The 44,726-nt window shown below is 67.4% G+C and carries 31 protein-coding genes; 26 read left to right on the top strand and 5 right to left on the bottom strand.

Features of this window, described 5'->3' with window-relative positions; genetic code table 11:
• From ACL03I_RS36305 to ACL03I_RS36245, 13 genes are all read left to right on the top strand, one after another.
• The coding region (locus tag ACL03I_RS36305; protein ID WP_412808262.1) for a hypothetical protein at window positions 1-703 on the top strand (703 nt) is incomplete at its 5' end.
• Entirely contained in the window at window positions 703-1,527 is an 825-nt protein-coding gene (locus ACL03I_RS36300) for an ESX secretion-associated protein EspG (RefSeq protein ID WP_412808261.1), read from the top strand. The genes ACL03I_RS36305 and ACL03I_RS36300, both read left to right, overlap by 1 nt.
• A gap of 41 nt (window positions 1,528-1,568) precedes the next feature.
• On the top strand, window positions 1,569-3,170 hold the full coding sequence (locus ACL03I_RS36295) for a hypothetical protein (RefSeq protein ID WP_412808260.1): 1,602 nt from the start codon (window positions 1,569-1,571) through the stop codon (window positions 3,168-3,170).
• Window positions 3,167-3,949, top strand: a complete 783-nt coding sequence (locus ACL03I_RS36290) for an ESX secretion-associated protein EspG (protein ID WP_364433966.1) — start codon at window positions 3,167-3,169, stop codon at window positions 3,947-3,949. The genes ACL03I_RS36295 and ACL03I_RS36290 overlap by 4 nt, the downstream gene beginning before the upstream one ends.
• On the top strand, window positions 3,942-4,439 hold the full coding sequence (locus ACL03I_RS36285; RefSeq protein ID WP_364433963.1) for a hypothetical protein: 498 nt from the start codon (window positions 3,942-3,944) through the stop codon (window positions 4,437-4,439). The genes ACL03I_RS36290 and ACL03I_RS36285 overlap by 8 nt, the downstream gene beginning before the upstream one ends.
• Before the next feature lie 47 nt (window positions 4,440-4,486).
• Entirely contained in the window at window positions 4,487-4,732 is a 246-nt protein-coding gene (locus ACL03I_RS36280) for a YbaB/EbfC family nucleoid-associated protein (protein ID WP_412808259.1), read from the top strand.
• A 152-nt stretch (window positions 4,733-4,884) separates the two neighbouring features.
• Window positions 4,885-5,205 carry a type VII secretion target gene (locus ACL03I_RS36275; protein WP_356967663.1) on the top strand — a complete coding sequence of 107 codons (321 nt, stop codon included), beginning with the start codon at window positions 4,885-4,887 and terminating at the stop codon, window positions 5,203-5,205.
• Window positions 5,202-6,542 carry a hypothetical protein gene (locus ACL03I_RS36270; RefSeq protein WP_412808258.1) on the top strand — a complete coding sequence of 447 codons (1,341 nt, stop codon included), beginning with the start codon at window positions 5,202-5,204 and terminating at the stop codon, window positions 6,540-6,542. Before ACL03I_RS36275 ends, ACL03I_RS36270 begins: the two co-directional genes overlap by 4 nt.
• A 13-nt stretch (window positions 6,543-6,555) precedes the next feature.
• Window positions 6,556-6,828, top strand: coding sequence for a hypothetical protein (locus tag ACL03I_RS36265; protein WP_412808257.1), 273 nt, complete (start codon window positions 6,556-6,558; stop codon window positions 6,826-6,828).
• A 70-nt stretch (window positions 6,829-6,898) separates the two neighbouring features.
• Entirely contained in the window at window positions 6,899-7,903 is a 1,005-nt protein-coding gene (locus ACL03I_RS36260; protein ID WP_412808256.1) for a PPE domain-containing protein, read from the top strand.
• Window positions 7,900-8,682: an ESX secretion-associated protein EspG gene (locus tag ACL03I_RS36255; RefSeq protein WP_412808255.1), complete on the top strand. Its 783-nt coding sequence runs from the start codon at window positions 7,900-7,902 to the stop codon at window positions 8,680-8,682. Before ACL03I_RS36260 ends, ACL03I_RS36255 begins: the two co-directional genes overlap by 4 nt.
• A gap of 78 nt (window positions 8,683-8,760) precedes the next feature.
• The gene (locus tag ACL03I_RS36250) at window positions 8,761-9,078 is read left to right on the top strand and encodes a WXG100 family type VII secretion target (RefSeq protein ID WP_356967654.1); all 318 of its coding nucleotides are present in this window, start codon (window positions 8,761-8,763) and stop codon (window positions 9,076-9,078) included.
• A 42-nt stretch (window positions 9,079-9,120) separates the two neighbouring features.
• Window positions 9,121-9,414: a hypothetical protein gene (locus ACL03I_RS36245; protein WP_356967652.1), complete on the top strand. Its 294-nt coding sequence runs from the start codon at window positions 9,121-9,123 to the stop codon at window positions 9,412-9,414.
• Between the two features lie 57 nt (window positions 9,415-9,471).
• Here ACL03I_RS36245 and eccE read toward each other — a convergent pair whose 3' ends face one another.
• Window positions 9,472-11,220, bottom strand: coding sequence for a type VII secretion protein EccE (gene eccE, locus ACL03I_RS36240; RefSeq protein ID WP_412808264.1), 1,749 nt, complete (start codon window positions 11,218-11,220; stop codon window positions 9,472-9,474).
• A 137-nt stretch (window positions 11,221-11,357) separates the two neighbouring features.
• Here eccE and eccB point away from each other — a divergent pair, with 137 nt between their 5' ends.
• The 11 genes from eccB (at window position 11,358) to ACL03I_RS36185 (ending at window position 34,149) form a co-directional block, all read left to right on the top strand.
• Window positions 11,358-12,764 carry a type VII secretion protein EccB gene (gene eccB / locus ACL03I_RS36235; protein ID WP_412808254.1) on the top strand — a complete coding sequence of 469 codons (1,407 nt, stop codon included), beginning with the start codon at window positions 11,358-11,360 and terminating at the stop codon, window positions 12,762-12,764.
• A gap of 152 nt (window positions 12,765-12,916) precedes the next feature.
• Window positions 12,917-13,957, top strand: coding sequence for a hypothetical protein (locus ACL03I_RS36230; protein ID WP_412808253.1), 1,041 nt, complete (start codon window positions 12,917-12,919; stop codon window positions 13,955-13,957).
• Between the two features lie 53 nt (window positions 13,958-14,010).
• Window positions 14,011-14,418 carry a YbaB/EbfC family DNA-binding protein gene (locus ACL03I_RS36225; protein ID WP_412808252.1) on the top strand — a complete coding sequence of 136 codons (408 nt, stop codon included), beginning with the start codon at window positions 14,011-14,013 and terminating at the stop codon, window positions 14,416-14,418.
• Window positions 14,378-14,818: a YbaB/EbfC family nucleoid-associated protein gene (locus ACL03I_RS36220; protein ID WP_412808251.1), complete on the top strand. Its 441-nt coding sequence runs from the start codon at window positions 14,378-14,380 to the stop codon at window positions 14,816-14,818. The genes ACL03I_RS36225 and ACL03I_RS36220 overlap by 41 nt, the downstream gene beginning before the upstream one ends.
• A 102-nt stretch (window positions 14,819-14,920) precedes the next feature.
• Entirely contained in the window at window positions 14,921-16,537 is a 1,617-nt protein-coding gene (locus ACL03I_RS36215; RefSeq protein WP_412808250.1) for an MFS transporter, read from the top strand.
• Between the two features lie 185 nt (window positions 16,538-16,722).
• Window positions 16,723-17,013, top strand: coding sequence for a DUF2721 domain-containing protein (locus ACL03I_RS36210; protein ID WP_379253410.1), 291 nt, complete (start codon window positions 16,723-16,725; stop codon window positions 17,011-17,013).
• Window positions 17,014-17,160: 147 nt separating this feature from the next.
• Window positions 17,161-17,820, top strand: coding sequence for a response regulator transcription factor (locus tag ACL03I_RS36205; RefSeq protein WP_356967639.1), 660 nt, complete (start codon window positions 17,161-17,163; stop codon window positions 17,818-17,820).
• A gap of 9 nt (window positions 17,821-17,829) precedes the next feature.
• Window positions 17,830-19,230, top strand: coding sequence for a sensor histidine kinase (locus tag ACL03I_RS36200; protein ID WP_379253411.1), 1,401 nt, complete (start codon window positions 17,830-17,832; stop codon window positions 19,228-19,230).
• Window positions 19,231-19,301: 71 nt separating this feature from the next.
• Window positions 19,302-20,858 (top strand): hypothetical protein, encoded by a 1,557-nt coding sequence (locus ACL03I_RS36195; protein WP_412808249.1) that lies wholly within the window; start codon window positions 19,302-19,304, stop codon window positions 20,856-20,858.
• A complete protein-coding gene (locus tag ACL03I_RS36190; RefSeq protein ID WP_412808248.1) occupies window positions 20,858-33,601 on the top strand; it encodes a WXG100-like domain-containing protein in 12,744 nt (4,247 codons plus the stop codon). The genes ACL03I_RS36195 and ACL03I_RS36190 overlap by 1 nt, the downstream gene beginning before the upstream one ends.
• Before the next feature lie 17 nt (window positions 33,602-33,618).
• Window positions 33,619-34,149, top strand: coding sequence for a type VII secretion system-associated protein (locus ACL03I_RS36185; RefSeq protein ID WP_412808247.1), 531 nt, complete (start codon window positions 33,619-33,621; stop codon window positions 34,147-34,149).
• 45 nt (window positions 34,150-34,194) lie between these two features.
• Here the strand turns inward: ACL03I_RS36185 and ACL03I_RS36180 are convergent, their stop codons facing one another.
• Genes ACL03I_RS36180 through eccD form a run of 4 tightly spaced genes read right to left on the bottom strand, consistent with a single transcriptional unit; the run spans window position 34,195 to window position 41,407 of the window.
• Window positions 34,195-34,488 carry a hypothetical protein gene (locus tag ACL03I_RS36180; RefSeq protein ID WP_412808246.1) on the bottom strand — a complete coding sequence of 98 codons (294 nt, stop codon included), beginning with the start codon at window positions 34,486-34,488 and terminating at the stop codon, window positions 34,195-34,197.
• A 25-nt stretch (window positions 34,489-34,513) separates the two neighbouring features.
• Entirely contained in the window at window positions 34,514-38,548 is a 4,035-nt protein-coding gene (gene eccCa, locus ACL03I_RS36175; protein ID WP_412808245.1) for a type VII secretion protein EccCa, read from the bottom strand.
• An 11-nt stretch (window positions 38,549-38,559) separates the two neighbouring features.
• On the bottom strand, window positions 38,560-39,957 hold the full coding sequence (gene mycP, locus ACL03I_RS36170) for a type VII secretion-associated serine protease mycosin (RefSeq protein WP_412808263.1): 1,398 nt from the start codon (window positions 39,955-39,957) through the stop codon (window positions 38,560-38,562).
• On the bottom strand, window positions 39,950-41,407 hold the full coding sequence (gene eccD / locus ACL03I_RS36165) for a type VII secretion integral membrane protein EccD (protein ID WP_412808244.1): 1,458 nt from the start codon (window positions 41,405-41,407) through the stop codon (window positions 39,950-39,952). Before eccD ends, mycP begins: the two co-directional genes overlap by 8 nt.
• Window positions 41,408-41,633: 226 nt before the next feature.
• On the opposite strand from eccD, the gene eccA reads away from it, so the two are divergent.
• Window positions 41,634-43,454: a type VII secretion AAA-ATPase EccA gene (eccA, locus tag ACL03I_RS36160; protein ID WP_412808243.1), complete on the top strand. Its 1,821-nt coding sequence runs from the start codon at window positions 41,634-41,636 to the stop codon at window positions 43,452-43,454.
• Window positions 43,455-43,943: 489 nt separating this feature from the next.
• Window positions 43,944-44,726, top strand: a 783-nt coding sequence (locus tag ACL03I_RS36155) for an SDR family oxidoreductase (protein WP_412808242.1), incomplete at its 3' end; no start/stop codon positions are given.

The raw sequence follows: 44,726 nt of genomic DNA, 5'->3' as shown, positions 1-44,726 counted from the left end.
CGGAACCGGAAACAACAACGGCGGCAACGGCAACAACAGCGGCGGAGGCAACAACAACGGCAAATCCAACGCAAACGGAAGCGGTGGCACCGGCGGCGGATCCGGAAGCGGACCCGGCGGCAGCGGCAACGGATCGGGCGCGGGTTCGGGCAGTGGAAACGGCGGGTCCAGTGGAAACGGCGGCCCGAGCGGCGCACCCTCGGGCGATCCCGGCCAAGGTACCGGTCCGAGCGGTGCCCCTGGGACCGGCTCCAGCGGCGCTCTCTCCGCCTCCGAGATGCTCAGTATGTTCTCGGAGGTGTTGCAGCTCATCACTTCCGGCATCACGACTCTCGCACAGCTCGGCAATCAACTTGCCGCCCAACTCGGCCCGGGATTGCAAGCGCTGACCAAAGCTGTCGAGGACGGCACCCTGACGGTGAAGCAGGCATTGGCCGAGGCTGCTGAGCGGATCGGCGAGGATATAGCTGAGGTCGAGGAGCTACTCCTCCCACCGGGTGCGACCGGGCCGGTCGACTCCCGGGCGCTGTTGCCCAGCCCGAACGAGGCGCTCGAACTACTTCAGCTGGGGGTACCAGGACGTGCGGCGGGCAATCAGCCCGCGGTCTTCCAGGATTTCACGACGGCGAGGTCGATCGATGACGTCGTCGGCGAGCCCGGATCGGCGGGCGTCCCGGGTAACGCGGCGGAGGGTGGCAACTGATGGCACGGACCTGGCGGCTCACCGGCCTCGAATACCTGGTGCTGCGTGAGCGATTGGTAGGACGCCGCACGAGCTGGCCGTTCGCCTACGTCGCCGACGTGAAGGGACATTTCGACTTCCAATTCGTCAAGGCTCGGGTCTGGGGTGAGCTGCAGGCCGCGTGGGACCCGGCGCTGGCCGAGGCGATGGTGAAGTCGATGCAGGCCGATGTGCGGATCGCGGTGCTCGCCAATGATGACAGCGCGCCCCATGATCTGGCCCGGCAGTGGACGATGGCGGGCAAGCTGTTCGGCGACCGAGCGATCCTGGTCGAGGGATTCCGCGTGCGGTCGCCCTATAGTCACGACGAACTGGTGATCACCGAGTGCGATGCGGTGGAACTCGCACGAGTGATCGTGGACAAGCTTCCCCCGATGGCGGCGGGCGGCCAGTCGCAGGTCGAATTGCTGAGCTCGACGGCCGAGCCCGTGTTCGATCACTGGCACGGTCGCAGTTCGCTGTACGACGAAGGCGACCGCGATGTCGACACTCGGAGCCGAGGGTGGCAGGCCGCGCCGAAATCCACGGTCGGCCGGATCGAGATCACGCACGGTCACTCGAATTTCGGCCCGCGCGGGCAGGTGACCAAGTGGATCTTCTGGGAAGACCATCCCGGCGATGGCCGCTACATCGTCGATGCCGGGCCGCCGGTGGCCGCGGTCGCGACCGATGCCGAGCGGCTGGTGCGGCTCATCGAACGGGAATGCGGTGAACTGCAGCGCGTCCGGGGGGACGAGTCGCGCGGTGGAATCTCGCGGCTCAGCGTCTACGACGACGGCCGTTGAGATGACCGATCCGAACTGATTGCGCTGATAGGAGTTGCGACATGGCACTTGATTCCGATGTCTCGGACAACACCAAATGGGCGAGCTTGGGCGGCGCGGAGCTTCTGCTCGAGGCGGGGACGGCGCAGAAGTGCGCACAGCACGTCGAGGACATGCTGAATGTCGTTGTCGGCGTGCACAGCTGGGTGCAGGGCAACTATGAACGCGCGAGTCCGGTGTTCGCCGCGTGCGCCTCGGGGGTGCAGATGTGGGCCCTGTTCAACTCCAAGATCGCCACCGAGTTGCTGGAACGCATGGATCGGCATCGCAACATCCTCACCAATATGGGCAACACGTTTCTCGCCGCGGGCAAGAAATACTCCCTTACCGAGCACAACTCGGCCGTGAGCTTCGAGGGGATCTCCTTCGACAGCCCGCCGGGCACGCCACCCAGCGGAGCGCCCAAATCGGTGCAGATTCCCCGGCATTCGAACAAGCCGGATACCACGACGCTCTACGACCCGGCCTTGTTCTGGCCCGAGGCGGGCTCGCAACTGGATTGGTCGATTTTGTACAACGTCGGCCAGTCGATCAATGCGCAGGCGGTCGCCGACGCGGGTGGTGTGTGGTACTGGCTGTCCAAGGGGTTGGACCGTGGTTTCGACACCCTGCGGACCGCCATCGCCGGTGCGTCGGATCAATGGACCGGCGCGGGTGCGGACGCGGCGATTCTGGCGACCACGCAGTACGTATTCGCCTCCGAGCAGCTCACGACGGATATGAATCTGTTGGGTGACTCGCTGGTGTTCAGCTCGGGCTGGCTGCAGCGGACGAAGAACGGCATGCCGCAGACCCCCGAACCACCGCCCTCGACGACCAGGACGCAGAACGACGCGGACCTGCTCCGGTTCCAAGAGCATTTCCAGACGCATTACACCGAGAACTACACGCATTTGACGACCCATATCGTGGCGCTACCCCAGCCGAACGAGGTGGTGACGCCGAGCCTGAACGTCGGCGGAACCGCGCCGATCGAGGCGCTCGACACGCCCGGTGCAGACGGGTCCGGCGGTGATCCCGGCGACGAGCCGCCGACCGGCCCTGACGACAACGGCGGTGACGTGACGCGCGTCGGCGACAATCCGACGGGCGGTGGCAACGCGCCCGTCGACGGCGACGATCCCTCCTCCGGGCTCCCGAATCCCCGAACCGAAACGGGACCGAACACCTCGAACCTGCCGGAAGGGCTGAAGGACAAACCATTCGAGACGCTGAGCAACCTGCCCGACGACCTGACCTCGGAAGAATCGGGCAGCACCCCGTGGCTGATGAATTCCGCCCTCCTGCCGCCAGGAAACGTCCCGTTCGTCGGCAAGGGCGGCGGCGTCGGAGGTGGGACCGGTCGCGTATTCGCCCTGGATCAGCTGAAAAACCAGGAGACCAAGCTGTTTCCCCGCCTCACCGCCGTTCCGGACGAGAAGTTGACCGGACGGGCCGGACCCGCTGGTGGGCGCGAACCGGGTGTCCCGTTCGGCGGTCACCCCGGCCGCCCGAATGGCGAGGAGAAGGAGAAGAAGCGGTCCGAGCTGCTGGATTCGACCGAGCATCTCGACGAGGCGCTCGCGCAGCCGGAGCTCGCGATCAGACCGGTGCTCGATCGGTGAGCCGCACCTGGCAGCTCACTGATACGGAACTGATCGCCTTGTGGGACAGGCTGTTTCAGGACCGGCTACCGTTGCCGCTGTTCGCGCTGAATCGTGGCGACAACACGCGGGGCTGGGCGCGACTGGCGGCGGCGGCGCTGGCCGGGCTGGACGAGACGGCTGACGGCGCCCTGCACGACGCCCTCACCCGGGTCGCCCACGCCGATATTCGGGTCACAGCGGTGGCGTTCGACCCGCGCGATTGCGGCGACCCCGCAGGCCGGCTTCGCCTGGTCGGAGCCCGGCAGGGCGACGTGGCGGTCCTGATTCGCCAGCTACCCGGCGAAACGCGTTGGCACAGTGGCGGTTATGTGATCACCAGTGGCGATGCCGATCGGCTCGCCGGTGCGGTGGTCGGCGCGCTCCCCGCTCGGGCGGCCGGGCGGGGGCCGGATACTCCGTTGATCACCAGCCCGGCGAGCGCGGAGGCCGACCACCACTACGGCCGGTCTCCGGTCTACGACAACTATGCGGCCGATCGCGCCAGCGCGGCGTGGCTGCGACGGCCCGCGGAGCGGCTCGGAGTGATCGAAACCCGTATGGGTAGTTCGATCTTCGGGCCGCGCGGCATCACGCCCTACCGCATCGAATGGCGAGATCTGGTCGATGACGGCCGCTACGCCGTCGCCGAGACGGCAGGACCGGTCGCGACAGCGGTCGATCGGACGGCGCTGGCGTCCATGATCGCCGCCGATATCGCGACCGTGTCACAGACCATGGAGGACGAGCGACGTGTCTGAACAACCCCCGAGAATCGACGCCGAGTGGTCCGCGGACTCGATGTTCGGCGCGACGATCCATGAGAGCCCGGTTTTCGACGGGGCCGAGGCCGACCCGGAGACGACGCTCGATCGGGACGCGCCGGAACTGGAAGCACCGAAATCTGATTTCACGCCCTATTCGACCGGCGAGGCCGCACTGCGCGGTGGCGACATCGTGGTGAGCGCGACCGATTCGGCTGTGCCGCTGGCGGTTCGGCTGACCGCCGACCAACTCCGGCGCGACCCGGACGATCTCGGTGACGACATTCTGCGGCTGTGCAAGCTCGCGGCCAACCGGGCCGGCTTGCTCCGGCGTGCGTACCTGGCCGAGATCGGTGTCCCGGAATCGGCGCTGGACCTGCTCGAACTGCCGTCCCAGGACGCGGTCGAACACTACGAGCTCGCAGCGGAATCGGAGCACGGGTACGAGCCGCACAGCTGGCTCGACCGGGATGGAGATTCGTGGTGACAGATTTCGCTGCCCTCGAGGCGGGTGCTCGCGCACGACTGGATCGGATGCGACGGCTCGCCGCGGATCTCGCCGCGATCCGGGTCGACCACACCGATGCCGACGGGGCCGTCACCGTCTCGGTCGACGGGGTGGGCCGACTGCTCGATGTCCGTCTGACACAGGCGATTGCGATGCTGTCGCCGTCCGAGTTCGAACGGGTGCTCGTTGCCACCGCCGCTGCGGCGGTGCGGCGGGCTTTGGGAACGCGCGGACAACTGATCGATGAATTCAACGGTCAAGTGAACAGCTAGCGCTGCCCTGCCCGCAGGGACGAGTCAACGGGCAGGTGAACAGCCGGGGTCGCCGCTCGCGCACCGCTTGCGGACACCGCGGCCCGAATTAGATTTCTGACGCGAGCCGTCTAGGTATCGAGATCACAGAACCAGCCCAGGAGGGTACCGCGATGAACGTCCTCAATGTGCAGCCGCAGACATTCCGCCGATACGGCGAGATTTCGGACGGGATGGCGGCGACGGTCGCCGTCGCGGGGGCCGTCGACCAGGCCGCTGTCATAGCGGCCATCGCTCCGACCTTCGGGTTGATCGGTCACGAATTCCTGACGAGTTTCGCCTACGCTCAGGCCAACCACTTCGCCGCACTGACCAAGCTCGTCGAAATCCTCACCACTACCGCCGATACCGCGCGGGTGGCCGCGGCGTCCTATGAACTGACCGAGCAGCACAGCGTCGCTTCGTTCGGTACGCTGACGGGCGCCGAACAGTGACTCCCGCGCAACCCTCTGCGGCGCCGCTACATCCGACCGTTCTCGACGCGCTCCGAAATACGCCGGCTGCTCCGTTTCTCGATCCGCCGACCCAGCAGTTGCTGGCCGGCATCGGCTTGCCGCAGTTTCCCGCTCTCCCGCCGCTGCCGGGTCTGCCGGTCCTCCCGCCGCTCGACCCGGCGGCACTGTTCAAACCGGTAACCGACCTGATCAGCGGCTACGGTAACGGCAACCTGGGCGCGGGGGAGTTCGATCCGCAAACGTTGATGCGGAATGTTACCGACGCGGTGCGCACCGCGATGCAGCTGGCCTCCACGGGCATTCAGCTGCTGCAGTCGATGGAGAGCTCAGGGGCAACGGCGGCGACCGCGGCGGCGGTCGACACCGTGGCGACGTCCGCATCGATCTCCGAGCAGGCCGCGCGGATCAACCTGACCACCGGTGGCGCCGCGGGCACCGTCGCTGCCGGATACGCGCAAATGGCGGCGGTAGCGACGCGTTTCGCGCTCACCACCGCAGCGCTCGGGCCCACTCTGGTGACGCCGCCCGGCCAGGCGGCGCTGCTGGCCACGGCCATCGAGGCGGGCACCGAGGCGACGGCGATCACCGCCCAGACCAAGGCGCAGTTGCTGGCGCAGTCGGCGGAGATGACCGAGGCGGGCAAGCCGGTGCCGACTCGCAGCCCGAAACATGCGGACCTCGGCAAGGTCCAGCGTTCGCTCACCCAGACGGTTTCGGCGGCCGGTCCCTCGGCGCCGGATGTGTCGGCGGTCGGTTCGCGGTCCTCCCCGGGATCGGCGTTCGCTACCGCCGGGGTCGCGCCCTCCTCGCCGAACCAGCCCACCGTGACGCAGTTGCTGTCGCGATTGCAGCAGGTGGTGACGCCGTTGATCTCGGTCGCGCAGACCGTCGGGAAAGAGGTCCCCGCGCAGTTCCCGGCCAAGCCTGGCGCCGACCCCGCGGCGCCGGCTCCGACGCGCTCCGCTGCGGCAGCCGTGCCGGTCGGGTCGACGAGTGGGGGAGCGGCGGTCGCCCCGGCGGCGGCTCCGCTGGGCGTGTGGCAAACCGAAGGCGTCATCGCGGCGACCGCGAGCCCGATCGGCACGCCGCTGATTTCGACGTCGGCCTCCACGTACTCGCATGAAGTACTACCGCCTTTCGCTCCCGGTGCCAGCTCGATCGGCGACGACCGGGCCCGGCCGGCGGGCGGCCGCCAGGAGTCGCCTGTCGATGCCCGCCATGGCGACGAACTGGTCGGAGGCCGCCTGCCCGAGACCGCAGCACCCATCATCGGCGTGGAAACGACCGCCGACCCGGATACGCCATTCAGCCTTTAAGAGGAGAACGTTGATGAGCAGCATCGCGATAGATCACCAACTCGCCAGGATGGCGGCCGGTCGGCTGGACATGCTGGCCGATGACCTGGAGGGCGGACTACTTCAGCGCAGTGACGCGCTGCGTCCGGTGCCGGCCGCCGCCGACCCGGTGTCGCGGCACACCGCGCAGGTGCTGCGACAAGTCAGCGCTTCGTTCGAGCAGTCCTGCCTGGGGGGGCGTCGGCGAACTGCGCAAGATCGCCGCGAACCTGCGTTCCCACGCCGACCTCGTCGGGGATTCCGATGACGACGCCGTGCAGTCGTTCGAGCGCCTGGCGTAGCACCGCGCGCCGAACACCGAGACGAGGAGTGACGCGATGGTCGAACTTCCGCACGCCGGTTTCACCGGCACGATGTGGGACGCCGTACCGGCCGAGCAGCTGGCACGCGAGCTGACGACCGGTCCCGGCGTCGTGCCGATGGCCGAGGCGGGGCTTGCCTACGCAGCGCTCGCACTGCACCTGGGTGAGGCCGGTGCCGAGTATCGCGCCATTCTCGCCATTGTCGGGAACGCGTGGGGATCGGATTCCAGCGCGGAGGGCATTGCCCGGTTGGCGCAGCTGGCCGACTGGTTCGACGACCTCACCACCGCCGCCGAGCACAATGCTGCCACGGCCGCCGAGCAGGCCGCGGCCTACGAGATCGCTCAGCTCACGATGCCGCACGTGGACGAGGTGGCGGCGGCGGTGCGGATGGCCGAGGAGACGGTCAGCGGCACGCTGCTCGGCGCACCGCTTGCCGGACTGTTCGACACTGCCGAGCATCAGATCGACGCCTTGCGCGACCACGCCGCCCAGGTGATGCGCACCTACGAGGCGGGCAGTGCGAAGCTGTCCGCAGCGTGGGAGCAGGAGACGGCCCCCGTCGTCTCCGCGGGAGCCGCCCTACTCGCTGAGCAGGCGCCGAAGCCGGTCGGCGACGGGTCATCGGGGCCGCCGCCCGACGCGCAGGCCGTTTCTTCTCCCGCACTGCGGGGTTCGCCGGTCGTCGACCTGTCGGCATCGACTGTCGCTCCGGCTCCGACCCTGACAGTCGGCGGTGAGTCGCTGGTGATCACGCCGATGCCGCAACCCGTCTCGCCGATCGCGGCGGCAACGGCCGGCGCTCCCGTCGTGGCAACGGCCTCGCAGGTACCGCCACCGTCGATGCTCGCGCCGCCCACGACTTCGCCGGTTCCGGTGTCGCCGCAAGCCGGTCAGCGGGCGGTGGCAGCCGAGGCCGGAGCTCTCGGCGAGCAGATCGTCGTCCAGGCCGGGCTCGCCACCGCACCACCGGTTCTGGGCGGCGTTGCGCAGTCTCGTACCGCCGGGGCATCGCAATGATGACCCTGACCGTCGATGCCGCCCTCGTCGCCGCCGAAACGCTCGGCGCGCAAACCCTTCCGGTGGTTCTCGCCCTGCGCCCACAACACAGTGAGCACGCCGACTTCCTTGCCGCCCGCGTCGCCGCTGTCGCGGAGCTTTATGCGCGCGGCGTGCTCGACGAGGACGGGAACGTCCTCGACGACGAGCTGACCAAGGCGATATTCGCCCTGGCCCGCCCGGAAAGGCAACTGGCCCTGCGGATCCGGCGCGCCGACGTGCATCGAGTCTGCCTGGCCCGGCGCGGCCTTGACCACGCGGTGGCGGTGCGAGTGGGCGACGAAATCCAGATCGGCACCGTGTGGGGTGACGAGGATCCGGTCGCACTGGCCCGGCCGCTGCTGGCCGCGCTCGGCGCCCGTCCACCCGCGGACATCCCGGTGCTCACCGCCCCCACCGCCGAACTGCGTCGACGGCTCGACGACGCGGGAACCACCGAGGCCAGCGCCGCCTACCAGCTCGGCATGTCCGAATCGGACGCGCTGGCCCTTGGGCTGGCACTGCGCCAGTGTATTTCGGTCGCCGAGTTGGTGTGCTACTCCCACCGTGACGGCAGCGCGGAGCGATCGCCCGCCGCCGTCGCCGTGTACGACACCGCGGCCGGCCGGATCATCGGCGGCGGCAGTATGGCCCCTGACGGGCAACCGTGGACGACCTTGGCCCCCGGCAGTGATCGCCGGTTGGCCCATGTCGTCGGTGCGCAGATCGAAGCGCTGCCCGAGGGCCGCTGGATGCCGTAATCGGTACGCGCATCCACCCATCGTCCGGAGTCACTTCTCCGGAATTCTCAACACATCATCATCCGAAAGGAAATGTCAATGGCCGGCGCAGATGCTCTCCACCTTGATTTCGCCATATTTCAGAAGTACGCGAACGCGTACGCCGACGTGATTCCGCCCATCGACAAGAGCGTCGACAACCTCGAGGCCACAGTGATCGCCGCGAAGAAGGATTGGGAAGGTGAAGCCAACGTCGCGTTCACCAAATTCGCCGACGAACTGCAGGCGAGGATCCGCAAAGTGAATGTCGATCTGGGCCAGGTCTCGGAGGCGTTGCGTACCGGTGAAACGAAGGTCGCGGCAACCGAAAACGAGAGCATGGGCGGGTTCACCACGCTGAACACGAATTACCTCTGACCGGAACCGACCGAAACCACTTCTGAGAACGGAACCAGCACAATGTTGTACAACCCGGCGGGCGTCATCCAGCTGATCACCGATATGGACAACTACCACGCGGCCATTACCACGGAGCGGGAAAACGCGCAGAACGCGGCGACCTCGCTGGTGCGGGAGGGCTGGCATAGCGGCGAAGGCGGCGCCGCCGGCTCGTTCCTGGCCAAGCACAAGACCCTGATCGCCGACCTGGACGAGCTGCTCGTACTGCTGAAGAAGGGACGTGACAACGTGCAGGCCGCGCTGGACAAGGCCCGGGCGACCGATCAGCACGTCGCGGACGACTTCGTCTGGTAGATCCGGCACCGAGGAGTCCCCGGGGGCCCGCCGCCAACTGGCCGCGGGCCCCCGTTCTCATGCGGATCGCAGTGCCGGCTCTGGTTGCGGCCCGACCTCGGTTTCGGCGTCGGTTCCAGCGCCCTCGAGATACTCGACTTCCTCCCGGATCGAGACCACCTGGACGGTCAGTTCCCGGCCCGCGCTGCGAATGTGCACCCGCCCGGGCACGTCCGCCGATTCGATCAGCGCGACATCGGCGCCGAGCAGAACCGCCGCTGACTCCCGCGGCGAACGGACATGGACGGCCGTCGCTTCCGACACCTGTCCGGCCGAGGCGATACCGTCGAAAACGATCATCGTCGCCGCGGCCGTGTATCGCGCGCTACCGGACGCGGGCAACGACAGCGCGGCAGGCGCGCCGACCGCCGCGACCAGGCATTCCCATTCACGGGGGCGAACGCTGTGCACGATCACCTGCGCACCCACCGCGATCGCGCGCAGCACCATCAGTTGGGTCAGCCGCAGCGACCCGACGATCTCCACCCGCCGGACCGCGGGCCCGAACAGCGGCACCGCGACACCGAGCCCGTCATCGGTAGCGCCGATCACCTGACCGCACCCTGCGGCCTGCACCGTGAATCGCGACATCGCCGCTGGTACCCCGCGTAGCGCGGCGGATGGCTGGAGGTTCCCGCCGTCGAGCAGGACCTGGCGCTGCAGTCCGCGCAACGGACGCAACCCGAGTTCGGCGGGCGGTTCCTCGGCGTCGTGATGACCGACGCCGGCAAGGTCGCGCCGCACGACCGCGCTCAGCGCGACCATGGTGCCACGCCGGCCCGGCGAGTCCGAATCGACGGCCGGTGTCATGCGCAAGCGGGTCAGCACCGACTTGCCGGGCAATGTCCACACCGCCGCCAGCACCCCCGGTTCGAGCAGGTGCGGCCGGACCGCGTAACCGGCCAGTTCGATGCCGCCGCTGCGCAAGACGCGCCAATCCTCAGCCCACTGCTGTGGGTCGTTGTCGTGCAGGACCGCGGCCTCCGCGGCCGCCAGTTCGTCGGCGGTGAGGATCGATACCCCGACGCCGCTGGCGGCGATGCGACCCGCGACCCGGCGCGTCGCGACCAGGGCGGTGCGGATCATGCCTTCCTGTGCGTTGCCCCGGTTGTCGATCGCGCCGACGTTGTCGAGCGGGTCGAAACGCAGGACCAGCCAGACGGTCTGGGTAGCGGCGGCAGGCAGTGGCCCGAGCAGTTTTTCGTAGACCCGGACGACGTTGTGCGGGCCCTGGGTGCGGACACCGAGCGTGACGACGTCGACGGCGGCCAGCCGAATATCGAACTGGGACAGGCACCGCGCCACATCGGCGAGTGAGATGGCCGCGCCCGCCTCGATCCGAGCCGATCCGAGCAGGGTCGGCCGCACCACGGTGTCGCCGAGCCCGACCATGGTGATCAGGTGGCTGCCGTCCCAGCGCATGCCACAGCGGGCGCCACCGGAGTCCGGGATATCGACATCGAACGACTCGGGGCGTGGTTCATTACCACTACCGCGCCGATTGCGCCACCAGAGCGAGCCGCGCATTCCCAGAATTCGCCAAACATTGGTTTTCCAAACTCGGACGCCACCGAGTAACGCAATTGTGATCCCGATGCCGAGAGCCACTCGAATATCTGCGCAGAGGGCGATGGCTGTGGTGGCGGCCGTTGTTCCCGCGGCCGCCGATGGCAGCACGATGGACAATGGAATCCGCGTGAACAGTTCGCTCGGACCCGAAGTCGGCAATGGCACAACAGGTGATTCCCGGGTATCTTCCGGCGGCATTATCTCGCTATTCATTCAGAACATCTCCATTCGGCGCTCGCCTGTGTGGTGCGGTAGCCTCTCATATGTCGTACGAGTGTGCACATTCAGGCACACGGTGTTCATGCGCACGTGTTCGTGCGCACGGAGGAGTTGAAATGCCGGCACAGTTGACGACCCGGGCGCAGGTCAATGGATACAGATTTCTGTTGCAGCGTTTCGAGCACGCGCTGGTTCGCCGCGATGTGCGAATGCTGCACGATCCCATGCGCATCCAATTCCGTTCGTTGCTGACGGGTTTGGTGCTGGCAGTGCTGGTGACGGCAGGCTGCGGCGTCCTGGCGTTCCTGCGGCCGCAGGGGCAACTCGGCGATGCCAAGATCATCATGGCCGGCGACAGCGGTGCCCTCTACGTCATGGTGGACAAGACCATGCACCCGGTGCTGAATCTGGCTTCGGCCAGGCTGATCACCGGCACCAGTGAATCACCGACGTCGGTGCCGGATTCGAAGCTGGCCTCGGTACCGCGCGGACCGATGCTCGGCATCCCCGGCGCACCCGCGTCGCTACCGGGGGCGGTCGATCGCGATCGCTCCGAGTGGACGCTGTGCGAAGACGCGACCGACGGTCTGCGCAGTACGGTTCTCGACGGCGTGCCACAGCTCGGCCCGCAGATCCGGCCCGCCTCACCGGATGAGGCGGTGCTCGCGACCTATGACGGCGCCACCTATCTGATCTACGACGGCAAGCACGCACGCATCGATATGAGCAGTGATGCGGTCGTGGCTACCTTGCAGATTCGCGACATGCGGCCGCGGCCGATCGGTGCCGGACTGCTCAACGCGACCGTCGCCGCCCCCGAACTCCTCGCTCCGGCGATACCCGACGCGGGTGCGCCCAGCGCCGTGCGCGTCGCCAATGTCGTTGTGGGGTCGGTGATCCGGGTCCAAGGCGTCAACGGCGCGCAGCCGTATGTGGTGCTCGCCGACGGGGTGCAGAAGATTTCGGAGTTCACCGCGCAGGTACTGCGCACGTCGAACTCGATGGGGCATACCGTCATTCCGCTGCTGTCCCCGGACGCGATCGGCGGTCTGCCGGTGCTGAACACCCTGCCGATCGGGCAGTTCCCGGTCGGCGTCCCGTCCATCGTCGCCATGGATACCGATCCGGTGGCCTGCGCGAGCTGGGCGCGTAGCGCGAGCGATCAAGCCGCCACCCTGCGCTTGCTCGTCGGCCGGCAACTGCCGCTGGCGTCCGGCCGGACACCGGTGCGTCTCGTCGGGGGCGAGGCTGCCCACACGGCCTATATACCCGCTGCCAGCGGCGAATTCGTGCAGGCCACCGGTATCGAGCTGGACAGCACCCGGCGCGATGGCCTGTTCTATGTCACCGACACCGGCGTTCGATTCGGTATTCCGGACGCCGCGACGGCAGTCGTGCTCGGACAGACCGCCGAGCCGAAGCTGGTGCCGTGGCAGATCATCAGCCAACTGCCCGCCGGGCCGATGCTGGATCGCCGATCCGCCCTCATCGCCAGGGATGTCGTCCGCACCGGCGGGGCGTAGCCGGTGTCCGCGGGTGACGAGAAGGTGAACGGCTGTGGCGACCAGATCATGCCCGGTCGCCGCCCGTGCGTGGGCTGGGTACTTTCCTGGCAGTCGAGCGCGAAGGGAACTTGCTGATGCCGCGGATTGTGGGCAGGCGAAGCGATGGCGGCGTGGTTGTCGCTGCCGGCGGGGTGTGTGTCATCGTCGGATCCGACGACCTCGACGCCGCCGGGCACTGTGCGACACCGCCGGAACAACTGCGGGTGATGTTGGTCAGCGCCACGGCCGACGACGGCGATTGCACCGTTACCGACGAGCCGATGCCCGCCGGTCTGCTGTCGGCGGCGCAGCTCGCGACGATCCTGGCCTGGGAGGTCGGGTTCGTCGAGGGCGAACCAGGCGACAGTGAGCGGCCCGGACTGAGCAGTGCCGAAACCGAACTCTACCTACGCTATCGACCTGATACCGGGGACGACTATCCGAACAGGCCGGCCGTGGCGGAGGTCGACCGCCCGTTCTTCTCGCTCGAACCCGTCATCGTGCCCGCACCGCTCGGGCCGACCGATGCGCCCGAGTTCGCCGACTATGAGTCCGCGGCGCTGGTTCAGCTCTGCGCATCGATGGCCCATGTCGACGATCTGTCCGCTGCCGAGGTCGTCGGCGCGGCAGCCGAAGACCTGATCGACCGCGTCAGCTATGCCCAGACGGTCGAGGAGTTCTATCCGGCCCTGGCGCAGGCCGTTTCGACGCAGACGGTGCCCGATCCCGCCGTCGAGGCGGCCGACGGCGTCGACCGCGACGAGATCCTGGGCTTCTTCGCCCGCCTGCTGGCGGAGCTGGATCGGCGGCGGCCCTGGCCCGACCCGGTCACGGTCGCGGTCGACCCGCGCACCTGGCCGACGCCGGGGTCGAGCAGGCTCATCGGCTGGCTGGATATCGGCATCTCCGCCCTGGAGTGGGCGGTGAAGGCGGGCTTTGCGGAGGTTCCCGACGACGATCAGGCGGTGCTGGTCTTGCGTTTACGGAGCGGCCAGCTGATCGCGCTGGTGGGGGAGCAGGACCCGGACCCGGCGAGGTTCATGGTGCTGCTGCCCGATCTCGACGGCCAGCAAGACCCCGTGGCGGTGATCGCGTATCTATCGCGATACGCCGGACTACGGGTCGAATTCGATGAACGGGCGGCAGCGATGGCAGAGGTGGCGGCACAGTGATACGACCGGAGAACGCGAGCACGGCGGCCGATGCCGCTGAACTGATCGATGCGGTGAGCCGGGCCCTGAGCCAGATGCGCAGTCTGCGCGGTGCGCGCGACGCGCTGACCGCGTCCGCCACCGTGGAACACGGCCGAATCACCGTCGTGGTCAATGCTTCCGGCTCGATCATCGAGACGTACTACGCCGACGACATCAACACGCTCAGCTATGGCCAAATCGCCCGCGCGACAGTGCAGGCGGCGCAGGCGGCGGCCGCGAAGGTGGCCGCCGAGCAGGAAACGCTCCTGGCTCCGGCAGCCGAGTTGCGGTCGCGAATGCCGAAGCCAGAGGATCTGTTCGAAGGCCTGGCAGCGCTGCGGGCGCAACTGCCGAAGCACACCCCCGCACCGCTTACTTCGCAGTCGCAAAACCCGCTGAATGACTGTCGAAACGATAATCATCGAATTCTCGACCGATGACGCCGACCGCCGAATTGTGAGCGCGACAGAAGGACCCGACACGATGGATGATGATTTCAACGCTGCCGTCGAGGAATTTCAGGCCAGGATGGCCGAAATCGCCGATCTGCAAGCCGAACGTGCGCTACTTGTCGGCGTCGCCACCACTGCGCGACGGCGGGTGCGCGTCACCGTGAATGCCGACGGGATCGCCACCGACATCAAGTTTTCCGGCGCGATCGGCGAATTGACCCCGGCGGAGCTCGCGGACGCGGTCACCGCGGCGTCGCGGGCGGCGGTGCTCGAGGTCGCGCGCAAAGCCAAGGAACTGATGGCACCGCTCGACATCGATCAGGCCGAGGCGCCCGAACCGGACGATCTGTTCGCCACAATCAACTCACTGCGCGATCACCTGGGCTGACGCCGACCGCAGTGGACCGGCACCGCGCCGATTGGCGAGATCGCCACCGATAGTCGAGACTTCCGATCGGGGGTGGCCGAGCTATCGAGTCGAGGGCGCACCATGGCAGTCGAGATCAGCCGTCCAGGCCGAGTGACCCGGACGCAACCGGCGCTGCCGTCGAGCCGCGGGCGGCGCGCACTCGTCCTGTCGCTCGTCGGCGGCACCGGATTCCTGATCAGCCAGGACGTTTCGTTGCACAGCATCGCCGTGTCGACGTTGCTGCAGCAGCTGGGTGACCGGGACGTGCTCGAGTTCTCGCTGTGGATCCCGAAGTCTTATGTGTTGTCGCTCATCGTGTTTCTGCTCGTCGGTGGTGTGCTCACCGACCGATGCGGCGCCAAGCGAGTGCTGATTGCCGGGTATGTCACCTTTCTCGCTGGTCTGCTGGCCCACATGCTGCTGGCCGCGACCTCGATTCCCTTGCTGGTGGCCAGAATCGTCATGGGTGCGGGTGTCGCCGCAATCGTCCCAGCGTCGTTGTCGATCCTCGTGCTGGTCAGCAATGCCGGTCGGCAACGCGCCCAGGCGCTGCTGTTGTGGGCAGGCTGTCTGGCCGCGGGCGTGACAGTCGTTCCGCTGGTCAGCGGCCTGCTGTTGAATAATCTGTGGTGGCCCCGGGTCGCTCTCGCCGATGCCGTGGTCGCGGTGGCGCTGCTGGTCGGCATCGTCAAGTTCGTCCCGCGGTGCCCCGGCGATCCGCAAGCTCCGGTGGATTGGCCGGGTGTCGTTGCGGCGACGATAGGTTCAGGGCTGGTCGCGCTCGGTCTGTTCAAGGCGCCCGACTGGGGTTGGACCGCGGCTCCCGTCGTGGCGCTGCTGGGGGCAGGCGCCGTCCTCTTGGTTGTGGCGGCGGCCACCCGCCGTGGCGGCGAGTTGCCGCACGACATTCTGTTGCGAGCCGATCCGCGGGCGCAGCCCGCGATGTTCGCGCTGTCCGCGGCGGTCGTGGCGGAATTCGGCATTGTCTTCGTGACGATCCAATACCTGCAGGCGGTGCGTGGTACCGACCCGGTCGTGGCGGGCGCGCTCATCTTCCTGCCCGCCTGCGTGGCCTCCGCGCTGGGTGCCAAGGCCGGTGCGATGCTGCAACGCCGTACCGGCGCGACAACTCCGCTGATCATCGGCTTGACGATGGTGCTGGATGGCCTGGCTGTCGGTTTGACCGCGGACGCTGCGGGCAGCCTGGAGCGGATCGTGGGGATGGTCGCGGTGATGAGCGTGGGTATGGGCGTTGTCATGGCGGTCGCGCTCGATGCGATCGCTACCGCGCTGCCCCCGACTCGCAACGGCGTCCTGTTCGGGGCGCAGTCGGCCGTCGTCCAACTCGGTAGCCTGCTCGGTTTGGCAGTAGCCGGTGGTCTCGTGGACCAGGGATATCGAGCGGAGCTCGTCATTCCGGCCAAAGTCGCCGCGCACGAAGGCATCGTCGCGGTCGGGCAACCGCTCGGCAAGAACGTGGCAACGGCGGCCTCGGTTGACGACACACTCGGTGGGCCGCTCGCCCAAGCGGTGCAGAACGCGTTCTTGGTCGGCTACCGGCACGCATTGCTGGCCACCATCGTCGTGGTCGTGGTGATGATGGTCGTAACCGTCGCCCTGACCGCGCGCGCCCGCCGGCGGAGTGCTGCGAACCCGAGGGGTTGTCAAGAGATTCCAAAGAATATTCGAGATATGTAAATAATCGCAAAGTCGATATCAAGAATTCGCGGCGAGGTTGATCGCTTTCGATGCGGTGCGCATAATTCATTTTCGGGGCGCATTGACTATTCTATCGAGAGGCTGGGGTTGTCGTGAAAGAGGTTGACGATGGCACTCCCGTTCCGCGCCGGATCCGGCCGAGTGCTGCCACGGCCCGATCGGCTGTGTCGCGAACCTCGGCCGAAGAGATCCTGACCCGCGCGCGCGCCGAACGGGCCCAACTCGAGCAGGGTCGCCACTTCTATGCCCAGCTTGTCGATCAGGCGGAACAGCTACACCACGAGATCCGTAGGCTGCACGAGGAGCAGCGCGAGGTCTATCGGCAGCTGAACAACCTGCGTCGACGATTCACCAGCCTGCCGCCCGTCCCCCGGCCGAGCGGCTATCCGCCGATCGCGGTCGCATCGGCCGCGCAGGCCGAGCCGCGCGCCGGTGCCGGTAGAGCGACTGCCTGACTTCGGATCGCCTCGATGAGGACCGTTGCCGGACAACAATGTTGACCGATCGGCGACGCTCCACTCCGCGACGGCAGGCGTGACCGTCTGCGGTAGTCTCACCTCGTGTTCAGGTGCGGGTCTGGACGTGTGGAAGGGACCGGGTTCGTGCGTGTGGTGGTGGTGGAGGACGACGCGGGCGTAGCCGGCGCTGTTGTCGACGGCCTCCGAGCGCATGGTTTCCCGGCCGTCGACCATTTGTCACACGGGCTCGATCTGCTGACTTCGCACGCAGGCTACGACGCGGTCGTGCTCGATATCGGGCTGCCCGATGTCAACGGTTACCTGGTGTTGCGCCAGCTCCGCAAGGTCAGCACGGTTCCGGTGATCATGCTGACCGCGGAGGGCGACGAGTTGGCGGTGGTGTCGTGCCTGCGTGCCGGAGCCGACGACTACATGGTCAAACCGCCGCGGCTCGGTGAACTCGCCGCCCGCCTGGAAGCGGTCGTGCGACGCAGGCAGACAACGGAGTCCGCTCCGGCCGTGGTGGTTACCGGTGATGTCGCGGTAGATCTGGGAGCTCGTTCCGTCGAGGTGGCCGGTCTGCCGGTACAGCTGACCCAGAAGGAATTCGCCATAGCACGCGTGCTGGTCGAGCGCGCGGGCGTCGCGGTGGCCCGGGACACGATCATGGACGAGATCTGGGGCGAGAAAACCCCGTCCACGTCTCGTTCGCTCGACGTTCACATGGGCGCGCTGCGGGCCAAACTGAACCGCCCAGGACTGATCGCCACCATTCACGGCTTCGGCTACCGCTGGACTCGGTGACCTCGCCGGATGCGCGTTCGGTTGGTCAGTGTATTCACGCTGCTGGCGGCGATCTGCATGATCTGCTTCGCGATCGGGATCGGGATGGAGTTGGCGTCGAGCCGGACCCAGGCGATGGTGATCGATCGGATCCAGGTCGCCAACCAGTTCGCGGCGACGGCGTCGGTTGATCCGGCACGCCTCGAGGGGGAGGCGCAGACCTATTTCGAGCAGACCGGCAACGGTGTCCTGGTGATCGCGGGCAGCGGCACGGTGATGGTCGATGTCGGGGTGAACCGCGCCGACCCACGGGTCATCGAGGTATCGAACAACGCACACCGGTTCATCCCGCCGGAGACGCTGTATCCGTGGAGTACGCACCCGATGGTGGTCGGCCAGCCCATCGGAACCTCGCAGCAAGCCGGCGGTGTGGTCGTCATCGCGATCTCGACCTCGGCGACTCGCCGTGGTATCACTGACAGTTGGATTCAACTCGCCTGCGTGACCGCCACCGCCCTGTTGGCGTTCGGCGGCGTGGCGCTCGGGGTATCAGGGTGGATCCTGCGACCGGTGTCCAAATTGCGCCGCGATGTCGACGCGCTGACCTCGACCTTGCCGGTGCGGCGCGCGGAGCCGGGGGGTTCCCCGTCCAGAGGCCGGGGGCCGCGGGAGATCGTCGAACTCGCGGTCGGTGTCGCGTCGATTACCCGAGCCGTCGCCGACCTGGCCGCGGCCGAGCGAAAACTGGTGGTCGATACGGCGCATTCGCTGCGAAATCCACTGGCCGCGCTCGCGGTTCGGTTGCAGGCCCTACAGCCGATGATCGCCCAGGATCACGCGTCGGCCACCTTCGCCGGTGTGGTGAGCGAAGTGGACCGGCTCACGGAGTTGCTGGACGGCTTGCTGGCCTCGGCGGTGGCCGATGCCGCGCCCGGACACGCCGCCGCGCGCTCGAACACGTCGGACTGTGACGCGGTAGCGGTGGCACGGGATCGAGTGGACGCGTGGCATGCCGCGTTCCAGCGCGCCGACATGACCCTCATCCTCGACGCGACTACCGAGGTTGCCGAAGCCGGTGTTCCGGCGAGTGTGCTCGCCCAGATTCTCGATGTCGCGCTGAGTAACTCCGTACGCTACGCGGGCCGAGATGCCCATACCGCGATCACCGTCAGCCAAGAATGCGAGTCGGTTGTCGTGTCGGTCCGCGACGACGGTGTCGGGGTGTCACCCGATGAGCTCGATCAGCTGACCACTCGATTCTTTCGCGGAGCACAGGCGACGGCCGGCGGTTCCGGTCTCGGCCTGCCGATCGCGGCGACCATGGCGGCCCAGTACGGGGGATTGTTCTTCGTCGACGTAGCCGAACCGTGCGGTCTGGTCGTCACGGCCAGCTTTCCGGCTGCGGTCGCGCCGAATCTTACATCCGGGTGAACGCCTGAAGGTTTGGTGAACTCCGTCGGCGCGCCGCGCGAGCGACACGAGGGCGACGGCACGATCGCCTTGTGGCACCTAACCCTGACGCCGGTAGCAACCCGTTCCTTTCGCTGTTCGGTGAGTCGGGGCGGTTCGGGTTGCCGGCGGGGTTGTCCTTCTTGGATCTGGGTGAGGTCTGGCAATCGTCGGGGTTGCCCTGGGATCTCGATGGCGAAGGCAAGCCCGAAGACGGAAAGCGCGTCAAGGACGCGGATAAGGACGACAAAGATAAGAAAGATGAAGACGAGAAGAATCCGAAGGGCGACAGGGACGATCGCGCCCCGGCGCCAGGAGGCGGGTCCGGCAAGGGCGGCTCGGGGAAGCCCGCGCCGAAAGGCGGCGGTGCGGGGCCGAGCGGCGGCCCACCGGTCAACAACCGCCCGAGCGGTGGGAACCCGAACATTGGCGGCAAGCCCAACAGCGGTTCGAACCCCTACGGCGGCCGGGCCAATTACAACTCCGGTGGCGACCCGATCAAGGTCGACCCGCAGGATCTGATCGACAAGGGTAAGCGGCTCGCCGAACTGCCGAGCGCGCCGAAGGGTCTGTTCGACATTCTCAGCACACTGAGCGACTCCTTGCAGCGGCTGGGAAGTCCATGGGGGGCGGACGAGTTCGGTAAACAGTTCGCCGAGGGCGCGACAGGCTATTCGGCATCGGCCGAAGCGCTGGTGGGCAACGCGAGTCGGGAATCGGACGCCACCGGGGCGATTCCGATCTTCGGACAGCTACTGGTCAACTATGGCACCACAATCGAGCAGGCGGGCAGAGCATTCGCCGCGGGCGAGGACCTCTACGCCCAGTGGATTCTGAAGAACTACGTAGACGAGAACGCCAGTGGCGACCCCGGTCCGTACAAGGGCCCGCTCAGCTCCGATCCGAACTTCGGTAAGAACACCGGAAACAACAACCCGTCCAGCCCGCCGCCGGGTGATCAGGACCAGCAGTCCGGCAATGGAGGCGGACAGAATTCGGGTGGGTCCACCGGCGGTGGTTCTGATCCCGCTGGTTCCTCGGCCGGTAACCCGGATGCCGACCGGCCGAACGGGCCTTCCACGCCGAATCTCGCGGCTACCGGTACTCCCGATCCTGCCACGCCACTGAGCGTAGAGGCTTCCTCCTCGAACCCGATCGACGCACTCGCGACGCCGGGACCGACGCGCGGCGGCATCCCGGCACCCCCCGGCGCGCCTGCGTTCCCCGGTGCTCTCGGTCCGAACGCATACCGCGCGATCGATCCGGGAACGGTTGTGCCAGTTGACAAGACCGGTGGTCCGACGACCGGCGGCAAGGGCGGCGGCATTCCGTCGGCGCCGCTGCCGCGGATGCTCGGGGCGGCCTATGACGGGGAGAAGCTGGTGCCGAAAGCCGGTGGCATCGGCGCCCAGTCGCGTGCGGGCGTACTGCCCCAGGCCGCGATGCCGGGGATGCCGGGGACGCCCGCGATGGGGAGTAGTGGTCAGTCGGTCTCTGGCAAGGAGAAGCGGCAAGAGCGTCGTGAGCCGCCGGTCGAGGAACAGTTCGAGCCGGAGCCCGACGCTGCCGACCCGTGGCATGGGCCCGGTCTGCGAGACGGCGGCCGGTGATGTCGATTCCCGATGCGGTACGGCAATCCGATATCAACCTGCCCGAGGACCTGCGGTGGTTGAGCTGGGTCGCCGGTAGCGCTTGGCCGGAGGGCAGCGAGAACGGCATGTTCGCCCTCGCCGACGCCTGGTCGGAAGCCTCGGCGGGATTGACCGGGCTGGTCTCGGCTCTCGACGACGCGGTGGACGATATCCTCTCGGCGTATCCGTCGGCCGGTTCGGGTTCGGCCATGTCGCGCACCCTGCGGAACCTCACCGATGAGTCGGATCAGGCCTCGTTGCAAGCTATCGCCAAATCGCTCGGTCAGCTCGCTGATTCGTGCGATCAGGTCGGTTGCGCGATTCAACAGAACAAGATCATGATCATCGTCGGCCTCGTACAGCTGGTCTACGAGATCGCGCTCGCGTGGCTGTTCCCGCCGACCGCCGGCCCGACGCAGGCGGCGTTGATCGGGTGGTACCGCATTGTCTTCCAATACCTGAAGCAGCTGTTGCGGCAGATGCTCGTCGCCGCGCTGAAAGCCATGGGGCAGCAGGTGATTCTGACGCTCCTGATCCAGCTGGGACAAATGGCGGCCGGACATCGCGACGGTGTCAACGGCAAGGATTTGTGGTTCGCGGCGCTGGGCGGCGCGCTGGGTGGTGCGTTCGGCGCGATGTTCGGCAAGCTCGGTGGTGATCTGTTCGAGCTCCTGGGCGGAAAGATCACCCGTTCGCAATTCGACAGCAGGTTCCAGCAGCTCATGCGCGGCGCCGTCGAGGGCGGCGCCGGTGGTGTCGGCGGAATGATCGGCGGTGGCATCGCCAACCAGGTCATCAACGGTGGCGAATTCGAACTGGACCCGAGGATGCTCGGCGCCGGTGCCGCCGGCGCGTTCAGCTCCGGCGCGGGACGTTGGCGTGGCGCCGGCGCCGGCAAAGTGCACGTCGATCCCGTCGGCGGCCCGCGCAGTCCGGCCGGATCGACACCACCGACCGAAGTGCCGCCCTCGGATACCGGGCCCGCGGCTGCACCCAAGAGCGTTTCGGACTCGCCGAATGGCAACGCGGGGAGAGGGAGTGGCGCGCAGCCGAACGAATCGCTGTCCGAACACCACAGTGGGTCCTCGGCATCCAACCAGGGCGGTGATCAGACCGATGACTCGATCGTGAGCTCAACGCACCGGAACACCGCCGAGGACAACCTGTCGCAGCAGTCGTCGTCCGCGAAATCGGGTGGTGACGACTCTTCCGCACCGAACACCGGTCACGCGCTCGCGAACCATGAACAATCGGGATCGACTGCACAACGGCAGTCTTCCGAGACGGCCGAGCCCGCGTCGCAGCAGCACGACGGCGGTCAGCTCGTACCGCAGCCGCACAACGCGGCAACCGCATCCCAGCAGGCGGCGTCGAACGCCACCGGCGGGGACAAGTCCACGAGTTCGTCGCCATCCGCCCAACGTGGCGCGGACACCAAAGTTGTTGCAAGCCGAGACAACATGCCGACGGCACCGAGGAACGACGTATCCGGTGACCACTCGGCGCGTGCGCAACCGCGGGCGGGTGGCGCACTCGATGCTCCGGAGTCCATTCAAGCGAAACAAGCCGACTCGACCGTCGCGACCAAGTCGGACGAGGTGCATTCGAACCCGGTCCAGCGGCGTGCGGAATTCGCGCAACCCGAGATCGATTCGGTGTCCCCGAACCGGCCGGACGCTCCGCAGGGAACCCGGCCGACCTTTGAGAATTCGGCCGCGGCAACCGACAAGACAACACCGGTCAAGGAACCAGCCGGTGCTCCGAATCCCCAGGGCGACAAAGGGGAGAAGGCTCCGGCGCGCGACACCTCGGCATCGCCCGTGGCCGAACCGCGGGCCCGCGCGGGCGCCAAAGGCATAAAGGGCGTCAGCGACGACCTGGCTCTCGTCGGAAGGATCGACGAGGCCACCGGCCTGCGCTGGCGGCTGGTCGAGACATCGCTGCTCGATCCGGCCTGGCCGGGCGGCAAGGCCTTCATCCGGGAAGTCCTGGGCTTCGAGCAGACAATGCAGATGCTCCGTGGCAACAAGTCCCCGCACGAAGGTCGGGAGCTGTTCCGGCCATTCCAGGACGGCGACTTGCCGATGCGCCCTGGCTTCGGCCAGAAGAAGACGGCCGGCGCCGACGATCTCGGCGAGGGCGCGGGCGGCGGCGTCCGCGGTTACGACGAACGGAACTCCCGGGGTGTGTTCCGGTTCAACACCGACGAGCTGCCCGATCACCGGTACACGATCGACAAGGACGGCCTCTGGTCCAAAGCCTCCGATCCGGAATCCAACGGTATGCCGGATCCCGAATCGGACGTGATCCCACGCAAGGGCGCCACGACGATCGAGGTGCCGCGCCAGGGCCCGATTCTCAAGCGCTGGGCCGAAATATCCGCGCCCGCAATGCGGACCGTGGTCGGTGACCATGACGGCAACTGGTACGTCGGCAAGAACCTGCATCACGAGCAATTCCACAACGCGGGCGTCTACGTGGCTTTCCAAGCGCAATTCGTCAACGGGAAAATGGTCGCGGTGCACGACTGGGCAGGTGCGTACCAGCCCTCGCCGACTCGGGTGAAAGCCGCGCTGGAAAAGCTCGGGATCTACGGCGACCTGGCCCATTACGACCAGCAGGGACGCAAGTACACCGATTCCGATCGCGAGGGGTGGACGCAGGCCGTCGAACCGACGCCGACTTCGCGAAAGACGTCTGCGACAGAGATTGATTCGACTGAGCTGCCCGAGCCGGTCACCCGTGCCGTCTCCGATGAGCCGCAGCGGGACTTCCTCCGGGAAGCCGAAGACATCACCCGGATGTACAGGCGTGAAGATTGGGAGAACGCCACACCTGAGGACCTGCGGGAGGCGCTGCGAGGCAGCGTCCACCACGATGCGCGCGACGCGGAAAGCGTTGCGAAATATCACCGCGCGGTGACCGCCGCCGTCGAAACCATCCGGCGGGGGACAACGAAGTTCGACGACGACGGTGCGGAGGTGGCGCCGGGCAAGGTCCTGCGCTGGACCCAGGTCATGGGCACGATGGGAATGCGCGAGGGCCCCATCAATATGGACGCGGGCGAGGGTAAGACGTTCGTCTTCCTCGCCGATTCGATTCTGAAGGCCGCCGCCGGTGACTCGGTGCACGTTTTCACCACTCGCGACACTCTGGCCAACGATGCGGTCAATCTGTACAAACAGGTTCTCGGGGTGCTCGGTCCGGACGTGTTCAACGTGGTCAGGATGAATCCGAACGGCGCCGACGAGACCGGCCTCGATCCGGCGAAGCCGACCATCTATATCGGTACCCTCGACGATGCGGCATTCGGGCAACTCCGCGGCAAGTTCATGCGCGGGGATATCGCCGTCATCGACGAGCTCGACGAGGCGCTGTACTACGCCGACACCACCTGGATCATCTCCGACGGCCCCAGCCTGGCCGCGGATCCGCATATCGCCTCCCGCATCATGGCGGCTCGGCACTTCCTCGACAATCGGCTTGCTTCCGGGGATCTGAGCCCCGCGGACTTCGATCGGACGGACGGGCAGGTCGGCGGCCCGGCGAAGCTCAACGCCGAAGGCACCGAGAAGGTCAGAAGACTGCTCGCCGAGGAGGATCCCGGCGCGAGCCCCGACGACCTCGCCGTCCAGATCGACCGGGTGAATTCCGCCGCATCGGCGCACTGGGAGTTCGTCGAGAACGACCACTACATCGTGCACCGAGGTGGCGACGGCGTCGACAAGGTCTACATCATCGACCAAACCACCCACAAGGTGATGTTCGATCCGGCGACCTCGACCGAGAGCCGGTGGAACGGCGGTCTGGCTCAGGCGATCGAGGCCAAGCACGGGATCACGATCCGGGGCGACTCGGTGTCTTCACAAAGCCTCACCGCCAAGACCATGCTCGCGGAGCGGTACGAATGGCTCTCGGGCGCTTCGGGCACGGCCGAGGGGGTGTCCGGCCACCTGGTCGACAACTACGGGATGAAGCCGGTAGTCACGGTTCCGCGCTTCACGGAATCGAAACTGGACACTCTCGAGGCGAATCTGGCTCCGAACCAGTCGGCCAAGCACGATGCGATCGCCGACAAACTCATCGGTCGGCACCGTGCCCAGGCGCGTCCCGAACTGGTGATCACCAACCGCAACAGTGAGGTCGCCGAGATCTCGGCCCGGTTGAAGCTCGCGGATATTCCGCACGAGGTCGTCGATGCCCGGTGGTTCGCCGACCGGGGCCCCACCGCGGAAGCCGACCTGAAAGCGATCTTCGACAAGGCGGGGCAGCTCGGCAAGATCCTGATCATCAACCGTCAAGGCGGCCGTGGCGTCGATATCGAGATCAGCGACGCCGTCAACGCGGCCGGTGGCCTGCATGTCAGCATTTCGGGCAAGTCGGATGTGCGTGACATCGATATCCAGGCCGAGAACCGCGCCGCGCGCAACGGCCAGCAGGGCAGTGTCGAATACTTCCTGGCCGCCGACGACGCGCTGTTCGCCACCGCTCCGCACCACGCCCAGACAATAATCCGCTACACCGACGCGGTCACCAGCCATGAGAGCGCGACCGTCCGGCTGGATGAGGCGCGGGCCACAAAGGACCTCGCGGAGCGTGCGGATGCCGAGGGTAGCACCGTGCGAACCCGCACGGTCCGGGACGCGGCCCTCGGCGAGTACACCATCGCGCGGGACGCGCACCGGGCGGCGACGGCCGAACGCGAAGCCGCCGAGGCCGCGGTGCGGGCCGCGGCGTCGCACCTGCAAGCGGAAAACGCCGCACGGCGGATGGGCCGCACCGTGCTGCCGCCGACCGCCGTCGTCGCGAGCGCCGCGAGCGTGGCATCACACACACTCGCACGGGACCTGGATATCCCGTCGCCGATACCCGAGCGGCAGGCAGACCTCGGGCAGCCGGAAACCGATGGCTCCCAGTCGCCTGCCGGTTCGTTCTGGGACGACCCGACCGGGGCCGAACTGCCGCAGCTGTTCGGCGACGATCTGGTCGGTACGCCGGTGCTGCCACTCGCCGTCGTCGATTTCCCGGGCCTGTTCGTAGCCGATACCACCGGGCATCTCGTCGCGTTCGGGACCGAGGAAATGCCGGTGGTGCGGACCTATTCGCACGAACAGGGCCTCGTGCACGAAATTGATCATCCGAGTTCCGGCACGGTGGTGTTGGACAGCGTCCTGGTGGCTGAGCTTTTCACCACCCGGACGCGCGATGACGGCACGGTGGTGGTGAGTTCGACGGCGACGGGGGCGCATGTCGTCACCGCCGGGACGGCGTCGATGTTGCCCGCCGGGTCCGTCTACGGACGTCCTGATCCGCTCGACTCGACCAAGTTCACGCTGTACGGCGGGTCGAATGTCGGCTGGTTGTCCGTGGACGCGAATCGGATCGGCGTGACGACTCGCCGGGCAACCGATCTCCTCCAGCGTGATGATGTCCCCGAAGCGGCGTTTGTCAACGGCCACGAACCCGAGCGGGTACTGTTCGCTGACCCCCAGAGTCGTGTGCTGGGCGAGCGGCTGGCGGAGCTGGCCGACGAGATCAAAGCCAGTCGCAACGATGCCGCACTGTGTGCCGAGTTGACGGCGCGGCGGAAGGCATTGCAGGACGAGCTGGAGAATCACTTCGCGATGCTGCCGGTGGAGCCGCGCGCCATCGCTGTGGCACGCGCGATGCAGCTGGGGAGCATCGATCGACACACGGCGAGACTTGCCGCCGAGCACAATATTTCGCTCGAGACGGCACGCGCGGAGATGAAGGCCGAGCTGGTCGCGGCGCTCGCGGGCAAAGATATCGCCGTGCGGATCTTCGAGGAGTCGCTGCTGGAAGTACTGCGGGATGGCCGGTTCAGAACGATATTCGATCTGGGCGACACCGACACCGGAATGAATGACCGAGCGCTGCTCGAAGCCCGCTGGTTCGGCCATGACGTGGATGACCATCCGATCGATAAGCGGGCCGTCTACGGGTACGTTCGCGTCGGCGGTGAACAGCCGGTCGGCGAGCTGAACGACGAACGATTGAATGTCTACGGCGACGCCGTGGTGGTCCTGAAGTCCGCAGTGCGGGCCCGCACGACGGTGTGCGTGGGAGATTCCATCGAGCATCAGCAAAATGTCTATCCTTCGAGCCTCGAGGACCCCGCACCGGAGTCCTTCGGCGTCTACCCGCCACGCAGACCCGGCCTCCCGCGCGCCCATGTCGGTCTGCGGCGAGACCTGACGCATCCGGATTTCCGGAAGTGGGGATACGTGGAGGCGCAGGTGCACGGTGGCGTCACCAGTGCCGACATCGATCACGTGGTCTTCAAGTGGGAGCCGGAAACAGCCCTGCGGGATCAGCTCCATGCAGCCGGAATTCCCTGGAAGGTACTCGAGCACACGGCCCCGCCGATCGTGAACAAGCCGGGGCAGGCGGACCCCGCGATCAGCAGCGGATGGAAAACCTATCTCAACTCGTCGCGCGCATCCGATGATCCGAATGCGCTGCACGGCAAGAACTTCCTGGGCGTCACGGTCAATTTCACCTACGCCGACGTGGTGACCCAGGACCTGATCGGACCGGCGGGGACGCCGATCGGGGTCAGTTACAAGCACGTCGAGTCGGAGATCGAGGGGGCCGAGCGCTGGGCGGGTGCGCAACAGTGGCACGACAAGGTGGTGCGTACCCGGCCCGGTCAAACCGGCAAGGATGTCTTCGCTGGCCAGACCAGGGTCGGGCACGAGGTCGTCGCGGCGCCGTGGGCGGCCGAATACGGCGGGGTCGGCCGGGAACCGATTTTCGTCAACGCCCACGCTGGACCGAACACCTTCGAGATCCGGCTGCGAACCGGAACGACGCTCGAGGTGAGCGGCGCGACATTCGCCAAGCTCGTCGAGCAGTCCCCGGCGCTGGAAGCCGCGCGCACCGCCGGCGGTCCGAGCTCGGTCGTGCTGGTCGCGTGCGAGCCTGCGAAAGGTTCGGCGGCCACCGATTTCGCGGCTACGGTGCACCAGTGGTTTCCGGCCGCACCGGTGCATGCCGCCGCCAGCGCGGTCTGGATCTCCAACTGGCGGAACCCGGCCGTGCCCACTGTCCGTTACCGCTACCTCGCCGCCGACGACAATGCCGGTTGGGTGAGTTTGCACAGCGACGGCACCCGGGTCGAGCACGCCGGCACCCGTTATCCCGCCGGCGCGACCGGATCGTCGACCACCGTCGCCACCGAGCTCGCAGGGTCGAATTCACTGGGTTCCAGCCGCAATCCGATCGTGCGGCAATGGAAAGAAGTCCTCGATCCACCGGTGAGCTCGCCCCTGACGACGACCACTGCGGAAGGCGTGCGCGGCGCGAGCAAGCGGCACACCGAGTTCGATGTCTCGGACGTACTCACCCGAGCCCTGCTCGACAAGAACGGCACCACGATCGGAGTGTCGTTCGTCCTCAAGTCGGAGGGGCAGCGCGAGGCGATCAAGTGGGCGCGCGCGGCATCCGGGCAGGACAGTGTGGTGCTGACCGATACCGGTCAGGCCGTGGACCAGGTCACCAAGCGGCGCTTGGAATTCGGCGAAAATTTCGTCGACGCGCCATGGAAGACCGACTATGCCCAGAACGGTCCGGGTCCGGTCTATATCGACGCGCACGCGGACTCGAAGGGGTTCATGGTCGAGATCATCTGGAAGAAGGGGACGAAGCAGGAGTCGACTCGATCGGTGCGGGTGGACGGTGCCAACTACGCCAAGATCGTGAAGGCCGCCGAGGACTTCCGGGAGGCGCTGGGGCCAGGTGGTCAGGCGACGGACCGGTCGCTGGTGCTGATCTCGTGCAAGGCGGGCAAGCGGACGGCGGCGACCGATTTCGCCCTGGCGATGCGCGATCTGCTGCCCACCGCCCCGGTGCACGCGGGCGCGGGCGTGGTGCAGGTCGGCGTCAAGAAGGCGCAGAAGACCATCGCCACTCTCGGTGTCAACGACAACCGGGGCTGGGTCACCATCGGTCCAGATGGCGCGAAGGTGGTGCAGCAGAACACGATCAAGCATGCGTCCGCCGCGGTGAGTGGGTCACCCGGGCGGTCTACGGGGACGCCGACCGGCGTGGTGCCCGAGGTTGCCGAGGAGACGGTGGCCGACACCACCGCGGAGTCCGGGGCACTCGTCACCCCGGCGGTGAGCAGTGGCTGGCGCACGTATCTGAACTCGTGGCGGGTATCCAACGATCCGGACGTCCTGCACGGCAAGAACGCCTTCGAGTTGCCGATCAATTTCACCTACGCCGACGTCGTCGCGCACGAGATGTTCGGCTCGACCGGAGCATTGACCGGCGTCTGCTTCCAGAACCGCGATCTGGAACTCGACGCGAATCGACGCTGGGCGGCAGCGACGGAATGGCACGACAAGGTGGTGCGCACCCAACCGGGGCAGACCGGGAAGCAAGCCTTCGACGGTCCGAAAAGGGTCGGACAGGAGGTGGTCGACGCGCCGTGGGTTGCCGAGTTCACCCGGACCGGACACCGACCGGTCTTCGTCACCGCCCACGCGGGTCCGAACACGTTCGAGATCCGGCTTCGGACCGGAACCACGCTGGAGGTGAACGGTACGACGTTCGCGAAGATCGTCGAGTGGTCACCGGGACTGCGAGGCCCGCTGAGCACCGGCGCGGCGACCTCGATCGTTCTGCTGGCCTGCAAACCCGCGAAGGGTTCGGCGGCGACGAAGTTCGCGCGCACGCTACACCAGAACTTCCCGCATGTGCCGGTTCATGCCGCCGCTACCTCGGTGTGGCAGTCGACTATGCGTTATACGGCACGGCCGAATGTCGACTATCGCCTGCTCGCGGCGGACCGCAATGCCGGTTGGGTGACATTGCACAGCGACGGCACTCGAACAGAGCACGCGTCCACTCGCTACTCAGGCCCGGCCGCCGCTTCGAGTGGCGTGGTCGGCTCCGGATCGACCACCGGTGGCACGCTCAGCGCTCCGCTGCGTTTTTCCTCGGACCAGGAAGCCACCGAGGTGGTCGAGGCGGTAACCTCCGCCGAAGCGGCCGCGAACGCCGCTAGCCTGTGGAAGTGGCTGACCCGCAACATGTTCGACGACGCGTTCGACCACGCGGTGCGCGGACGCAGGCTGCGCGACGGGTCCGGTCTCGAGGAACTGTCCGATCTCGAGGATATGTCCGAGGATGCCCGGCACCCGGCGCCGGGCGCGGGCTTGCTCGCCGACACCGCCGAGATCCAATGGGGCGATGACGCACTCGCCGCGCTGTTCGCCGACCCGGACGAAGGCTCGACGGCAACGGCGCTGAGCCCACCCGCCGCGATGGCGGAGCATCACCCACCGACCACGGAAACCCTGGGGGCGTTGCCGTTGCACGTCGCCCCGGCCGCCGAGGCGTTCGTTCGCGGCGATCGATGCGTGCTGATCGACGGACTCGGTACCGCGCACCGGCTCGACGTCGGCAGCGGCTGGCGCGCCGTGCAGGGAACGTTCAGCCATCCTGGCACCGGAGCCGAATACATCGGGCTGGTTCCGCTGGATCAGAAGCACGATGCCAGTCCGATCCGGATCCGTAAGATGTTGCTCGCCGAGGCATTCGAGGAGAATGCCGCCACATTCTTCTGGGAGACCACCTATTTCCTGGCCCGTGCCGGTATCGGAATCGACGGGTCCGGCGACACCCCGGTCTGGCTACCTCCGCGTGCCGTTGTGGCGGTGAAACACGCGCAGAATCCCGATGGGACACCGGATCCGAGCCGGACGATGCTCGGGCGCCCGAAGGCCGCTACGTGGCACACCCTCGACAGCGACATCCTCGGTCCACTCGTCCCCGAACTGCGCCGGTCGACCAATCCGCTCTGGGATGAGATCAGTGGTCCCCGGGTGTCGGACGTGCGGCAGGGCGCGCTGGGCAACTGCTTCCTGGCCGCCAACATGATGGCGCTGGCCCGCAGCCCGCTGCCCTTGCTCCGCGAAATGATGACCGATCTCGGTGACTCCGTCGCCGTCCGGTTCTTCGACAAGAACGGTGACGCGGCTTGGGTACGGGTCTCCAAAGATCTCTATGTCAACGGCGACAACAGCACTCGCTACGCCGCCGACCTGGGCGTGTTGTGGCCCGCGGCCCTGGAGAAGGCCTACGCGGTCTTCGGCGGTGAATTCGGCTACGCCGGACTCGACGGCGGCAGTCCCGGCGCCACCGCCGCGACGATGCTGCCCGCCACGCTGCCCGGCGGCTTGCGGTTCCAGCCGTCCCGGGCGGTCACCGATGCCTATTTCCATCATCCGATGCGCATGGACATCGACGAACTCCGCAGCCTGGCCGGCAGCGATGACGAGTTCGCTCGCGCGGTCTGCGCATTGCGTGGCGAGTGGGAAGATCGGGTGCGCGATCATCGCGCACGCGAGGCGAATCCGATGGGTGCCGACGCGGATCGCGCACAGGTGCTGGCACTGGTGGCCGGCAACGGGAACGACGTGTGGGCCGCCGTGCGTGAGTTCTACCGGCTGATCCGGCCGGACAACCCCGGCTCGACCGAGGGGTTCCGGCGCTTCCTGAACCGTGAGTTGAGCCCGCAGCAGCGCACGCGCTGGGCTTCGCACATCGAGCGCCTCGTCGATTCCGTGGACCGGGCGGCGTCCTGGCGCACCCGTGAGCTGGACCAGCAGATCGGCAGGCACATCGCCGAACGCGTCTACTTCGCCTTGGGCCGAGGCGATCTGGTGATGCTGGGTACGCGCAACTGGGGTCGCGACGACACCGTTCGATTCCCAGGCCTGGCGGGCAATCACGGCTACACGGCAGTCGGCGTGCAGCGAGATGAGGACGGCAACCCGGTGGCGTTGCGGCTGCACAACCCATGGGGCACGAACAGATCCGCACAACCTCCGCTGTCGGGGATCACCTTCCTGGCCGACGGTGTGGTGGACGTGGAGCTGCGGCATCTCAACAAATTCGCCACCCTCGCGATCTGTGGTCCGGGTGCGCGCGGCCTGTTCGGACTCGACCGGCTCGCCCCGCCTGGCGTCGACGATCTGGTCGGAACTCATTCGGAGACACCGGAACCGGCACAGTCGGCCGACGCAGCCGAACTTCTCGGCGTCGAGTTGCCCGGCGCCGACGAGGACGACGGTCACGCGGTCGCGCACGTCTCGCATCCGATCGATTGGAAGAAGCACCTCGGTGTACTCGGACAGCTGGGCGGTGGAAAGAAGTTGTCCGGCACCGCGGATCACACCGTGGTGCGGTTCCGCGCGAAGAATCTGATCCAGGAGCCGATCCTCGATCAGCAGGGCCGCACGGTGGGCATCACCTTCCTTTACGGGCCCGACGAGTTGGAGGTGCTGCGTACCTGGGGGAACGCGCCGAACGGCCACGGGATGGTTTTCCGCACTCGGCCAGGCGAAGCCGGGTCCGCCGCGCTCGCCGGTGACCGGAATCGGATCGGGTTGGACCGGTTCGTCCCGGCTCCGTGGGTGGCCGAGTACCAGGAGGGCAAGCCGGGACCGTTCTACATCTCGGTGCACGCCGACAGCCGCGGTTTCGAAGTCCGCTCGCGGGCCGGGCGGTCGATCGCCGTCGACGGTACGACCTTCGCTGCCATCGTGCAGGCGTCGCCGACCTTTCAGGCGGCAATGACATCGGGTCCGTCGCGGTCGGTCGTCATGATCGCTTGTGCGGTGGCGAACGGCTCGGCGGGCGAGGAGTTCTCGGCCGCACTGCACCGGACTTTCCCCGACCGCCGGATCTACGGGTCTCGCGGCGATGTCGATGTCCATGCGGAGAGTGGTCGCGGGGTGGGCCTGCTGGCCGCCGGCGACAACGCGGGGTGGATGTCCTACTTGAACGCCGTCGCGACCGACCACGCCGCGACGAGGTACGACGCTCCGGCCACCGATGGCAGGGCGGCATTCGTCGAACAGACGGCGAATGACACCGATATCGTCGACTGGGTCGAGCAGTTGCGCTCGACGGAGGCATTTTTCGGTGAGGAACCGTACTTCGCGGTGACCAGCGACCACCGGGTAATCGGCTTCTTCGGCGCGGACGTGGTCGTCAACTCGATGCTCGATCACCGCGGCGCTGCGATCGGAGTCAGCTTTCATCAGCCAGGCCATCTCGAGGGCGAGCTGTTGTGGGCGCGGACGGAGAATTTCCACAACGTGGTCACCAGAATGCGCGACGGCGACGACGATTTGAGTGTGGTGGTGCAACGAATCCTGCGTGAAGAGTCGTCGCGCACCGAAAACGTCCGTGCGCCGTGGGCCCTCGACTATGCGAACGGGAAGAATGGACCGGTATATATCAGTGCGCACGCCGATGCGAACCTCTTCGAAATCAACCTGCGATCCGGGGTGACCATCGACGTCGACGGGCGGACCTTCGCCTCGATCGTCCAGTCCGCGCACCCCTTCGGCGACGCGCTCGCCTCCGGGCTCGCCGACGCGCTGGGGACGCCGAAATCCTTCGTCTTGATGGCATGCAAGGCGGCAGCGGGCGTTGCGGGATCCGGTTTCGCCGAGGTCTTCGGCAGGGTGTTCCCGGGGCGCCCGGTCCATGCGAGCACTGGCACTGTCAACTTTCATGTCCTGCGGGTCGACAAGGAGGAGGGGCCGCCGATACGGATCAGCTGGCTGGGTGCGAGCCACAATGCCGGCTGGATGTCCTATCGCAACGGCCAGCAGATCCGGCACGACCATACCCGGCACCCACCGCCACACCCCGATTCGACCGAATCCAGCCGAGAAGACTGATCGAGAAGGGCTCATCAATGACCGAGCAGAGCAACGACAACGACGCGGAATGGCTGTTCCTGATCGATCCGGGCTGGCAGCCCGCCGACGAGGACGATCGCCCGCCCGCACACGCGGTGCTGGGTGGCTGGTTCGTCGATACCGACGGCGCAGCAGGCGAATTCCAGCCGAACCCGGACTATCGCCCCGCCGACGAGAGGTCGTTCATCGACCCGATCGACGCGACATTGCGGCTGGTCCTGGAGCAGCGGGCCGAACCGGGCCAGCTGCTGGCGACCCTGCGCGGTGCGGTGGTCGGTGTCGCGGTCGACGAGAACGGCAATCCGGTCGTCGCGGCGTCCCCGGATCAGATCCCCTGCGTGCTGGTGACCTCGGCGCCCGAGCACCGCAGGCACGCGCAGGTCGAAGGCTGGACCGAGGTCTCGATGGCCGAACTCGCCGCGGCGCTGCCGGACGAGGGCATCGATGTCCTGATCAATCCCGGCGCTCCCGCATCGATGCGGCTGCTCGCGGGTGCGGTGAAGGCGGCGGTCGCCGTCGCGACCTGAGCGTGTGGTCGCTGAGCGGGCGTGCGCCGGCTCAGCGACCGTCGTTCAGAACCGCGATTCCTCGAAAGCGTCGGACCGGCAGCGCATTTCGGTGATGTGCTCGGGCGTCAGCAGCCGGTCGGGTACCGGTTCGTCGCGGCGCGTGAAGCCGGGCCGGGCGAGCAGTGCGGCCAGGGCTAGTACCTGGAGATCAGCCGGCGCCACCGTGTAGCGACCCGCGGCATCGACCATGCGCGCGTCGACGACGATGCACACGCTGCCGACCGCGACGACCGGAGCTCGATCGCCGCGCTCGGCCACGATCCTCGGCAGGTGCGCGGGGACGCTCGGCTCGTTCATCACAGGCCTTTCCGATCGGACCGGATCACAGGGCGGGCAGCTGACAGATCTGGACGAGCTCGCGCCCACGCGTGCGTGACACCAGCATGCCCCGGCCCGGCGGATACTGCGCCGGGCGGACGTCACCGAGCAGCACACCCTCGTCCTTGGGGGTGCTCATCAGAATGCCGTCGACCGACATGTCCTTGAGCGGGCCAAGGACATTGTCGTAGAGCGCACGCGACGCGCCACCGGCTCGCCGCGCGATCACCACATGCAGGCCGATATCGCGGGCCTGCGGGAGCAGATCGATCAGCGGCAGCAGCGGATTGTTCGACGCCACCATGTCGTAGTCGTCGACGATCACATAGACCTCCGGGCCGGTCCACCAGCTGCGTTCCCGAAGCTGCGTGGGGGTGATGTCGGCGCCCGGCATCCGCTGGGACACAAATCCCGCGACCTCCTTGAGGGTCGGGACCGAGGTTTGCGCCGAAGTCGAATATCCGGCCAGGTGCGGGCCATCGATGGCGCCGAGCATGGTGCGGCGGTAGTCGACCATAATGACCCGGGCATCGTTCGGGCTGCAATTCTCCACGATTCCCTGCGCGATATTGCGCAGCAGTGTGGTCTTGCCGCACCCGACGTCGGCGAAGACCAGCAGGTGCGGTTGCTCCTGGAAGTCGAGCACCATCGGCGCCAGTTCCGATTCGCTCAGTCCGATCAGGACCCGCTTGTTGTCCAGGCGCAGGCCCTGCGCTCGCGCGGTTTCCAGCACCTGTGCCCGGTCCAGTTCCAGCGGGAGTTGGCGCACGGGGGGTGCGTGGCGGTCACCATAGACCCGCGCCAAGGCTTCCTTGGCCGCGGCGACGCCCTCGGCGAGTGTCCTCGGGTCGACGTCGGTGTCGAGGCGCGGCAGCGCGATCAACATGTGCAGTTTGTCGGGAGTCATGCCGCGGCCCGGGCGATTGATCGGAACGCCCACTGCCGCGCGGCGATCCATCTCCGAGTCCGACGGGTCGCCGAGGCGCAGTTCGATCCTGGTGCCGATCTGGTCCTTCACCACCGGCCGGATCTCGGCCCACCGGTTGGCGCCGAGCACGAGGTGGATGCCGTAGGACAGACCGCGCGCGGCCAAACCGAGCACCTGGCTTTCGACGATGTCGAAATCCTCCCGGAACGCCGCCCAGCCGTCGATGACCAGGAAGACATCGCCGAACAGGTCGGCCGAGAGCGGGTGCGCCGCGCGTTCGTCCTCGGGCAGCTGGGCGAGCCGCGCCTTCAGTTTCCGGAAGTCGCGCATGTTCTCGATGCCGAGGTCGAGAAAGCGGCGTTCACGCTGCCGCAACAGCATGCTGAGCTCGGCCACTGTCCGCCGGACGCGGTCGCCTTCGAGGCGACCTGCCGCCGACCCGACGTGCGGGAGACCGGTGAGCGCGGACAAGGTGCCGCCACCGAAATCGAGGCAGTAGAACTGCACCTGCTCGGGGGTGTGGGTCGCCGCCGCGGCCGTGATGATGGTGCGCAGGGTGGTCGACTTGCCCGACTGCGGCCCACCGACCACCGCGATATTGCCCTGGGCGCCGGCCAGATCGATCGTGAGGACATCGCGCCGCTGCTCGTAGGGCTTGTCGACGATGCCGATCGGCAACCACAGATTGCCGTTGCGGTTGCTCTCCGAACGCCAATCCTGTTCGGGCAGCAGCATATCCACGGTGGGCGAGATGTCGAGCGGCGGCAGCCAGACTTCGTGCGCGGGTCTGCCGTGCCCGGTCAACCGCTCGACCACCACCTGCAGCAGTGACTGCTCGTGCGTGGGGGCGGGGGCTTCGGTCGCGGTCTCGCCGAGCAGTTCGCTCAGGTCCGGCAGTTCCACCGGGACCGGCTGCGCCGCGCGGACCGCGACGGCCGCGGCGGTGAAGAGGTCGACCGCGCCCGCTGTGCCGGTCGCCTCGGCGACGGCACGGTCACCGGCGGGCGGCACATAGGTGCCCGACACGTAGGTCGCGTTGAACCGCAGCGGGTCCGAGGAATCGCTCTTGAGATATCCGGCGCCGGGTTGACCGGGCAGGTGATAGGCGTCGGTGATGCCGAGCACCTGGCGGGACTCGCCGGCGGAGAAGGTGCGCAGGCCGATTCGGTAGGACAGGTGCGAGTCCAGACCACGCAGCCGGTTCTCCTCGAGGCGCTGCGATGCCAGCAGGAGATGCACCCGCAGCGATCGCCCGAGCCGGCCGATCATTACGAACAGTTCCGCGAAATCCGGTTTCTGCGAGAGCAATTCGGAGAACTCGTCGACGATGATGAACAGCGCGGGCAGCGGATCGAGCTGGGCTCCGTTGGTGCGCGCCTTCTCGTATTCGGTGACGTTGGCGAAGTTCCCGGTCGCTCGGAGCAGTTCCTGCCGGCGGGTCAATTCACCGGCGAGAGCGTCACGCATGCGGTCGACCATCGAGAGTTCTTCCTCGAGATTGGTGATCACCGCGGAAACATGGGGGAGAGGGTCGAGGCCGAGGAAGGTCGCACCGCCCTTGAAGTCGACCAGGACGAGGTTGAGCAGATCCGGTGAATGGGTGGTCACCATCGACAACACCAGCGTGCGCAGGAACTCCGACTTGCCCGAACCTGTGGCACCGATACACAGTCCGTGCGGGCCCATGCCGCTTTCCGCGGATTCCTTGATGTCGATCTCGACGGGCGTGCCGTCGGGAGTGACGCCGATCGGAACACGGAGGCGTTCGCGCGCGGATCGAGGCCGCCACACGGACTCGGCGTCGATCGTCGCGGCGTCGGGAATCGACAGCAGCGACATCAGACCGGGATCGCCGGAGACGTCGTCGCCGAGATTGACGATCTGGGCGGTGGTGGCGATCCGGAACCGAGCCATGGCGCGCGCGAAGGTGGCGGCCACCTCGGGGCTCAGCCGATCGGGACCCGCGAAATTCTCCACCGACCCGCCGGTGCGCGCGCCGATCACCTCCTCGTCGACGACCAATTGCAGGCCGCGCCGGACCGCGAGCCCGGCTGGTGGCGCGGTCAGGTCCAATACGGTGACCGAGTCGAGGCCCGCGTCGCTGATCGTGCGCTCGGAACCGCTGACATAGCCGTCGTCGATGACGACGACCACGTGCAGCCGGCCCGCGGTGGGCGGTGCGTTGCGCAGGAACCGGCCGCGCTCGAGCAGGTCCTCGCTCAACGCGGTCTCCAGCTCCGATAGCGACTCGTAAACCATGCGCGCCGCGCCGATCCCGTCGCGGTCTCGCGGATGTTGCAGGTGTGGAAGCCATTTCGTCCAACGCCAGGCGTCCGCATCGGGGTCGGCGGTGACGATGGCGAAGATCATGAAGTCCGGACCGTGAAAAGTCGCCAGCTCCATCAGCATCGACCGGAGCAGCGCGCGCCCGTGCTCCCGCGGGCCTTCGATGTTGACCGCGGGGAACGCGCGCAGCGAGATGGCGGTCGGCAGGCCGTGCACGACCGAGTGAGTGCGCACGAACCGGCGCAGCGCCACCGTCGCCACCGGTTCCAGGTCTTCGAGCGGGCCGGTCTCGGGCCTGGCCAGCTTGGTGGCGATGCGATGGCTGCCGACGCCGATCCGGACATGCCCGAAGTCGGAATCGCCGGGCCGGCGTTCCCACATCCGCCGTGTGCCGATCAGGGCGTGCAGGTCGACCGGGTGGGGGTGGCTCCAGATCAACGCCGCCCGCTGCGCAGTGCCGGTGCCGCGGACGTCACGGCGCAATTGATCGAGGTAGCGGAAATAGTCCTTGCGTTCCTCATTGAGCTCGGCGGCCTTCTTGCCACCGCCACCGGTGCGACCGGCGAACATGCCGACCATCGACATCAGCATCATCATCGGAAACATCATGGCCATGGGGTTGGTCAGCATCGACCGGCCGCTCATGGTGAACATCAGCGCCATCATGCCGACCATGGCGACCACCATGACCAGCGGAAGCAGGCGCTGCCACAGCGGGCCTGGCACCGGCGCGGTGATCTCCGGCGGTGCGTTGAGCACCACGTCGCCGCCGGGCGGCCGCGGCGGAGCGATCCGGGCCAGCCGAATGAAACCTTGTGTACTCATAGCTGTTCCGTTCAGTCGTCACCGGGCAGAACGAGCGGCATGCGCTGCTTGCGGCGGAAGGGGATCGACAGCGTCGAGAAGATGGCGAGCAGGGTCAGGCAGATCGCGGCGCCCGTCACGCCGATGCGCCGCGGCCACGGGTTCACCGGTGCGATCGGGGCCGGGCCCGCGATCTGTTCGCCGGCCGCCGGATCATGGAGCGGCGGATTCGGCAGTACGGCGGTGAGCGCGGCTACCGGATCGACCATGCCCGCGCCGATCCGGGCGTCGTGGCCGTCGCCGGGTGCATGCGCCGTGCCGATGATGCGATCCATCACCTCTTTGGCGGACAGCTGCGGAAAGCGTGCGCGCACAAGGGCCGCCAGGCCTGCGACGTAGGCGCTGGAAAAGCTGGTTCCCGCCACCGGCGATACCTGACCGTCGGCTTGTGGGGTGCCGTTGACCAGGCCGGTGCCACCAGGTTTGCTGTCGAGTGAAATCAGGTTGCTGCCGGGGGCGGCCACCGAGACCCACGGCCCGTACAGCGTGAACGGCGACGGCGAGCCGTCCGGCTCGACCGAGGCCACCGAAAGGACATAGGGCGAGAACCACGCGGGCGTCGCGATCGTTCTGACCGAATCCCAGCCGGCGCCGTTCTGCTGCTTGCACGCGCCCTGCGATTGCAGGTTTCCCGCCGCCGCTACCACGACGACATCGCGGTCGTAAGCGTATTTCAATGCGGCGCCGAGCATCCCGTCCACCGGGCCGGCACCGGCGGGCCGGCAGGACACTTCGGAGATGTTGACGACCGTTGCGTGCAGATCCACCGCGCGGACCACGGCATGCGCCAGGGTGGCGACGGTGCCGTACCCACCGGCCGACATGCCATCGGGCCGGTCATTGCCGTAGCTGTTCTTGGCTTGATAGGCCAGGCTGGTCTGCCGGATCGCGAGCACCGTGGCTCCCGGCGCGACACCGGCGAAACCATCGCCACCGTCCGGGGACGGGTGTGCGGCGATGATCCCGGCGACCAGGGTGCCGTGCCCGTCGCAGTCGGTCGTGCCGTCGGAATCGGAGACGTAGTCCCCGCCCGCGTCGACCGTCAACCGCGGATGGCGAGTGACTCCGGTGTCGATCACCGCGACAACCTGTCCCGCGCCGCGACCGAATTCCCAGGCGGCGGCGAGCCCGAGCGCCTTTTGGGCGGCGGGCACCCCAGCCGGAGGTGGTCCCGTCCAGTTGGGTTCCGAGCACAGCAGTCGCTGTTGCGAGGGTTCCGGCGGGGCCACCGGGGCGCCGGTGATCAGCAGGCCCGGATCGACCCCGGGCGGAGCGACGGCCCTGGCTGGACCGGTGGGCAGCAACGCCGCCGTGATCGTAAGTGCCGCGACGGCGAGCGCGGCCGGTGCCGATCGTGCGTGGTCACGCATTGCGGGCCAGGGCATAGACGTCGATGATCCAGAACACCAGTGGCCCGATCAGGCAGATCATGAGGTACTCCAGCAGCTCGCCGGCCCGCTGCACGACCGGCGAGATCTCGAGCTTCGGCCCGGCCACCCCGATCAGCAGCGCGAGTGCCGCGACGACGAGCAGCGCGCCCGCAGCGGGCAACGCGGCATCGGTGAGTTGGGTGCCGAGCAGCACCATCGGCGGGATCAGCGCCGAGCAGCCGCCGAGCACCAGCAGCGCGGCCTGGGTGAGGTCGGAGAAGGCACGCCCGCGCCGGGCCAGCACGATGCCGACCGCCACCGCCAGCAACGCGGTCTGCCAGAGGTGGTCCCGGGCCGTCGCGACCACCATGATCGTCGCGATCACCGTCACCGTCACGATCCCGGCGATCATCCCGGACTGATAGTCGTTGGCCCGGCGGGCCCGTTCGCCCAGCCCGGCCGCCGAGGGGATCGAGGTCGCGCCGATCGCGCCGATGCCCTCGATGGTCGGTCGGGGCTCATGGTCGCGCGGATCGATCACTCCGCCCGCGGTCGGCACCGGCGGCACCGGCAGCCGCGCTGCCGCGACCGCGATCCGCGGCGTCAGCGTGATGCCGAGCAGTGCGAAAAAGATGACTCCGGCCGCGGTTTTGGACGGTGCCACCTGCCATACCGTGGTCGTACCAGCGGCGCCGAGGCCGAACGCAGCGATCGTGATGACGGCGGTGAACATGGTTGGGCGCACCGCGATCACCCGCATCGCGATCGTCGCGAGCAGTATCGTGACAGCACAACTCAGCAGCAGGTGCGGTGCGCCCGGCCGACCGGGCACGAGCGCCGCGGCCCCGGTGCCCATCAGCAGCAACCCGCACAGCGCCAGGACCGTGGCGGGCAGTGTCGCGGCATACCACCGGGCGACGAGCCCAGCTCCGACCAGGACGAGGAGCCCGAACCCGCTGCCCGCCGCCCCGGCCCATCCGCCGGCCCCGTGTCCCGCCGCGTACAGCAACAGGAGGCAGGCGCTCGCGACCGCGGCGATCGCGCCGCCGAGCCCGGCCAGGCCCGCGGACTCGGCGGTCCAGCCGCGAAACGAGTTGTCGGTCAGCCGGGCCACGGCGTCGATCACGTCATCGAAGAGCGCGGGGGAGTCGACCGAATCCACTGCGGCCAGCACCAGCAGGTCGCCGTCGAAGACCTCGGCCTCGGTGAGCGTCCGGACCGGGTCGATCGCGGTGTGGCCCAGCCGGGACAGCGTCCAGTGCCGGGCGACCAGCGGCCCGTCCTCCTCGTGTTCGGACAGGTCCGGATTGCGAGAGGCGATGAGTGTCACCACATCTGGAATGAAATTGGCGATCGGGATCGTGGCGGGCAGCGCGACATCGACCTGAGTATTCCCGCCGATCACCGAGACTCTGCACAGCTGCGGCTCGATCGCCGTTGACTCGATCACGTGATGACTCCCGAATTCCCTGGTTACGACGATCAGGAAGGTAGCAATCACGGTGCCGCGCGGCGGTGGCCCGAGGCGGAGTTCGCTTTGTCGTAACCCGCGGTGTGGCAACGACATGCGGTTATCGCGTCGAGCCCGCGCGGCGGGGTGAACTGTCCGTGAATGGCCGGTGCTCGCCGTCCGGGTTCGCTGGGCTGGACAGCCGAGTCCGCGCTAATTTCCTGGCATGTCAGCGATTCGGCAAGCGCAACAGGTCTTCGATGCGGGCGTCCTCTCGCTCGGTCTGATGGTCGACGGCCAGCAAGCCGCGAAGAATCTCGAGTACGCCAAGGTCGCCTTCCGCCGGGCGACCGAGCTCGATCCCGACATGTGCGACGCCTGGCTCGGGCGCGTCGCCGCCGGGGACGCCACCCAGGAAGTGCTACGCCAGTTACACCGCACCTCGACGACTTCGCATCTGCGTGAGCAGCGCCGTCTCGGTCTGCCGCCGCGGCAACTGGCCGGTCGGTTCCAGATCGGCCAGTACATCGACTATCCGATCGCCAGCCTCACCGAGATCTGGCTCGCCCAGGCGATGCATCTCGTCGAGGACCGGGATTTCGATGCGGCCGAACGCGTTCTCGACGAACTCGACGAGCGTCGCAGGCAGCTGACCGAGGATCCCGACCGTGCCGTCGACGACAAGGTCTGCGCCTATGCGCGCGGCGTGCTCTATTTCACCGGTCAACTGTGGCAAGAGGTGATGGGCGTGCTGGCCGGGTCGGCCGACTGGCAGGACCAATACATGGCGGCCGGCGCGCACGTCATGGTCGGCACCGCCTGCGCCCACCTCGGCCTCTTCGGCGAGGCGACCCGCAGGCTGGAACTGGCCGAGCGCGGCCCGATTCCGGCGGCCCGGACCGCGGCCATGTACTGCCGTGGGCTGGCGTTGCGCGAACAAGGCCACGAGGACGAGGCGCGGGCGTTGTTCGAGACCGTCTACACGCAGGTCCCCGGGTTCGCCGCCAACGCCACCGCCATGCGCGATCCCAAGTTCCGGATCATGGTGACCACCAAGGAACAGATCGAATCACGCACCGACCGTTGGGATCCGGCGTCCGCGCCGTCGCTGGCGGAGGCGGCCGAGGAGGAACAGCATCACAGGGCCGAACTGATCCTGGCCGCCGCCCGCGCGGAACTGGCGGCGCAGATCGGCCTGGGTGCGGTCAAGGTGCAGGTCGCCAAGCTGCAGTCCTCGGCGATGATGGCCAAGATCAGGGCCGAGAAGGGCCTCAACAGCATGCCCCGCGGCCAGCATCTCGCCTTCACCGGCCCGCCCGGCACCGGCAAGACCACCATCGCCAGGGTGGTGGCCAAGATCTACTGCGGGCTCGGGTTGCTGAAGACCGACAAGGTCGTGGAGGCCAAACGATCCGACTTCGTCGGCCAGCACCTGGGTTCGACCGCGATCAAATCCAACCAGCTGATCGATTCGGCCATGGACGGCGTGCTGTTCGTCGACGAGGCCTACACCCTGATCCAAGCGGGCCTTTCCGGTGGTGACGCCTTCGGGCGCGAGGCCGTCGACACCCTGCTGGCGCGGATGGAGAACGATCGCGACCGCCTTGTCGTCATCATCGCAGGCTACGACGGCGAGATCGACCGCTTCCTGGCCAGCAACGACGGCCTGTCCTCCCGCTTCGCCAAGCGCGTGAAGTTCGACTCCTACTCGCCCGGCGAACTCTGCGAGATAGCCCAATTCATCGCCACCAGACGCGATTCTGCCGTATCCGACGATGCGGTCGAACTGTTGCGCGAGTCGTGCGCGACGCTCTACGCCACCGAAGGCACCGACCAGAGCGGCCTGCCCCGCCGCGGCGTCGACCTCGCCGGCAACGGTCGATTCATCCGAAATGTCATCGAAAGTGCAGAGGAAGAGCGCGAATACCGCCTAGCCATGGACGACAGCCTCGACCACCGCGCCCTCGACGAAGAAACCTTGATGCGCATCGAGGCCGACGATATGCGCAAGGCACTGGAAGTGGTGCTCTCAACCCTGATGCCCTGAGTGCGAACACAACTGGAAGTAGCAGCATCTCGCCGAGCTTGTTGCTGCCCAGACGGCGAAGTTCGCCAACTTGTACGACGTCAGCCACGAGCGCGAGGACGGCGCGCGACTTGTGTCGGAACGGTCGAGGCGGATGCCGGGAACCTTCCACCAGCTACCGCGAGACAGGTATGAAACAGCATGAAGTCACCTCTTTCGTGACCCGTCTGCTGATTCCTTCGACATCTATCGAAGCGCACCTTGGTTGCTGCGCGCCACCCTGCGCGTTCGCAGGGAGCGGGGGTGGGTGGCGTGACCAACGGAGGTGTGGTCATGTCCGGCTCGCGATGAGGCGGCACTGGAGCCGATTCTCGGCGGGTGGCAGTGCTTGAAACTGACGTCGACTTCAACTATACAGATGTCAGGGGCCGCATCGGGTCCAGCTGGTAGTAGGAGCCGTCCGTTCGGATGTGGCGGCGCGCCCCCATCGACACGAAAGCAGGTTCGGTAGTGCAGGTTGCAGGCAAGGTCGCCATTGTCACCGGTGGCGGCGGAGGCATCGGCGGCGCTATCGCGCGGGCTCTCGTCGGTGCGGGTACCCGCGTAGTCGTCGCAGACCTGCACGCATCTACCGCTCAGGCCGTCGCCGCCCGGATCAACGCCGACCATCCCGGTACCGCGGTGTCCGCCGGCGCGGACGTATCGGACACCGAGGCGATTCGCCAACTCATCGCGTTGGCTGACAAGCACTTCGGTCCCGTCGACATGTACTTCGCCAACGCCGGAATCGTCGGTGCGCCTGGGCTCGAGGCCGACGAAGCCGCCTGGAGCCTGGCGATCGACGTGAACCTGCGCGCCCACATCCGGGCCGCGCAGTTGCTGGTCCCGGCATGGGTGGAGCGGGGTGCGGGCTACTTCGTCAGCACCGCCTCCGCGGCGGGGCTGCTCACCCAGATCGGGTCGGCCACCTACGCGGTCACCAAGCACGCCGCGGTCGGTTTCGCCGAGTGGCTCAGCGTCACCTACGGAGACCAAGGGGTGCGGGTCAGCTGCCTGTGCCCACAGGGCGTCAATACGAAGCTGCTGTTCGGTGGGGACTCCGGGGAAGTCCTCGGCGCCGCGGCAACCCGCGCCGTCACCAGCGCCGGTGAGGTGCTCGAACCGGCCCAGGTCGCGGCCGACGTGATCGCCGCGATCGACGAAGAGCGTTTCCTGATCCTGCCGCACCCGCAGGTGCTGGACATGTACCGGCACAAGGCCGCCGACTACGACCGGTGGCTGCGCGGCATGCGG

The organism is Nocardia sichangensis (assembly GCF_047200615.1).
GTDB classification, from domain to species: Bacteria; Actinomycetota; Actinomycetes; order Mycobacteriales; family Mycobacteriaceae; genus Nocardia; species Nocardia sichangensis.
Note: the sequence above shows the minus strand (reverse complement) of the source record. Positions and strands in the feature narration are given on the sequence as shown.

What these genes read in the sequence shown, in the direction of transcription:
- ACL03I_RS36215 (WP_412808250.1), top strand. Translation starts at nt 14,921, where the DNA reads ATGGCAGTCGAGATCAGCCGTCCAGGCCGAGTGACCCGGACGCAACCG.
- ACL03I_RS36260 (WP_412808256.1), top strand. Translation starts at nt 6,899, where the DNA reads ATGGTCGAACTTCCGCACGCCGGTTTCACCGGCACGATGTGGGACGCC.
- eccE (WP_412808264.1), bottom strand. Translation starts at nt 11,220, where the DNA reads ATGCCGCCGGAAGATACCCGGGAATCACCTGTTGTGCCATTGCCGACT.
- ACL03I_RS36185 (WP_412808247.1), top strand. Translation starts at nt 33,619, where the DNA reads ATGACCGAGCAGAGCAACGACAACGACGCGGAATGGCTGTTCCTGATC.
- ACL03I_RS36245 (WP_356967652.1), top strand. Translation starts at nt 9,121, where the DNA reads ATGTTGTACAACCCGGCGGGCGTCATCCAGCTGATCACCGATATGGAC.
- eccCa (WP_412808245.1), bottom strand. Translation starts at nt 38,548, where the DNA reads ATGAGTACACAAGGTTTCATTCGGCTGGCCCGGATCGCTCCGCCGCGG.
- ACL03I_RS36255 (WP_412808255.1), top strand. Translation starts at nt 7,900, where the DNA reads ATGATGACCCTGACCGTCGATGCCGCCCTCGTCGCCGCCGAAACGCTC.
- ACL03I_RS36250 (WP_356967654.1), top strand. Translation starts at nt 8,761, where the DNA reads ATGGCCGGCGCAGATGCTCTCCACCTTGATTTCGCCATATTTCAGAAG.
- mycP (WP_412808263.1), bottom strand. Translation starts at nt 39,957, where the DNA reads ATGCGTGACCACGCACGATCGGCACCGGCCGCGCTCGCCGTCGCGGCA.
- ACL03I_RS36280 (WP_412808259.1), top strand. Translation starts at nt 4,487, where the DNA reads ATGCGACGGCTCGCCGCGGATCTCGCCGCGATCCGGGTCGACCACACC.
- eccB (WP_412808254.1), top strand. Translation starts at nt 11,358, where the DNA reads ATGCCGGCACAGTTGACGACCCGGGCGCAGGTCAATGGATACAGATTT.
- ACL03I_RS36265 (WP_412808257.1), top strand. Translation starts at nt 6,556, where the DNA reads ATGAGCAGCATCGCGATAGATCACCAACTCGCCAGGATGGCGGCCGGT.
- ACL03I_RS36300 (WP_412808261.1), top strand. Translation starts at nt 703, where the DNA reads ATGGCACGGACCTGGCGGCTCACCGGCCTCGAATACCTGGTGCTGCGT.
- ACL03I_RS36190 (WP_412808248.1), top strand. Translation starts at nt 20,858, where the DNA reads ATGTCGATTCCCGATGCGGTACGGCAATCCGATATCAACCTGCCCGAG.
- ACL03I_RS36220 (WP_412808251.1), top strand. Translation starts at nt 14,378, where the DNA reads ATGACTGTCGAAACGATAATCATCGAATTCTCGACCGATGACGCCGAC.
- ACL03I_RS36295 (WP_412808260.1), top strand. Translation starts at nt 1,569, where the DNA reads ATGGCACTTGATTCCGATGTCTCGGACAACACCAAATGGGCGAGCTTG.
- ACL03I_RS36180 (WP_412808246.1), bottom strand. Translation starts at nt 34,488, where the DNA reads ATGAACGAGCCGAGCGTCCCCGCGCACCTGCCGAGGATCGTGGCCGAG.
- ACL03I_RS36275 (WP_356967663.1), top strand. Translation starts at nt 4,885, where the DNA reads ATGAACGTCCTCAATGTGCAGCCGCAGACATTCCGCCGATACGGCGAG.
- eccA (WP_412808243.1), top strand. Translation starts at nt 41,634, where the DNA reads ATGTCAGCGATTCGGCAAGCGCAACAGGTCTTCGATGCGGGCGTCCTC.
- ACL03I_RS36200 (WP_379253411.1), top strand. Translation starts at nt 17,830, where the DNA reads ATGCGCGTTCGGTTGGTCAGTGTATTCACGCTGCTGGCGGCGATCTGC.